General features: G+C 62.9%; 42 protein-coding genes. 24 read left to right on the top strand and 18 right to left on the bottom strand.

Annotated elements, in window-relative coordinates; genetic code table 11:
* Positions 1 to 287: 287 nt before the first annotated feature.
* Positions 288 to 1,484, bottom strand: a complete 1,197-nt coding sequence (locus tag PQR53_RS36220; RefSeq protein WP_408465010.1) for a M20 aminoacylase family protein — start codon at positions 1,482 to 1,484, stop codon at positions 288 to 290.
* A 175-nt stretch (positions 1,485 to 1,659) separates the two neighbouring features.
* Between PQR53_RS36220 and PQR53_RS36215 the strand changes: the two genes are divergently transcribed.
* Entirely contained in the window at positions 1,660 to 3,738 is a 2,079-nt protein-coding gene (locus tag PQR53_RS36215; RefSeq protein WP_408465008.1) for a molybdopterin-containing oxidoreductase family protein, read from the top strand.
* Positions 3,739 to 3,885: 147 nt separating this feature from the next.
* Positions 3,886 to 5,559 (top strand): long-chain fatty acid--CoA ligase, encoded by a 1,674-nt coding sequence (locus PQR53_RS36210; protein ID WP_408465006.1) that lies wholly within the window; start codon positions 3,886 to 3,888, stop codon positions 5,557 to 5,559.
* Positions 5,560 to 5,791: 232 nt separating this feature from the next.
* Here the strand turns inward: PQR53_RS36210 and PQR53_RS36205 are convergent, their stop codons facing one another.
* Positions 5,792 to 6,961, bottom strand: coding sequence for a porin (locus tag PQR53_RS36205; protein WP_408465004.1), 1,170 nt, complete (start codon positions 6,959 to 6,961; stop codon positions 5,792 to 5,794).
* A gap of 302 nt (positions 6,962 to 7,263) precedes the next feature.
* Between PQR53_RS36205 and coq7 the strand changes: the two genes are divergently transcribed.
* From coq7 to lpxC, 18 genes are all read left to right on the top strand, one after another.
* A complete protein-coding gene (coq7, locus tag PQR53_RS36200; RefSeq protein WP_408465002.1) occupies positions 7,264 to 7,896 on the top strand; it encodes a 2-polyprenyl-3-methyl-6-methoxy-1,4-benzoquinone monooxygenase in 633 nt (210 codons plus the stop codon).
* Positions 7,897 to 8,462: 566 nt separating this feature from the next.
* Positions 8,463 to 8,891: a division/cell wall cluster transcriptional repressor MraZ gene (mraZ, locus tag PQR53_RS36195; RefSeq protein WP_006053203.1), complete on the top strand. Its 429-nt coding sequence runs from the start codon at positions 8,463 to 8,465 to the stop codon at positions 8,889 to 8,891.
* Between the two features lie 15 nt (positions 8,892 to 8,906).
* Positions 8,907 to 9,860, top strand: a complete 954-nt coding sequence (rsmH, locus tag PQR53_RS36190) for a 16S rRNA (cytosine(1402)-N(4))-methyltransferase RsmH (RefSeq protein WP_408465000.1) — start codon at positions 8,907 to 8,909, stop codon at positions 9,858 to 9,860.
* The gene (gene ftsL / locus PQR53_RS36185; protein WP_408464998.1) at positions 9,857 to 10,207 is read left to right on the top strand and encodes a cell division protein FtsL; all 351 of its coding nucleotides are present in this window, start codon (positions 9,857 to 9,859) and stop codon (positions 10,205 to 10,207) included. The genes rsmH and ftsL overlap by 4 nt, the downstream gene beginning before the upstream one ends.
* Positions 10,204 to 12,069, top strand: coding sequence for a peptidoglycan D,D-transpeptidase FtsI family protein (locus PQR53_RS36180; RefSeq protein WP_408464996.1), 1,866 nt, complete (start codon positions 10,204 to 10,206; stop codon positions 12,067 to 12,069). The genes ftsL and PQR53_RS36180 overlap by 4 nt, the downstream gene beginning before the upstream one ends.
* Positions 12,066 to 13,628, top strand: coding sequence for a UDP-N-acetylmuramoyl-L-alanyl-D-glutamate--2,6-diaminopimelate ligase (locus PQR53_RS36175; protein WP_408464994.1), 1,563 nt, complete (start codon positions 12,066 to 12,068; stop codon positions 13,626 to 13,628). The genes PQR53_RS36180 and PQR53_RS36175 overlap by 4 nt, the downstream gene beginning before the upstream one ends.
* Positions 13,625 to 15,052: a UDP-N-acetylmuramoyl-tripeptide--D-alanyl-D-alanine ligase gene (locus PQR53_RS36170; protein ID WP_408464992.1), complete on the top strand. Its 1,428-nt coding sequence runs from the start codon at positions 13,625 to 13,627 to the stop codon at positions 15,050 to 15,052. The genes PQR53_RS36175 and PQR53_RS36170 overlap by 4 nt, the downstream gene beginning before the upstream one ends.
* A 17-nt stretch (positions 15,053 to 15,069) precedes the next feature.
* Positions 15,070 to 16,239 carry a phospho-N-acetylmuramoyl-pentapeptide-transferase gene (mraY, locus tag PQR53_RS36165; protein WP_093645262.1) on the top strand — a complete coding sequence of 390 codons (1,170 nt, stop codon included), beginning with the start codon at positions 15,070 to 15,072 and terminating at the stop codon, positions 16,237 to 16,239.
* Between the two features lie 23 nt (positions 16,240 to 16,262).
* On the top strand, positions 16,263 to 17,777 hold the full coding sequence (murD, locus tag PQR53_RS36160) for a UDP-N-acetylmuramoyl-L-alanine--D-glutamate ligase (RefSeq protein WP_408464990.1): 1,515 nt from the start codon (positions 16,263 to 16,265) through the stop codon (positions 17,775 to 17,777).
* Entirely contained in the window at positions 17,774 to 19,054 is a 1,281-nt protein-coding gene (gene ftsW / locus PQR53_RS36155) for a putative lipid II flippase FtsW (protein WP_408464988.1), read from the top strand. The genes murD and ftsW overlap by 4 nt, the downstream gene beginning before the upstream one ends.
* The gene (murG, locus tag PQR53_RS36150; RefSeq protein WP_408464986.1) at positions 19,051 to 20,169 is read left to right on the top strand and encodes an undecaprenyldiphospho-muramoylpentapeptide beta-N-acetylglucosaminyltransferase; all 1,119 of its coding nucleotides are present in this window, start codon (positions 19,051 to 19,053) and stop codon (positions 20,167 to 20,169) included. Before ftsW ends, murG begins: the two co-directional genes overlap by 4 nt.
* The gene (murC, locus tag PQR53_RS36145; protein ID WP_408464984.1) at positions 20,166 to 21,569 is read left to right on the top strand and encodes a UDP-N-acetylmuramate--L-alanine ligase; all 1,404 of its coding nucleotides are present in this window, start codon (positions 20,166 to 20,168) and stop codon (positions 21,567 to 21,569) included. The genes murG and murC overlap by 4 nt, the downstream gene beginning before the upstream one ends.
* Before the next feature lie 5 nt (positions 21,570 to 21,574).
* Positions 21,575 to 22,516, top strand: coding sequence for a D-alanine--D-alanine ligase (locus PQR53_RS36140; RefSeq protein ID WP_408465012.1), 942 nt, complete (start codon positions 21,575 to 21,577; stop codon positions 22,514 to 22,516).
* Between the two features lie 24 nt (positions 22,517 to 22,540).
* Positions 22,541 to 23,293 (top strand): cell division protein FtsQ/DivIB, encoded by a 753-nt coding sequence (locus tag PQR53_RS36135; RefSeq protein WP_408464982.1) that lies wholly within the window; start codon positions 22,541 to 22,543, stop codon positions 23,291 to 23,293.
* A gap of 27 nt (positions 23,294 to 23,320) precedes the next feature.
* Positions 23,321 to 24,553 carry a cell division protein FtsA gene (ftsA, locus tag PQR53_RS36130; protein WP_007180311.1) on the top strand — a complete coding sequence of 411 codons (1,233 nt, stop codon included), beginning with the start codon at positions 23,321 to 23,323 and terminating at the stop codon, positions 24,551 to 24,553.
* A gap of 132 nt (positions 24,554 to 24,685) precedes the next feature.
* Positions 24,686 to 25,885, top strand: coding sequence for a cell division protein FtsZ (gene ftsZ, locus PQR53_RS36125; RefSeq protein WP_179734558.1), 1,200 nt, complete (start codon positions 24,686 to 24,688; stop codon positions 25,883 to 25,885).
* A gap of 247 nt (positions 25,886 to 26,132) precedes the next feature.
* A complete protein-coding gene (locus tag PQR53_RS36120) occupies positions 26,133 to 26,636 on the top strand; it encodes a peroxiredoxin (protein WP_408464980.1) in 504 nt (167 codons plus the stop codon).
* Positions 26,637 to 26,923: 287 nt separating this feature from the next.
* Positions 26,924 to 27,841 carry a UDP-3-O-acyl-N-acetylglucosamine deacetylase gene (gene lpxC / locus PQR53_RS36115; RefSeq protein WP_179734554.1) on the top strand — a complete coding sequence of 306 codons (918 nt, stop codon included), beginning with the start codon at positions 26,924 to 26,926 and terminating at the stop codon, positions 27,839 to 27,841.
* An 80-nt stretch (positions 27,842 to 27,921) separates the two neighbouring features.
* Here the strand turns inward: lpxC and PQR53_RS36110 are convergent, their stop codons facing one another.
* A complete protein-coding gene (locus tag PQR53_RS36110) occupies positions 27,922 to 28,407 on the bottom strand; it encodes a DciA family protein (protein WP_408464978.1) in 486 nt (161 codons plus the stop codon).
* Positions 28,408 to 28,697: 290 nt separating this feature from the next.
* Here PQR53_RS36110 and secA point away from each other — a divergent pair, with 290 nt between their 5' ends.
* From secA to mutT, 4 genes are all read left to right on the top strand, one after another.
* Entirely contained in the window at positions 28,698 to 31,517 is a 2,820-nt protein-coding gene (gene secA / locus PQR53_RS36105) for a preprotein translocase subunit SecA (RefSeq protein ID WP_408464976.1), read from the top strand.
* A gap of 150 nt (positions 31,518 to 31,667) precedes the next feature.
* Positions 31,668 to 32,909: a bifunctional glutamate N-acetyltransferase/amino-acid acetyltransferase ArgJ gene (gene argJ / locus PQR53_RS36100; RefSeq protein WP_408464975.1), complete on the top strand. Its 1,242-nt coding sequence runs from the start codon at positions 31,668 to 31,670 to the stop codon at positions 32,907 to 32,909.
* 54 nt (positions 32,910 to 32,963) lie between these two features.
* Positions 32,964 to 33,833, top strand: a complete 870-nt coding sequence (locus PQR53_RS36095; protein ID WP_179734548.1) for an ATP-binding protein — start codon at positions 32,964 to 32,966, stop codon at positions 33,831 to 33,833.
* Positions 33,830 to 34,252 (top strand): 8-oxo-dGTP diphosphatase MutT, encoded by a 423-nt coding sequence (gene mutT, locus PQR53_RS36090; RefSeq protein WP_408464972.1) that lies wholly within the window; start codon positions 33,830 to 33,832, stop codon positions 34,250 to 34,252. Before PQR53_RS36095 ends, mutT begins: the two co-directional genes overlap by 4 nt.
* Before the next feature lie 117 nt (positions 34,253 to 34,369).
* On the opposite strand, the gene yacG is transcribed toward mutT, so the two are convergent.
* From yacG to PQR53_RS36015, 15 genes are all read right to left on the bottom strand, one after another.
* Positions 34,370 to 34,567 carry a DNA gyrase inhibitor YacG gene (gene yacG, locus PQR53_RS36085; RefSeq protein ID WP_323046636.1) on the bottom strand — a complete coding sequence of 66 codons (198 nt, stop codon included), beginning with the start codon at positions 34,565 to 34,567 and terminating at the stop codon, positions 34,370 to 34,372.
* Positions 34,568 to 34,713: 146 nt separating this feature from the next.
* Entirely contained in the window at positions 34,714 to 35,469 is a 756-nt protein-coding gene (zapD, locus tag PQR53_RS36080; RefSeq protein WP_091798841.1) for a cell division protein ZapD, read from the bottom strand.
* A 225-nt stretch (positions 35,470 to 35,694) separates the two neighbouring features.
* Positions 35,695 to 36,297: a dephospho-CoA kinase gene (coaE, locus tag PQR53_RS36075; protein WP_408464970.1), complete on the bottom strand. Its 603-nt coding sequence runs from the start codon at positions 36,295 to 36,297 to the stop codon at positions 35,695 to 35,697.
* Between the two features lie 3 nt (positions 36,298 to 36,300).
* Complete coding sequence (locus PQR53_RS36070) at positions 36,301 to 37,242, bottom strand: prepilin peptidase (protein WP_408464968.1); 942 nt, start codon at positions 37,240 to 37,242, stop codon at positions 36,301 to 36,303.
* Between the two features lie 28 nt (positions 37,243 to 37,270).
* Positions 37,271 to 38,500, bottom strand: coding sequence for a type II secretion system F family protein (locus PQR53_RS36065; RefSeq protein ID WP_408464966.1), 1,230 nt, complete (start codon positions 38,498 to 38,500; stop codon positions 37,271 to 37,273).
* The gene (locus PQR53_RS36060; protein WP_408464964.1) at positions 38,497 to 39,804 is read right to left on the bottom strand and encodes a GspE/PulE family protein; all 1,308 of its coding nucleotides are present in this window, start codon (positions 39,802 to 39,804) and stop codon (positions 38,497 to 38,499) included. Before PQR53_RS36060 ends, PQR53_RS36065 begins: the two co-directional genes overlap by 4 nt.
* A gap of 175 nt (positions 39,805 to 39,979) precedes the next feature.
* Positions 39,980 to 41,278 carry an HlyC/CorC family transporter gene (locus PQR53_RS36055; protein WP_408464962.1) on the bottom strand — a complete coding sequence of 433 codons (1,299 nt, stop codon included), beginning with the start codon at positions 41,276 to 41,278 and terminating at the stop codon, positions 39,980 to 39,982.
* Between the two features lie 95 nt (positions 41,279 to 41,373).
* The gene (locus PQR53_RS36050) at positions 41,374 to 42,504 is read right to left on the bottom strand and encodes an FHA domain-containing protein (RefSeq protein ID WP_408464960.1); all 1,131 of its coding nucleotides are present in this window, start codon (positions 42,502 to 42,504) and stop codon (positions 41,374 to 41,376) included.
* Between the two features lie 27 nt (positions 42,505 to 42,531).
* Positions 42,532 to 46,128, bottom strand: coding sequence for a type VI secretion system membrane subunit TssM (gene tssM, locus PQR53_RS36045; RefSeq protein ID WP_408464958.1), 3,597 nt, complete (start codon positions 46,126 to 46,128; stop codon positions 42,532 to 42,534).
* Complete coding sequence (gene tssL, locus PQR53_RS36040) at positions 46,125 to 47,489, bottom strand: type VI secretion system protein TssL, long form (RefSeq protein ID WP_408464956.1); 1,365 nt, start codon at positions 47,487 to 47,489, stop codon at positions 46,125 to 46,127. The genes tssM and tssL overlap by 4 nt, the downstream gene beginning before the upstream one ends.
* Positions 47,490 to 47,520: 31 nt before the next feature.
* The gene (gene tssK / locus PQR53_RS36035) at positions 47,521 to 48,888 is read right to left on the bottom strand and encodes a type VI secretion system baseplate subunit TssK (protein ID WP_408464954.1); all 1,368 of its coding nucleotides are present in this window, start codon (positions 48,886 to 48,888) and stop codon (positions 47,521 to 47,523) included.
* Complete coding sequence (tssJ, locus tag PQR53_RS36030) at positions 48,885 to 49,421, bottom strand: type VI secretion system lipoprotein TssJ (RefSeq protein ID WP_408464952.1); 537 nt, start codon at positions 49,419 to 49,421, stop codon at positions 48,885 to 48,887. The genes tssK and tssJ overlap by 4 nt, the downstream gene beginning before the upstream one ends.
* 21 nt (positions 49,422 to 49,442) lie before the next feature.
* Positions 49,443 to 49,832 carry a DUF4150 domain-containing protein gene (locus tag PQR53_RS36025; protein WP_179734520.1) on the bottom strand — a complete coding sequence of 130 codons (390 nt, stop codon included), beginning with the start codon at positions 49,830 to 49,832 and terminating at the stop codon, positions 49,443 to 49,445.
* A 9-nt stretch (positions 49,833 to 49,841) separates the two neighbouring features.
* On the bottom strand, positions 49,842 to 50,510 hold the full coding sequence (locus tag PQR53_RS36020; RefSeq protein WP_408464949.1) for a DUF3540 domain-containing protein: 669 nt from the start codon (positions 50,508 to 50,510) through the stop codon (positions 49,842 to 49,844).
* Between the two features lie 2 nt (positions 50,511 to 50,512).
* A partial coding sequence (locus PQR53_RS36015) for a pentapeptide repeat-containing protein (RefSeq protein ID WP_408464947.1) occupies positions 50,513 to 51,390 on the bottom strand: 878 nt, incomplete at its 5' end.

Here is a 51,390-nt window from a genome sequence, read left to right as displayed (position 1 = left end):
CCCGCAAACGGGTGCAGACCGCGGCTTCGCCCCGCGCCGTCATCACCGCGACGATGGCACGCTCACGCTCACGCCCCGACCGGGACCGCATCCCACGCAACTGTCCGCCAGTCCCCCTGTCTGTCCGTCACAATGGCCAGATCCGGAAACATCGTTGTCGCGCGATCCGCTCCAGTACGCTCCTTCCTCAGGCGTCACTTCTTCACGATCTGGAGGGGTGCGCTCGTCTAATCGTCAGTCTGGATAAGCGCATCAAGCACATCCGATTTCAGTCCACCCAAACCATCTTAATTTTCTTGTGCCAGAAACCGTTGTGCCAGCCGAACCCAATACGTCGAGCCGATCGACAATAGTTCGTCGTTGAAGTCATAGCTCGCGTTATGCAGCATGCAAGGCCCGGCACCATGTCCTGATTCCCGGTGCCCGCCGTCGCCATTACCGAGAAATGCGTAACAGCCTGGCTTCGCGAGCAGCATGAACGAAAAATCCTCGGCGCCCATCGTCGGTTCGACTGCGTCGTCGACATTTTCCGCGCCGACAATTTCCTTCATAACCGCCGCCGCGAAGCGGGCCTCTTCATTACTATTGACGGTTGGTGGATAGTTGCGATGGAAGCGGATATCGACCGAACAATCGTAAGCCTCTGCCGTGCTCTGGGCGATCTTGCGCATGCGGGCTTCGATCAGATCGAGCGCTTCGGTGGTAAAAGTGCGCACGGTGCCAGCGATCCACGCATCGTTCGGGACGACATTGACGGCGTCGCCAGCGTGAATCTGCGTGATCGACAGTACTGCGGTATCGAGCGGCTTCTTGTTTCGCGTGATGATGCTCTGCAGCCCGTTCGCAATCTGAACCGCTGTGAACACCGGGTCGCGACCGTTGTGCGGCAGCGCCGCGTGCGAACCCACGCCTCTAATTTCAATGCGAAATTCGTTGCTAGACGCCATGATCGGGCCTTCGGTCACGCCGAAATGGCCTGCCGGCATGCCGGGCCAATTGTGAACGCCGAAAACCGCATCGACCGGAAACTTTGTGAACAGACCGTCGTCGATCATGGCCTGGGCGCCGGCGCCCCCTTCTTCCGCCGGTTGAAAGATGAACACGATCGTGCCGTCAAATTCGCCGTGCTTGACCAGATGCCGCGCTGCGCCGAGCAGCATCGCGGTATGCCCATCATGGCCACACGCGTGCATTTTGCCGTCGTTCTGCGAGCGATGATCGAAGCTGTTTAGCTCCTGAATCGGCAGCGCGTCCATGTCGGCGCGTAGCCCGATCGAACGCGATCCGTTGCCGCGTTTCAGTACGCCCACTACGCCTGTTTTGCCCAATCCACGATGCGTTTCGATGCCCCAGGACTCAAGTGTCCTGGCAACCAGATCCGCTGTCGCGGTCTCTTCGTAACGCAACTCAGGGTGGGCATGAATCGTTCGTCGGAGGGTCTGAATTTCGCCATGGGCGGCCTGGATTTCTGGGATCAGTTTCATGATGGGCGCTGTGCTTTGCGTTGCGTGGAATCGCTCGAGGCCATGTCGCCCGGGCACGTTGATAACTGATTCTACGCCGAAGGCATTTTTGGCGGCACCATGCAGGTCAGAGGGGCCGCGGACGTAATAAAATTCAGGATCGCCACCGCTTACCGTTCTTCCGGACGAATCGCCGATGAATGCTCCCACTGAATTCGCCCGCGCGGTGTGCCCGCACGATTGCCCTGATACCTGTGCGATGCGCGTGACTATCGAAAGCGGACGGGCGATCAAGGTCGTGGGCGATCCCGATCATCCGCCGACTCAAGGCGCGCTGTGTACCAAAGTCAGCCGCTACGCTGATCGGGTTCATCATCCGCATCGATTGACGACACCGATGAAGCGCGTCGGCCGCAAAGGCGAAGGCCGCTTTGAGCCGATCAGCTGGGAGGAGGCGTTCGAAATCGCCTCAGTGCGTCTGTCAGACATCGCGAGCCGGGCGCCAGAAGCCATCATGCCGTACAGCTACGCCGGCACAATGGGCCTGGTTCAGGGCGACAGCATTGCGCAGCGGTTCTTTCACAAACTCGGAGCATCGCAGTTGGACCGCACGATTTGTGCAGCCGCGGGTGCGGCGGGGTTGAAGTACACCTACGGCGCCAGCATTGGCATGCGCACCGAGTTTTTTGCCGAGAGCGAAGTCATCCTGATCTGGGGTTCGAATCCCATCGCGTCGAACCTGCATTTCTGGACACGCGCTCAGGAAGCCAAGCGTCGCGGCGCACGGCTGATCGCGATCGATCCATACCGATCTCTGACGGCGGAAAAGTGCCACCAGCACATTGCACTTAAACCCGGAACCGACAGTGCTTTAGCGCTCGGCATGATCAACGTGCTGATTACGGAAAATCGGCTCGATCACGCGTACATCGCGACCCATACGTTAGGCTTCGAGCAACTCAAGGCGCGCGCGCTCAGTTATCCGCCGTCACGCGCCGCTCAAATTTGCGGTATCGACGAGCAGGGGATTGTCGACGTTGCGCGCCTTTACGGCAGTACGAAGAAAGCCGCGATTCGGATGAATTACGGACTGCAGCGGGTGCGTGGCGGTGGTAACGCCGTACGCGCAATCGCCTGCTTACCTTCGCTGACAGGCGCATGGCGCGAGCGGGCGGGCGGGGTCTTGCTATCCTCGGGCGGATGGGCGCCAGTGGATTCGCACGCGTTGCAGCGGCCGGATCTGATGCCCGGTTGGCCCGCCAAGGCTTCGCGCGTCATTAATATGAATGCGATTGGCGACGCGCTGCTGCACCCGGGCGACGCCACGTTCGGTCCAAAAGTCGAAGCGATCATCGTCTATAACTCCAATCCGGTGGCGGTCGCGCCAGACTCGGAACGGGTCGCGGCAGGTTTTGCACGCGATGACCTGTTCACGATCGTGCTTGAACATTTTCAGACCGATACCGCCGACTACGCCGATTTGCTTCTACCGGCCACGACACAACTCGAGCACCTCGACGTGCACAAGTCATACGGGCACACGCACGTGATGGTCAACTTGCCGGCGATCGCGCCGGTCGGCGACGCGCGCCCGAACACGGAGATCTTTCGTGGCCTCGCGCGCCACATGGGCCTGCAGGAGCCAGCGCTCTACGAGAGCGACGACGCTATCGCTCAGGGAGCCTTCCACTGGAATGACAAAACGCTCGAAGGCGTAAGCTGGGACTCGCTAAAGAAAACCGGCTGGGCGGAGCTAAAGCTGCCTGACGCGCCGTTCGCCGAGGGTGGCTTTCGCACGCCGTCCGGTAAGTGCGAGTTTTTCAGCGAGCGTCTCGCCCAACAAGGTCTCGATCCGCTGCCAGACTATCTGCCGCCTTACGAATCCGCGGACGGAGCACCCGAGCTTGCCGTCCGTTATCCGCTTGCGATGATTTCGCCGCCGGCCCGCAACTTCCTGAACAGCACCTTCGTGAACATCGAAAGTCTCCGCTCGACGGAAGGGGAGCCGCATCTCGACATCCACCCGATCGACGCGCAGCAGCGAAACATCGCCGACGGTGATCAGGTGCGCATATTCAATGATCGCGGCTCGATGCAAGCGCGCGCCCGTGTCACCGACAAGGCACGTAAAGGGCTCGTCGTCGGCCTGTCGATCTGGTGGAAGAAGCTCGCGCCAGACGGCCGCAACGCCAATCAGGTCACCAGCCAGGCGCTCACGGATCTGGGCGGATCGGCCACGTTCTACGACTGCCTTGTCGAAGTCGAACGTGCCTGAAAACACGGTCAAAAATCTTGCAGCGACGGCCCGCAACGGGTTCGAGGCTGCAGTCTAACCCGGCCGCTTTTCGCGAATAGCATAGGGATGCTCATGCTACGATGCGTTTTTAGCACGACCATTCGAAAATAAAGAAGGAGACGCTGCATGGACAAAATCTGGCTGAAATCTTATCCGCCCGGCGTTCCCGCAGAAATCGACCCGACCCGCTACTCGTCCGTCGCTGAACTACTCGAAGAAGCCTTCCGCGACCACCGCGCCAAACCGGCGTTCGTCTGCATGGGCCAAGAGATCAGCTACGGCGAACTGGACACGCTCTCGCACAAGCTCGCCGCATGGTTTCAGTCCAAGGGCCTTGCTCGCGGCGCGCGCATCGCGATCATGATGCCGAACGTGCTGCAATATCCCGTGGCGATCGCGGCGATCTTGCGCGCGGGTTATGTGGTCGTGAACGTGAACCCGCTCTACACCCCGCGGGAGCTCGAGCATCAGCTCAAGGACAGCGGCGCGGAAGCGATCATTCTGCTCGAGAACTTCGCTGTCACGCTGCAGGCGATCGTGCGCAACACGTCGGTCAAGCACGTTGTCGTCGCCGCAATGGGCGATTTGATGGGCGCGAAGGGCATGTTGGTGAATTTCGTCGTGCGGCGTGTGAAGAAGATGGTGCCCGCGTGGAGCTTGCCGGGGCACGTCAAATTCAATACCGCGATTGCCGAGGGTGCCCGCCAGAGTTTCAAACCGGTCCAGCAAGGTCCGGACGACGTCGCGTTTCTGCAGTACACGGGCGGTACGACCGGCGTGGCCAAGGGCGCGACGCTGTTGCATCGGAATCTGATCGCCAATGTGCTGCAGTCGGAAATCTGGCTCGATCCGGTTCGCGCCAACCGCAAGGACATCGATCAGTTCGTCACGGTTGTGGCGTTGCCGCTTTATCACGTCTTCGCGCTGACGGTGTGCGGGCTGCTAACGATCCGTACCGGTGGACTCGGTGTGCTGATTCCGAATCCGCGCGACATACCCGGCATGATCAAGGCGCTGGAAGGCTATCCGATCACGACGATTCCCGCCGTCAACACGCTGTACAACGCGATGCTGAACAGCCCGGACTTCCACAAACTCGATTTTTCGAAGCTGATCGCGGCAAATGGCGGCGGTATGGCCGTGCAGGAAGCCGTCGCCAAGCGCTGGTTCGAGCATACGCATACGCCGATCATCGAGGGCTACGGTCTTTCGGAGACTTCGCCGTGCGTCACCTGCAATCCGGTTACTGTCACCGAATATAGTGGCACGATCGGTCTGCCGCTGCCGTCGACGGAAATTTCGATTCGCGACGACGAAGGCAACGAAGTGCCGCTCGGTCAGCCGGGGGAAATCTGCATCCGCGGTCCGCAGGTAATGGCCGGCTACTGGAACCGCCCGGACGAAACGGCCAAGGTCATGACGCCGGATGGCTTCTTCAAATCGGGCGATGTCGGCTTGATGAATGAAGGTGGTTTCGTCAAGATCGTCGACCGGAAGAAGGACATGATTCTGGTCTCTGGCTTCAACGTCTATCCGAACGAAATCGAGGACGTCGTCGCCAGGCTGCCGGGCGTGTTTGAAGTCGCCGCGGTCGGCGTGCCGGATCAGCATTCGGGTGAAGCGGTCAAGCTGTTCGTTGTGAAGAAAGATCAGGCGCTTACCGATGCGGACATCTTCGCGTATTGCAAACAGCAACTGACCGGCTACAAGCGGCCGAAGATCGTCGAATTCCGCACTGAATTGCCCAAGAGCAATGTCGGCAAGATTCTGCGGCGCGAGTTGCGCGACGGCCGGGCGTAAGCGTACCAGGCGCTTCGCGCGCATCAGGCCCATCAGGCCCATTGACCTGAACAGCGCTGACACGAAGTCACGCATTGCGCGAAAAAGCGAGAAAGGCCCGGCAGATTTTCATCCGCCGGGCCTTTCTCATTGAGCCGTCGCTTCCACCTAAACCAGGTAACCTGCGCGGCACGCGGCCATAAAAAAAGGCGCCCGAAGGCGCCTTTGAGGCATGCTGCTTTATTACGACTTATTAGAACTTGTGGCGAATGCCGACGCGAGCCGTGAACTGGTTCTGGTTCGACGAGCCCGTCAGGCCGTTGATGCCGGCCGTTGCGTCAACCGTAGCGCCTGCTGCGTTGATCGTGTCGCCCAAAGCGTGTTGATACACGCCCGTCACGTACACGTCGGTACGCTTGGACAGGAAGTAGTCCACGCCAACTGCGCCTTGGTGGTACTGAGCACGCGAACCGCCGTTGATTTCCGCGCCGCGCGTGTAGTCATACGCTGCGCCGACCAGCAATGCCGGGGTCAACTGATACTTGAAGTTGAGTTCGGCGTTGTTGAACGTAGCCGATTGGCCCTTGAACGGCGAAGCGAACGAAGCGCCCAGGTTGCCGAAGCGGATGTTCGAGTACGTCAGGCCAACCGTTGCCGCGCCGAACGTGTACGCACCGCCAGCACCGATCACCTGGTACGTATTAGCCGACGTGAAGCCAGCGTAGACCGGCGACGTCACAGCAGCAGCCGGTGCTGTAGCCGTGCCGCCGTTGTTGAACAGGCCACCCGATGCTGCCGGGGTGCGTGCGTTCAAGTAGCCCACGCCCAAGACGAGGGGACCGTTGTTGTAGCCAGCGCCCAACGACCAGATCTGGTTCGACGTGACGTTGCCAGCAATGCCGCCGAAGCTGTACGTGCCGCCGAACGTCAGGCCGCCGTAGTTTGCGCTCGTGTACTTGACGGTGTTGTTGGTGCGGTACGCGTTGTTGAAGTTGTCGATGTCGCCCGGGTGAGCGGCGATGTAGCCACCCCACTGGTCACCGGCTTCCAGCGGACCGACGTAGTCGACGACGGAGTCGTATTGACGACCCAGCGTGACCGTGCCGAACTGGCTCGACAGACCGACGTAAGCTTGACGGCCGAACATCAGACCGCCTTGACCCAGCTTGCCGTTGTTCACGTCAAAGCCGTTTTCCAACACGAAGATTGCCTTCAGACCGCCGCCCAGATCTTCCGTGCCGCGCAGGCCCCAACGCGAACCTTGCAGAACGCCGCTGGACAGGTTGTACAGGTGCTTGCCACCTGAGTTGGTGTTGATGTTGAAGCCTTCGTCAATAATACCGTACAGGGTCACGCTGCTCTGAGCATGTGCGACGCCTGCGAATGCGCCCAGTGCTGCGAGAGCGAGAAGCGACTTTTTCATCGAATGATCTCCAAGAATTACGAATCTTTTGTACAAGGCGAATATTTATGTTGCGTTGAGGCCTTGCTTGTCCAACTTCGCGAGAAGTTGCACGTAATGTAACAAAAGGCATACATGCCACAAAGAAAAAGGAGATGGCCAGGAAGGCTCCTGTTTCGTTTACGCAACATGGTCTAAAATCAGAAATTGGCCGTCGGAAGCGTTTGAACCAAGGGTCTTCGCGAACCCGGTTTTGCCCTGCAAAGCCTTGTCGCGTGGACCCGGCAGCGCGGCCGGATGGTTGTCGAATCAGGGAGTGCTGAATGTTTCTGGACGAGTTGATTAGCGAGTTTGATCGGGGTTTACGCTCAATGACCGGCGTCTCACGGATGAGTCGTCCGTTGCCGGTTCCGCAAGAATTGGCCGCGGAGTCTGCGGAGCTTTCGCCTGCGGAACGCGCGCATTCGGCCGGCTTGATGCGGGTGAATCACGTGGGTGAGGTGTGCGCCCAAGCGCTTTACCAGGCTCAGAAACTTGCTACCCGGTCGTCGTCTTTGCGAGCCGTGTTCACTCACGCAGCCATCGAGGAAGAGGATCATCTGGCGTGGACCGCCAAACGCCTCGAAGCGCTCGATTCGCGTCCAAGCCTCCTGAACCCGCTCTGGTATACAGGTTCGCTGGCAATCGGCCTCGCGGCAGGCCGGCTGGGCGACCGGGTGAGTCTCGGCTTCATGGCGGAAACCGAACGCCAGGTCGAACAGCATCTGGACAGCCATCTGGATCAGTTGCCCGCAGCCGACCGCGAGTCGCGTGCAATCGTCGAACAGATGCGCGTGGACGAGGCCCAGCACGGTAAATCCGCCATGGACGCGGGCGGCGTCGAGTTGCCTTTCCCCGCGCGAGCCCTGATGCGCGCGGTGTCGAAAGTCATGACACGGACCGCCTATTACATATAAGTCCGAGACCTCTGCTCACACACCGCCTGAAAGTGGGATGGCGCCTCGCGCGCCATCCGCCCGAAGTACCGGAACCCCAGCCAACACCTCCCGATCCCGCTTCACGATCTCTTACATTCCGCGCCTTTCCCCCGCACTTTTCACGTATCACCTTCACAAGTTTCACTAGCTCATTCATTTATAACGGTTTTCCGTTTTATGTCTGACGTGAAGGAGTCACGCTAAGTCCTTGTTCTTACAAACAAAATCCGCTCGAAAAGCGCGTATCTCCCTTGACCCCCGTTTAGCGTTCCTCTAAAGTGGGAGACAGTGTGAGAAAGTGTATTTTTGTGTGATCTCACGGGCAGTTTGGGGTAGATTTTCACGAATCGGGCAGCTGGCGCAAAAAACGCCGCGAGCAACTAAGTTGCATGGGACCTGAGTAAGTGCTCTGCATGGGGCCCGAGTAAGCGCTAAAGCGCTAACTCGGGCCGACAGCTAAAGCGCTAACTCGGATCGACCGCAGCGGACTGCATGGACCGGAGTAAAGCGCTGAAGCGCTAACTCCGGTCGACAGGGAGAGCGAAGTGTTCCAAGGGGCGTCGGCGCTGACGCTCGATGCGAAAGGGCGGATGTCGATTCCCTCTCGCTATCGGGATGCGCTGCAAACACAGGCAGAGGGCCGGGTGACGATCACCAAGCACCCGGACGGCTGCCTGTTGCTCTTTCCGCGTCCGGAGTGGGAGATCTTCCGCGACAAGGTCGACAAGCTGCCTATGAACGCGGCCTGGTGGAAGCGCATTTTTCTCGGCAACGCCATGGACGTCGATATGGACGGCGCGGGCCGGGTGCTCGTGTCGCCGGAATTGCGTGCGGCCGGCTCGCTGGAAAAGGAAGTGACCTTGCTTGGCATGGGTCGTCACTTCGAGTTGTGGGACGCACAAATTTACGCAGCAAAGGAACAGGCAGCGATCGCCGAGGGCATGCCCGAAGCGTTAAAGAATTTCACGTTCTGATCGCGGACTACAAATATGGCACCTGCGATGGGAAACGAATTGCAGCATCGCACGGTGCTGCTGGATGAGGCGGTCAATGCGCTGGTGACGCGCGCGGACGGCGTGTATGTGGACGGTACGTTCGGGCGCGGCGGTCATAGCCGGTTGGTGCTGGAGAAGCTCGGTGAAGCGGGGCGTCTGATTGCGTTCGACAAAGACCCGCTCGCCATCGCCACGGCGCAGCAGATTGTCGATCCGCGCTTTGGCATCGTGCACGAGAGTTTTGCTTCACTGCGTGACGCAATTGCGGAGCGCGGGGTAGGGCGGGTGTCGGGCGTTTTACTGGATCTGGGTGTGTCGTCGCCGCAAGTCGACGATCCGGAGCGGGGTTTCAGCTTCCGCGCCGACGGCCCGCTCGACATGCGGATGGACCCGACGCGCGGCGAGTCTGCTGCTGACTGGCTGGCGCGGGCCACGGTGCAGGAACTGACGGAGGTGATACGAGATTATGGGGAAGAACGGTTTGCTTTTCAGATTGCAAAGGCGCTTGTTGCTCGCCGGGCAGAGTCCGACCGTCTTGGGCCTCTCGTCAGCACGGGCGAGCTTGCCCAAATCGTGGCTAACGTCGTCAAAACCCGTGAGAAGGGCAAGGATCCGGCAACCCGCACCTTTCAAGCTATACGGATTCACATCAATCAAGAGCTTGCGGAGCTGCAAGTCGTTTTAGAAGCAGCGATGTCGCTGTTGGAGCAAGGGGGGCGGCTGGTGGTCATCAGCTTTCATTCGCTCGAGGACCGGATCGTCAAGCGATTCATGCAGGCGCACGCCAGTACGCCTGCGGTGGATCGCCGTCTGCCGATTCGCGCAGTCGATCTGCCGAGCCCTCCGCTCAAAATCATTGGCCGCGTGTTCGCAAGCGACGCTGAAGTCGCCGCGAATCCGCGTGCCCGTTCTGCCGTGATGCGCGTGGCGGAGCGGATCGCACCATGAATCGCCTCAATATCTTCCTGCTGATGATCCTGATGGGCTGCGCTTTGTCTGTCGTCAATGCAACTAATCAGCAGCGTCAGATCTTTATCCAGTTGCAGCGCGCGCAATCGCAGGAGCACCAGCTGCAGCAGGATTATTCCCAGCTTCAGTATCAACAGAGCGCGCTGTCGAAGACGTCGCGCATCGAGCAGCTCGCCACCGATTCGCTGAAGATGCAAGCGGTCAGCACCGGTCGCACCCAGTATCTGACGCTTGATCCGGGCGCGGCCAAGGCTGAGGACGCGCCGATCCCGACTTCCGGCCCAGCCTCGGCGCCGGTCGTGACTCGTCGCGGAGGCGTGCGATGAAAAAATCGTCGACTCGCAAGAGCGTCGCCTTTTCAGCGAACCCGATTCTGTCGGTGCGCCTGCCGATGTGGCGCTCGAAACTCGTCGTATTCATGCTCTTCATGGCGTTCGTCGCGCTGACCGCGCGCGCCTTCTGGATTCAAGGTCCGGGCAACGCGTTCTATCAGAAGCAGGGTGAAATCCGCTATCAGCGCCGGCTTGAACTGCCGGCCACGCGCGGCAAGATTCTCGACCGCAATGGTCTCGTGCTCGCCACGAGCTTGCCGGTGCGCGCGATCTGGGCAATTCCGGAATCCGTGCCCGACGACCTCGGCGCCGACAAGCTGAGCCAGCTCGGCAAGCTGCTCGGCATGACGAACAAGGAGTTGCGCGCCAAGCTGTCGGAGGACAAGAACTTCGTCTATGTGAAGCGCCAGGTGCCGGTCGACGTCGCCGCACAAGTCGCGGCACTGGACATCCCCGGCATTTATGCACGCGACGAGTACAAGCGCTTCTATCCGGAAGGCGAGATCACGGCTCACCTGATCGGCTTCACCAATGTCGAAGACGAAGGCCAGGAAGGCGTCGAACTCGGCGACCAGAAGTTGCTGGTCGGCGTATCGGGCAGTCGCCGCGTCATCAAAGACCGCATGGGTCACATCATCGAAGATGTGGACGAGCAGGTCGTGCCGCACAACGGCCAGGATGTCGATCTTTCGATCGACAGCAAGATCCAGTACATCGCCTATACGAACCTGAAAGCGGCCGTCGAGAAATTCAAGGCGAAGGCCGGCGCGGCGATGGTGATCGACGTGCGGACCGGCGAAGTGCTGGCACTGGTCAACTACCCGACGTACAACCCGAACGACCGTTCGCACCTCACGGGCGATCAGTTGCGCAACCGCATTCTCACGGACACTTTCGAGCCGGGCTCGATCATGAAGCCATTCACGGTGTCGCTCGCGCTTGACCTGCACCGCGTCACGCCGACTACACTGGTAGACACGGGGCCGGGCCGCTTTGTGCTCGACGGTGCGCCGATTACCGACGACAGCGCGTTCGGCGTGCTGACGGTGGGTGGCGTGATCCAGAAGTCGAGCAACATCGGTGCGACGAAGATCGCCATGCAGCTCAAGCCCGAAGAGATGTGGAACATGTACACCAGCATCGGTCTCGGCCAGGCGCCGAAGGTCGGATTCCCGGGCGCGGTGGCGGGCCGTCTGCGTCCGTGGAAGAGCTGGCGCCGCATCGAGCAGGCGACCATGTCGTACGGCTACGGTTTGTCAGTGTCGCTGTTCCAGCTTGGCCGCGCATACACGGCGATCGCGCATGACGGCGAGATCATGCCCGTGTCGATTTTCCGCACGCCTGGCGATCAGCCGGCTACGGGGCCGCAAATCTTCGCGCCCACCACCGCTCGCGAAGTGCGCGCAATGCTCGAAACGGTCACGGCCCCGGGCGGCACGTCGCCGGATGCCGCCGTGCCGGGCTACCGCGTCGGCGGCAAGAGCGGTACCGCATACAAGCATGGCGCCCACGGCTACGACCATTCCAAGTACCGCGCATCGTTCGTCGGCATGGCGCCGATGCCGAATCCGCGCATCGTCGTGGCCGTGTCGGTGGACGAACCGACGGCGGGCAGTCACTTTGGTGGTCAGGTGTCGGGCCCGGTGTTCTCTTCGATCGTCGGCGATACGCTGCGGTCGTTGAATGTGCCGCCGGATATGCCGGTCAAGCAGATGGTGGTGTCCGACGATTCAGCGCCTGCCGCACCGGGCGCACCGCCTTCGTCCGCAACGGTCAAGAAACTGTCCACCAGCGCCGGCGCGAAGAAGATGACGATCTCCGCCAACGCGAAAAGCCATCCCGGAGTCGTGCGATGAGCGCGCTGCGCAAGAAGCATCCAGCGCACCGGCAAATCGCCGACGCGCTCAACTGGCTGCACGCTCGCGTGCAGCCAGGCGCGCATCTGCATGCCGACACACGTTCGCTTGCGGCCGGCGACGCGTTTTTCGCCTACGCGGTCGACGGCGCGGACAACCGCCCGTTCATCGACGGCGCGATCGAGCGTGGCGCGGCAGCCGTGCTGGTTCAGCCCGAAGGTTTTAGCGGCGCGATCGATCCGTCCACGACGCTGGCGGTGCCGGCGTTGAACGAACTCGCCGGTTCGATTGCGAGCGCCTGGTATAACGATCCGAGCGACGCAATGCTGGCGATCGGCATCACCGGGACGAACGGCAAGACTTCGTGCAGCCAATGGATTTCCGCGGCGCTGACCGCGCTCGGCAAACGTTGCGCGATCATCGGCACGCTGGGCACGGGTCTGCCGGGTCAACTCGTCCACACCGGCTTCACGACGCCTGACGCGCCGCAACTGCAGCGCAGTCTCGCGCAGTTGCGCGACGCCGGTGCTCAGGCGGTGGCGATGGAAGTATCGTCGCATGCGCTGCATCAAGGCCGCGTGAATGGCACCGCGTTCGATATCGCCGTGTTCACGAATCTCACGCAAGACCACCTCGACTATCACGGCACGTTCGAAGCCTACGAAGCCGCCAAGGCTCGTCTGTTCGCGTGGCCGGGACTGCGCGCCGCGGTGATCAATCGCGACGATGCCGCCGGCCGCCGTCTGCTCGCGAGCGCGAAGGGGCATGCACGCACGTTCGCCTACGGGCTCGACGAAGCGCCGAAAGATTCGCCGGGCGCCGTTGCGTCGCAAGCCGATGCATTACTGCTTGCCTCGAACGTGCGCGCCACGGCCACCGGCACCGCCTTTCACCTGACCACCTCAGACTGGGGCAACGCCGAAGTCGAAGTGCAAACGCTCGGCGCATTCAACGTCAGCAATCTGCTCGGCGTGCTTGGCGCATTGCTCGCCGCCGAGATGCCGTTCGACGCCGCGCTGGCCGAACTCGCGAAACTCGAGCCGGTCAATGGCCGCATGCAACGTCTGGGTGGCCGCTTGCAGAATGACGAGCCGCTCGTCGTCATCGACTACGCACACACGCCGGACGCGTTGGAAAAGACACTCGAAGCGCTACGCCCGATGGCAGCCGCGCGTGGCGGCGAACTGATCTGCATATTCGGCTGCGGCGGCGATCGCGATGCGACCAAACGTCCGCTGATGGGCGCAATCGCCGAGAAGTTCGCGGACGGTGTGGTCGTCACCAGCGACAACCCGCGCAGCGAAGATCCGCAATCGATCATCGAGCAGATCGCCGCGGGCATGACAGACGCATCGAAGGCGCGTCGCGTCGAGGACCGCGCGAGCGCGATCCTGCAAGCGATCCGCAGCGCTGCACGTGAAGACGTCATCGTGCTGGCCGGCAAGGGGCATGAAGCAACACAGGAAATCATGGGTAAGAAGCGCGCTTTCTCCGATCAGGACCATGCCCGCCTTGCGCTTGCCGCACGGGCAACACACGCACGCGGAGGTGGCGAATGACCCAGCCAGGTGTCGCGATGTTCTCGCTGCGTGAAGCCGCCGCGCTGATCCCCGGCGCAACCGTGCTGGGTGACGACAGCGTGGTGTTCGAACGCGTGTCGACCGATAGCCGCAGCGCCGGTCCCGGTGATCTGTTCGTCGCGATCAAAGGCGATCGTTTCGACGCGCACGATTTCCTGCCGGAAGTCGCCTCGCGCAACGTCGCGGCTGTGCTGGTCTCGCGCACGCCCGACGCTTTGCGCGTGCCCGCTTTGCGCGTCACTGATACGCGCGTGGGTCTCGGCGCGCTCGCACGCGGCTGGCGGCGCAAATTCAGCATGCCGCTCGTCGCCGTGACGGGCAGCAATGGCAAGACGACGGTCAAGGAAATGATCGCGTCGATCTTCGCCGCCGCGGTTGGCGCTGACGCACGCCTCGCGACTGCCGGCAACTTCAACAACGACATCGGCTTGCCGCTCACGCTGTTCCGTCTGCATGCCTCGCATCAACTGGCCGTAGCCGAACTCGGTATGAACCATCCGGGCGAGACCTCGCTGCTCGCGAAAATCGCCGAGCCGACCGTCGCGGTGGTGAACAACGCCCAGCGCGAGCATCAGGAATTCATGTCGACGGTCGAAGCCGTCGCGCTCGAGCATGCGAGTGTGATTCACGCGCTCAGGCCGGAAGGCGTCGCGGTGTTCCCGGCAGACGACGCGTACGCGAGCATCTGGCGCGTCGCTGCGACCGCCAACCGCATCGTCGATTTCGCGTTGAACGCCGACGAACGCAACACTGAAGCCGCAGTCAAGGGCAGGTTCGCCGGCAACCGTCTGAGCATCGACACGCCGGAAGGCCGCGTCGACGTGACATTGCAGGTGCTCGGCAACCACAACGCGCACAACGCGTTGGCCGCAACTGCCGCAGCGCTCGCCGCAGGCGTATCGCTCGACGCGATCAAACGCGGCCTCGAATCGTTCGGTGCGGTGAAAGGCCGCTTGCAGGTGAAGCAGGCATCGCTCGGCACGCTCGCCGGCGCGACCGTGATCGACGACACCTACAACGCGAATCCCGATTCGATGCGTGCGGCGATCGACGTGCTCGCATCACGCGAATCGCCACGCGTGCTGGTGATGGGCGACATGGGCGAAGTCGGCGACAACGGCCCGGCGTTTCACCGCGAGATCGGTGCGTACGCCAGGGAACGCAGTATCGACGCGCTGTACGCGATGGGCGACGCCGCGCGCGACGCCTGCACCGCGTACGGCGCGGGCGCGCATCACGTAGCCGACGTCGGCACGCTGGTCGCGCAATTGCAGCAAGCCGGTTTCGGCGCTGCTGCAACGCTTCTCGTGAAAGGCTCGCGCTTCATGCAAATGGAGCGCGTGGTGGACGCCGTAACGAGTCCACAACCTAACGCAGCGGGCAACACGCCCGCTGCACATTGAAATAGAAGGACCGAAGCATGCTACTGGCGCTGGCGCAATGGCTGCAGAATGACGCAAGCTTCTTGCGCGTGTTCAGTTATCTGACTTTCCGTGCGGTGATGGCCACCATCACCGCGCTGCTGATCGGGCTCGTCTGTGGCCCGGCGGTGATCCGCAAGCTGACCGCGATGAAGGTCGGCCAGGCCGTTCGTAAAGACGGTCCGCAAACGCACCTGGTCAAATCCGGTACGCCGACCATGGGCGGGGTGCTGATTCTGCTCGGTATCGCCGTGGCGACGCTGTTGTGGGCCGATCTGACCAACCGTTTCATCTGGATCGTAATTCTGGTCACGTTCGGTTTCGGCGTGATCGGTTGGGTCGACGATTACCGCAAGGTGGTCTACAAGGACCCGCGTGGAATGTCGTCGCGCGAAAAGTATTTCTGGCAGTCGGTGATCGGCCTGTTCGCAGCGGTGTATCTCGCGTTCAGCGTGTCCGAAGCGAGCAACGTGCGGGTGTTCGATCTGTTTATGGCCTGGGTGCGCAGCGGCTTGTCGATGGGCCTGCCGGCGCGCGCCGACCTGATGCTGCCGTTCGTCAAATCGATCAGCTATCCGCTCGGCGTGTGGGGCTTCATCGTGCTGACGTATCTGGTGATCGTCGGCGCGAGCAATGCGGTCAATCTCACCGACGGTCTCGACGGCCTCGTGATCATGCCGGTCGTCCTGGTCGGCGCATCGCTCGGCGTGTTCGCTTATGTGATGGGTAGCTCGGTGTACTCGAAGTACCTGCTGTTTCCGCATATCGCCGGTGCGGGCGAGTTGCTGATCTTCTGTTCGGCGATGGGCGGGGCAGGGCTCGCGTTTCTCTGGTTCAACACCCACCCGGCCCAGATGTTCATGGGCGACGTCGGCGCGTTGGCGCTGGGCGGCGCGCTCGGCACGGTGGCGGTGATCGTGCGCCAGGAAATCGTGCTCTTCATCATGGGCGGCATTTTCGTCGCGGAGACGCTCTCCGTGATGTTGCAGGTGACGTGGTTCAAGTTCACCAAGCGCCGTTACGGCGAAGGCAGGCGTCTGTTCAAGATGGCGCCGCTGCATCACCACTTTGAACTGTCGGGCTGGAAGGAAACGCAGGTGGTCGTGCGTTTCTGGATCATCACGTTGATGTTGTGCCTGTTCGGGTTGTCCACGCTCAAGTTGCGTTAAGTCGTATTTAGGGGAAGCAGGCGATGTTTGGCGAGAAGTTTCGGGATCGGCAAAAGCCGATGGTGCTCGTGCTGGGATTGGGTGAATCCGGTCTCGCAATGGCGCGCTGGTGCGCGCGGCACGGCTGTCGGCTGCGTGTGGCCGATACGCGCGAGGTGCCGCCGAACCTGTCCGCGCTGGAAGCGCACAGCGTCGATGCCGAATTCGTCGGCGGCCCGTTTTCGCCGGTGCTGCTCGAAGGCGTGGAACTCGTGGCGATCAGCCCGGGCTTGTCGCCGCTCGCCGCCGACCTGCTGCCGTTGATCACGGCAGCGCGCGAGCAAGACATCCCTGTGTGGGGCGAACTCGAATTCTTCGCTCAGGCGTTGAAGACGCTTGGCGAAAGCGGTTATGTGCCGAAGGTGATCGCGATCACAGGTACCAATGGCAAGACCACGACCACGAGCCTGACCGGTCTTTTGTGCGAACGCGCCGGCAAGAAAGTCGCGGTGGCGGGCAACATCAGCCCGGCCGCGCTGGACAAACTCAGCGAAGCGATCGACAACACCGCGTTGCCCGATGTGTGGGTGCTGGAACTGTCGAGCTTCCAGCTGGAAACCGCGCACACGTTTACGCCGGATGCGGCGGTCGTTTTGAATATCACGCAGGACCATCTGGACTGGCATGGCGGCCTCGACGCCTACGCCGCCGCGAAGGGCCGCATCTTCGGTACACAAACCGTGCGCGTGCTGAATCGCGACGACTCCCGGGTGATGGCGCTCACGCCTTCCGCAGAAAGTGACGCTGCGATGATCACGTTCGGCGTGACCGAACCGAAGAACGACGGCGACTATGGTCTGCTGCGTGACAACGGCATGGTCTGGCTGGTCGAAGCGCACGATCGCGACGCCAGCGACGAGCCGGCGCCGACGCGCCGGCGCAAGAACGAAGTGGCGGCGCCGAAGAACATCGCGCTCAAACGTTTGATGCCGGCCGACGCGCTGCGCATTCGCGGTCTGCACAACGCCGCGAACGCGTTGGCCGCGTATGCGCTGGCGCGCGCCATCGGTCTGCCTGGCGCGCCGCTCCTGCACGGTCTGCGCGAATACCGGGGTGAGCCGCATCGCGTGGAATTGATCGCGTCGATTGAAGGCGTCGATTACGTCGACGATAGCAAGGGCACCAACGTCGGCGCGACGGTTGCCGCGCTCGACGGTCTCGCGCAACGCACGGTGTTGATTGCCGGCGGCGACGGCAAGGGTCAGGATTTCGAACCGCTTGCCGCACCGGTGATGCGCTGGTGCCGCGCCGTGATGCTGATCGGCCGTGATGCGCCGCAGATTCGCGCCGCGCTGGAAGACACCGGGATCGCGATGACCGATCACGCAACGCTCGAGGAAGCAACGCGGTCCGCCACCGCATTGGCGCAACCGGGGGACGCCGTGCTGCTGTCGCCGGCTTGCGCGAGCTTCGACATGTTCAAGGGTTACGCACATCGCGCGGCGGTGTTCCGCAGCACGGTGGAAGACATCGCGGCCGAACGGGGGACAATGATATGAGCTGGTCGGAACGTTTCGGTTCGAGCCTTGCCGGCGCCCGCGCCGGCAATGGCGATGCGGGCGGCGCAAGCCGCGCTTCCAGCCGCACCGGCGGCAGCGGTCTTGCGAGCGCTGTCAACGGCGTGCGTCCGCTGCGCTCGCGGATGCTCGACTACGATCACTCGCTGCTGTGGGTGGTCGTCGCGCTGCTCGGCCTCGGCGTCGTGATGGTGTATTCGGCGTCGATCGCGATGCCCGATTCACCGAAGTACGCGTCGTACCGCGACTACGCATTCCTCGTGCGCCAGCTCATTTTCGTGGTGATGGGCTCGGTGATCGGCGTCGTGTCGTTCCGCATTCCGATCTCGACGTGGGATAAATACGCGCCGAAGCTCTTCCTGATTTCGCTGCTCGCCTTGGTGATCGTGCTGATTCCACACGTCGGCAAGGGCGTGAACGGCGCGCGCCGCTGGATTCCGCTTGGCATCACGAACATGCAGCCGTCGGAAATCATGAAGCTCGCCGTGACGATCTACGCGGCGAACTACACGGTGCGCAAGCAGGAATACATGCAGAGCTTCGCCAAGGGCTTTCTGCCGATGGCGGTTGCAGTGGGTCTCGTCGGCGCGTTGCTGCTGCTCGAGCCGGACATGGGCGCGTTCATGGTGATCGCCGCGATCGCAATGGGCGTGCTGTTTCTGGGCGGCGTGAACGGCAAGCTGTTCGGCGGCCTCGTGGCCACCGCGGTCGGCACGTTCAGCTTGCTGGTGTGGGCGTCGCCGTGGCGCCGTGAGCGGATTTTCGCCTACCTCGATCCATGGGACGACCGTTACGCGCAGGGCAAGGCTTACCAATTGACGCACTCGCTGATCGCTTTCGGACGCGGCGAGTGGTTCGGCGTCGGTCTCGGCGGCAGTGTCGAGAAGCTCAACTATTTGCCGGAAGCGCATACCGACTTCATCCTCGCGGTGATCGGCGAGGAACTGGGTTTTGTCGGCGTGCTCGTCGTGATTCTGATGTTCTACTGGATCGTGCGCCGCTCGTTCGAGATCGGCCGTCAGGCGCTCGCACTCGACCGCACATTCGCGGGACTGGTGGCGAAGGGCATCGGCATCTGGTTCGGCGCGCAGACCTTTATCAACATGGGCGTGAACCTTGGGCTCCTGCCGACTAAAGGTCTCACGTTGCCGCTCGTCAGTTACGGCGGTTCGGGCATTTTGCTGAACTGCGTGGCGGTGGCGGTGTTGATGCGGGTGGACTACGAGAACCGGGTGTTGATGCGGGGAGGGAAGGTATGACCGCTGCGGCACAACGCACGCTGATGGTGATGGCCGGCGGCACCGGGGGACACGTGTTCCCGGGGCTCGCGGTCGCGCACCTGATGCAGGCGTGGGGCTGGAAGGTCGTATGGCTCGGCAATCCCGCGGGCATGGAAGCCACGCTGGTGCCTAAGCACGGCATCGCGATGGAATACGTGCGCTTCGGCGGACTGCGCGGCAAGGGTCTGAAGACCAAGCTGATGCTGCCGCTGAACCTGCTGCGCGCCTGCTCGCAGAGTTTGAGCGTGCTGCGTCGCGTGAAGCCGGACGTCGTGCTCGGCATGGGCGGCTACATCACGTTCCCGGCGGGTTTGATGACCGCGTTGAGCGGCCGTCCGCTGGTACTGCATGAACAGAACTCGATTGCGGGCCTCGCGAACAAGGTGCTCGCGAAAGTCGCCAAACGCGTGCTGGTTGCGTTCCCGAATGCGCTGCCGCACGGCGAATGGACCGGAAACCCGATTCGTGCGGAACTTGCGCGCGCAATTGCACCCAAAGCACGCTACGCGCAACGCAGCGGTCCGTTGAATGTGCTGGTGGTGGGCGGCAGTCTGGGTGCGGCGGCGTTGAATGAAGTGGTGCCGCGCGCGGTTGCGCTGCTGGCGCCGAACGAACGTCCGCGCATCGTGCATCAGGCGGGCGCGAAGCATATTGAAGCGCTGCGTGAGAACTACGCGGCAGCAGGCCTGAAAGCCGGTGCTGACGTAGAGCTCGTGCCCTTCATCGACGACATGACGAGTGCGTACGCGAACGCGGATCTGGTGATCTGCCGCTCGGGCGCAATGACCGTGTCGGAGATTTCAGCCGTAGGGGTGGCGGCGTTTTTCGTGCCGTTCCCCTTTGCAGTAGACGATCACCAAACCACTAATGCAGCGTTCCTCGCCGATAACGGCGCGGCGCTGGTCGTGCAGCAACGCGATCTGTCGGCGGAAACACTCGCCGACTGGTTGCGCAGCCAGACGCGAGAGACCCTCGCGCAGATGGCGGAGCGTTCGCGCTCGCTCGCGAAACCCGACGCCACGGAACAGGTCGCGCAGATTTGCGCGACTGTGGCGGGTTCGATTTCGGGCGCGAGCCCAGAAGGAAAGCAATGAAACACATCGTCAAACACATTCACTTTGTCGGCATCGGCGGTGTCGGCATGAGCGGCATCGCGGAGGTGCTGGTCAATCTCGGCTATCAGGTGAGCGGCTCGGACCTGTCGAGCAACGCGATCACCGATCGTCTCGCCGCGCTCGGCGCGCGGATCGCGATCGGCCACGCGGCGGAGAACATTGAAGGCGCGAATGCGGTGGTCGTCTCCACGGCGGTGCGTAGCGATAACCCCGAAGTGCTGGCCGCGCGTCATCGCCGTATTCCGATCGTGCCGCGCGCGGTGATGCTAGCGGAACTGATGCGGCTGAAGCAGGGTATCGCGATTGCGGGTACGCACGGCAAGACCACGACCACGTCGTTGGTGGCGAGCGTGCTGGCCGCGGGCGGGCTCGATCCGACCTTTGTGATCGGCGGGCGCCTGATCAGCGCGGGCGCTAATGCGCGGCTGGGTACCGGTGACTTCATCGTCGCCGAAGCGGACGAGTCGGATGCGTCGTTCCTGAATCTGTTCCCGGTGATCGAAGTCATCACGAACATCGACGCCGATCACATGGATACCTACGGCCACGATTTCGCGCGGCTCAAGCAGGCGTTCATCGAATTCACGCATCGCCTACCGTTCTATGGGATCGCGGTGCTGTGCGTCGACGATCCGAACGTGAAAGAGATTCTGCCGTTCGTGTCGAAGCCGATCATCCGCTACGGCTTTGCACCGGACGCGCAAGTGCGCGCGGTGAATGTCGAAGCACGTGGCGGCAAGATGCATTTCACGGCGATGCGTGAAGACGCGGCGCCGATCGACATCGTCTTGAACCTGCCTGGCGAGCACAACGTGCAGAACGCTTTGGCCGCAATTGCAATTGCGACTGAACTTGAAGTGAAAGATGCCGATATCCAGCGAGCGCTGGCGGATTTCACCGGTGTGGGCCGGCGCTTCCAGCGCTATGGCGAAGTGCCGGTGATCAACGAAGACAAGACAAGCGGCGCGTACACGCTGGTCGACGATTACGGCCATCACCCGGTTGAAATGGCGGCCACGGTGGCGGCGGCGCGCGGTGCATTTCCCGGGCGGCGTCTGGTGCTGGCATTCCAGCCGCACCGCTTCACACGCACGCGCGATTGCTTCGAAGATTTTGTGAAGGTGCTGTCGACCGTCGACGCGCTCGTGCTGACCGAAGTCTATTCGGCCGGCGAAGCGCCGATCGTCGCCGCGGACGGCCGTGCACTCGCGCGCGCGCTGCGTGTGGCGGGCAAGGTCGAACCGGTGTTTGTCGATACGGTGGATGAAGTGCCGGACGCGCTCTCAGCAGTGGTGCGCGACGGCGATGTGGTGATCACGATGGGCGCGGGTTCGATCGGCGGTGTGCCGGGTCGCCTCGCGCAAGAGACGAAGGTGTGAGTGAGATGAGCGGTATCGATCCGAAACAATTCGGTAAAGTCGCAGTGCTGCTCGGTGGAGACTCCGCCGAGCGTGAGGTGTCGCTCAATTCCGGCCGCCTTGTGCTGCAAGGTTTGCGCGACGCCGGTATCGACGCGCATCCGTTCGACCCGGCCGAGCGTCCGCTCGCCGCGTTGAAGGACGAAGGCTTCGTGCGCGCGTTCAACGCGCTGCACGGCGGTTATGGCGAGAACGGCCAGATCCAGGGCGCGCTCGACTTCTACGGGATTCGCTACACCGGCAGCGGCGTGCTTGGCTCGGCGCTTGGTCTGGACAAGTTCCGCACCAAGCTCGTGTGGCAGCAACTCGGCATTCCGACGCCGCCGTTCGAAGCCGTGCTGCGCGGCGACGACTACGAAGCACGCGCGCAGGACATCGTGGCGAAGCTCGGTTTGCCGCTGTTCGTGAAGCCGGCCAGCGAAGGCTCGAGCGTCGCGGTGATCAAGGTAAAAAGCGCCGACGCATTGCCGGCGGCGCTCGTCGAAGCGGTCAAGTACGACAGGATCGTCGTGGTGGAAAAGAGCATTGAAGGCGGCGGCGAGTACACCGCGTGCATCGCCGGGGATCTCGACCTGCCGGTGATCCGTATCGTGCCGGCCGGCGAGTTCTACGATTACCACGCGAAGTACATCGCCGACGACACGCAGTACCTGATTCCGTGCGGTCTGGCGCTGGCCGAGGAGGCGTGTCTAAAAGTGCTGGCGCGCCGCGCGTTCGACGTGCTCGGCTGCACTGATTGGGGCCGCGCCGATTTCATGCTCGACGCCGCCGGCAATCCGTATTTCCTTGAAGTGAACACGGCGCCTGGCATGACTGATCACTCGCTGCCGCCGAAGGCCGCGCGTGCGGTGGGCATCAGCTATCAGCAACTGGTTGTCAGCGTGTTGGCGCTGACGCTGAAGGACTAACCGGGGCAACCCGAAAGCAACACCATGTGGAACAACGTTCGCCAGCTCAATCTCGCCGCCAGCGCATTGCATGCGTTGCTGGTGCTCGTGCTGCTGGCGGCAGGGGGTTACTGGTTGATCCAGCGGCCGAATTTCGCACTGCGCGAAATCCAGATCGATGGCGACACCGAGCACATCAATTCGCCGACGGTGCGCGCCGGCGTAGTCGGGCGCTTGAAGGGCAACTTTTTCACGGTGGATCTCGATGTCGCGCGTCAGGCATTCGAGCAGATGCCGTGGGTGCGTCACGCGAGCGTGCGGCGGGTCTGGCCGAATGCACTGGCTGTCACGCTTGAAGAGTACAAACCGCTGGGAACGTGGGGCAGCGATCAGCTGGTGAGCGTCGACGGCGAGCTGTTCACCGCGAACCAGGGCGAGCTCGAAGATGATCTGCCCGCGTTCGACGGCCCGGACGGCACGGCAAAAGAAGTCGTCGCGCGGTATAGCGACTTCAAGAAGTGGTTTGCGCCGCTGGGCGCGACGCCGGATGAAGTCACGCTGTCGCCGCGCTACGCATGGACGGTGAAGCTCTCGAACGGCATGCAGGTGGAACTTGGGCGCGAACGCAATCAGGACACGCTGCTGGATCGCAGCAAGCGCCTGACCGCGGCGTGGAACGCGGTGACGCAACGTTGGGGAAAGGATATCGAGTATGCGGACTTGCGCTATCCGAACGGTTTCGCGATTCGCGCGGCAGGGATGCGCTTTATCACCGAACCCGACAAGGGCAAGAAGTAAACGGACATCACACGCAATGAGCACGCTATGAGTAAAGACTATAAAGATCTGCTGGTCGCCCTCGACATCGGGACGTCGAAGGTTGTGGCCATCGTCGCCGAGTTGAAGGGCGAGGGTCACTACGAGGTGATCGGCCTCGGCCAGAGCGAATCGAAGGGGCTCAAGAAAGGCGTGGTGGTGAACATCGAAGCCACCGTGCAATCCATTCAGCGCGCGCTCGAGGAAGCCGAGCTGATGGCCGATTGCAAGATCACGAATGTATTTACCGGGATCGCCGGCAGCCATATCCGCAGCTTCAATTCCAGCGGCATGGTGGCGATCAAGGAAAAGGAAGTCACGCAGACGGACGTCGCGCGCGTGATCGAGACGGCGAAGGCGATCAACATCCCGACCGATCAGCAGGTGCTGCACATCCTGACGCAGGAATTCATCATCGACGGTCAGGAAGATGTGCGCGAGCCGATCGGCATGAGCGGCATCCGGCTGGAAGTGAAGGTGCATATCGTCACCGGCGCGGTCAGCGCGGCGCAAAACATCGTCAAGTGCGTGCGCCGTTGCGGGCTCGAAGTGAACGATCTGATCTTGCAGCCGCTGGCGTCGTCGCTGGCGGTGCTGACGGAAGACGAGAAAGAACTCGGCGTGGTGCTGGTCGATATCGGCGGCGGCACGACGGATATTGCAATTTTCAGCGAAGGCGCGATTCGCCATACCGCGGTGATTCCGATCGCCGGCGATCAGATCACGAGCGACATCGCGATGGCCTTGCGCACGCCGACGCCGGACGCGGAAGACATCAAGGTCGACTACGGCATTGCGAAGCAAGCCCTCGCCGATCCGGACGAAATGATCGAAGTGCCGGGTCTGGGTGAGCGCGGTCCGCGCACGCTGTCGCGTCAGGCGCTGGCCGCGGTGGTCGAGCCGCGTGTCGAAGAGCTGTTTTCGCTGGTGCAGCAAGTGGTGCGCGAGTCGGGTTACGAGGAACTGCTGAGCTCCGGCGTGGTGCTGACCGGCGGCGCGTCGATGATGCTCGGCATGGTCGAACTCGGCGAAGACATTTTCCTGAAGCCGGTGCGCATCGGCGTGCCGGAATACGCGGGCGGTCTGGCTGACGTGGTGCGTAACCCGCGTTATTCGACGGCGATGGGCCTGCTCGTCGAAGGACGCTCGCAACGGATGCGCGGCCGCAAGGTCGCGGTGCAGTCGGGGTCGATGGGCCAGGTCTTCACGCGAATGAAAGACTGGTTCCTCGGCAACTTCTAACGAATTTCTGGTTTGAACGGTTTTATCTGAATACGCGCTAGTGCCGGCGACTGGCGCGCGACAGGAGGTTGCCCGATCTCCTGCCGAAAAACGGCCGAAGTGGCTGTAATTTTTTATCTTGACGGAGGCAACATGGAATTCCAGATGCTGGAAACCGAAACGAACGGCACCATCATCAAGGTGATCGGAGTAGGTGGCGCTGGCGGCAATGCCGTTCAGCACATGATCAACAAAGGCGTGCAAGGCGTCGACTTCATCGTGATGAACACGGACGCGCAGGCGCTATCGCGTTCGCGCGCCTCGGCGGTGATCCAGCTCGGCAACACGGGTCTGGGCGCCGGCGCCAAGCCGGAAATGGGCCGCGCGGCAGCCGAAGAAGCACGTGAGCGCATCGCCGACGCACTGCGCGGCGCGCACATGGTGTTCATCACCGCCGGCATGGGCGGCGGCACGGGCACGGGCGCAGCACCGGTGGTCGCGCAGATCGCCAAGGAAATGGGTATCTTGACTGTTGGCGTGGTCAGCAAGCCGTTTGAATTCGAAGGCGGCAAGCGGATGCGCGTCGCAGAAGCGGGTTCGCAGCAACTGGAGGATCACGTCGACTCGCTGATCGTCGTCCTGAACGACAAGCTGTTCGAGGTGATGGGCGATGACGCCGAGATGGACAAGTGCTTCCAGTGCGCAGACGACGTTCTGAACAACGCAGTTGCCGGCATCGCGGAAATCATCAACGTCGACGGTCTGGTGAACGTCGACTTCGAAGACGTGAAGACGGTGATGGGCGAGCAGGGCAAGGCGATGATGGGCACGGCGACGGTTGCCGGTGTCGATCGCGCGCGTCTGGCCGCTGAGCAGGCTGTTGCCAGCCCGCTGCTGGAAGGGGTGGACCTGTCGGGCGCGCGTGGCGTGCTGGTCAATATCACGTCGAGCCGTTCGCTGCGTTTGTCGGAAACGCGCGAAGTGATGAACACGATCAAGAGCTATGCTGCAGAAGACGCAACCGTGATTTTCGGCGCGGTGTACGACGATGCCATGGGCGACGCGCTGCGCGTGACGGTCGTGGCAACGGGTCTGGGCCGTGCGGCGAAGAAGCAGCAATCGGCACCGATGACGCTGCTGCGCACCGGTACGGACAACCAGCCGGTCAGCGCGCATGCTGCTTACGCGCCGTCGTCGTCGCATCATGCAAGCACGGCCGATTACGGCGCGCTGGATGCGCCCGCTGTGTGGCGCCAGTCGCGCGATACGGCGGCTTCGCACGTGCAGGCGTTGCAGGAAAAGGGCGTCGACACATACGACATTCCGGCATTCCTGCGCAAGCAGGCGGACTGAGCGCGTGAGCGGGCTTTCGTCGTCGCGCTGTTTTTAGCGGTGTTGGCGGACGAATGCACGAGCGTGGCGGGTGAACGGCGAACAGGCCGCGTATCGTCAGATTCGCGGCAAGGACGAGTGCCCTCTTCGGATTCGCGAAGCGGATGGGGCGGTTGTCGCCGGGCCGAGCCTGTTGTTGGGCAGACGCTGAATTCACTGCGACACGACGACGTGCGAGCGTGCTTCGCATCGATGCAAAGGACTGAGCATGATTCAAGCAGGTGAAAAGCTACCCGACGCGACGCTCTTCGAGTTCGTCGAAGACGCGCGGGCGGGCTGCACGCTGGGGCCTAACAGCTTCGACGTGCGCGAGCAGACGGCAGGCAAACGCGTGGTGATCTTTGGATTGCCCGGCGCGTTCACGCCGACCTGTTCGGCCAAACATGTACCGGGTTACATCGAGCATGCCGAGCAGTTGCGCGCGGCCGGCATCGACGAGATCTGGTGCGTGTCCGTCAACGACGCGTTCGTAATGGGCGCGTGGGGACGCGATCAGCACGCCTCGGGCAAGGTGCGCATGATGGCGGACGGTAGTGCGGCTTTCACGCGGGCGCTCGGTCTTGAGCAGGATTTGTCGGCGCGTGGCATGGGAATCCGTTCCCAGCGCTACGCGATGGTTGTCGACGACGGCGTGGTCAAGACGTTGAACGTCGAGGCTGCCGGCAAATTCGAAGTCAGCGATGCGGCGAGTATCCTCGCGACGTTGAGCTAGTTGCGCTTGCGTTGAATGCCCCCTCGAGCCTGCGCGGTTAAACGCGTTGTATCAGGGCAACGGTGCATAAGACGCTTTTGTGACAGGCCGTTACGCGGGCCGATGACCGGAAACGCCTCCGTTCCGGACATCGGCCCGTCACGCTTCCCTGACGGGCGCCCAATGGGTAATGCAGCGAAACAGATTGATACGTTCCGCGCTAAGACGCTTCTTAGGGTATTGGAGTATACTTCGCGCTATGGAATAAAAAGTCCCGATTGGGATTTTCAATCGAATAGAAGATCACCATGTTGAAGCAGCGCACAATCAAATCAATCGTCAAGACAGTCGGCATTGGCCTGCACTCTGGCCGCAAAGTCGACCTGACGCTCCGCCCGGCGGCGCCGGACACGGGCATTGTGTTTTCGCGCGTGGATTTGGCCACGCCGGTGGACATTCCTGCGTCGGCGTTAGCGATTGGCGATACACGTCTGGCTTCTGTATTGCAAAAAGACGGCGCGCGCGTGTCGACCATCGAGCATTTGATGTCCGCATGCGCAGGCCTCGGTATCGATAATCTTTATATCGACGTGACCGCTGAAGAAATTCCGATCATGGACGGCAGTGCGGGTTCGTTCGTGTTTCTGATTCAGTCGGCCGGTATTGAAGAACAGAACGCGCTGAAGAAATTCATCAAGGTCACCAAGCCGGTTGAAATTCGCGACGGCGATAAATTCGCGCGTCTCGATCCGTATTTCGGTTTCAAGCTCAAATTCACCATCGATTTCCGTCATCCGGCCGTGGATAAAACTGGCCAGGCGCTGGAAGTGGATTTTGCCAATACGTCGTATGTGCGGGAAATTGCCCGGGCGCGGACGTTCGGCTTTGCGCATGAAGTGGAAATGATGCGCGAACTCGGTTTGGCGCGCGGTGGCAGCATGGATAACGCCATCGTGCTCGACGAATACCGCATTCTGAATAACGACGGTCTGCGGTATGACGACGAATTCGTGAAGCACAAGATGCTCGACGCGATCGGCGATCTGTACGTGGTTGGCCATCCGTTGCTGGCGTCGTACACGGCGTACAAGTCGGGTCACGGTCTGAACAACGCCCTGCTGCGCGAATTGCTGGCGCATGAGGATTCGTACGAAGTTGTCACGTTCGAGGACACGCAGAAGGCGCCGCGTGGCTTCGCGTACGAAACGCAAACGGCGTTTGCGTGATTTGCGTAGCAGCTTCGGATGATTCGTCCGAAGCAAATGGATGAAAAATAAGCGGCCCCACTGGGCCGCTTATTTTTTGTTCAGCGATTTCTCCGATGCCGCGCTGCCATTTTCGCCAAAGCCTCCTGCAGCGGCGAGGGCGCGAGCGATTCGGAGAGCGCAAGCAAGGCGTCCGCGCCGACCGGCGTCATGCGCGCCTGCTTGACCGGTGGCGGCTCCTTCAAAGGCTGGGGCCGCACGCGAATCCGCAACGCATTGACCGGCCAGCCGCGCTGCTGCAGATCCGCCAGCAATCGCGGCTCAATCTGGCGCAGGCGTGCGGCCAGCGCGTTGTGCCCGGCAAACAGGGCCAGTACGCCTTCCTTGATGAAGCTCGGCTCCACGCTGGTCGCCAGATAGTCGGGCAACAAAGCGCGCAGATCTTTTTCGAGCGCCGCAATCTGCTCGACGCCCGCGCGCAGGGCCACGAACGCGTCGGTGCGATTGAGCACTTCGGCAACGGGCTGCGGGCGGCGCGCGTTGAACTGCTTGGACGGCGGCCTTGAAAAGGACGGAATGCGGCTCATGTTCGATAGTGACGGCGTGTTCGCACCCGATGTGCGTTCACGCCGCGATTGTACCGCGCGGGATGCACGCGGACCCGCCTCAATGCGTACCGCCAGAGGTCGCTGCGGCGGGCCTCCGGTGCCGTGCCGCCGTCTCGTTGCTGACACAGGCGTGGGCGGGGGCGCGTGCTAAAATGCCCGATTCGAATTCACTCTTGGACTAAGCCGCCGAGGCCCTTCCGACCCCGGAGCGCACGTGCATCAACCGCACGCCGCGAACCAGCCGAAGCCGCGACGCAGACACCGATCCGATGACCACCGGTTTTCTACAGAAAATTTTTGGCAGCCGCAACCAGCGGCTAGTCAAGCAATATCAAAAGACCGTCACGGCGATCAATGCGCTCGAACCGCAGATCGAGCAATTGACGGACGATCAACTGCGCGCCAAAACGGGTGAATTCCGCCAGCGTGTCGCGAGTGGCGAGGCGCTCGACAAGCTCCTGCCGGAGGCCTTTGCGGTGTGCCGCGAGGCCAGCAAGCGCGTGCTGAAAATGCGCCACTTCGACGTACAGCTGATCGGCGGCATGGTCCTGCATTACGGCAAGATCGGCGAAATGCGCACCGGCGAAGGCAAAACGCTCGTCGCTACGCTGCCGGTGTACCTGAATGCGTTGTCGGGCCGCGGTGTGCACGTCGTCACGGTCAACGACTACCTGGCCCAGCGCGACGCCGAATGGATGGCGCGTCTGTACAATTTCCTGGGTCTGTCGGTCGGCATCAACCTGTCGCAGATGGATCATGGCGCGAAGCAGGAAGCGTACGCCGCTGACATCACGTACGGCACCAACAACGAATTCGGCTTCGACTACCTGCGCGACAACATGGTCTACGAGACCGACGCGCGCGTGCAGCGAGCGCTGAATTTCGCGGTGGTCGACGAGGTCGACTCGATTCTGATCGACGAAGCCCGTACGCCGCTGATCATTTCCGGCCAGGCCGAAGATCACACCGAACTCTACGTGCGCATGAATGCGCTGCCGCCGCTGCTCGAACGCCAGATCGGCGAAGAGAAAGCGGATGGCACCGGGGTCGAAAAGCCGGGCGACTATACGCTGGACGAGAAAGGCCGCCAGGTCTTCCTGACGGAATCGGGCCACGAAAAGGCCGAACGCCTGCTCGCCGAATGGGGCCTGATCGGCGAGGGCGAAAGCCTGTACGCGCCGCAGAACATCACGCTGATGCACCACGTGTACGCCGCACTGCGCGCGCACACGCTGTTCTTCAAGGATCAGCATTACGTGGTGCAGAACGGCGAAGTCGTGATCGTCGACGAATTCACCGGCCGTCTGATGTCGGGCCGCCGCTGGTCGGATGGCTTGCACCAGGCTGTCGAGGCGAAGGAACACGTCAAGATCCAGAGCGAGAACCAGACGCTTGCATCGATCACGTTCCAGAACTATTTCCGCATGTACGCCAAGCTGTCCGGCATGACCGGCACGGCCGATACCGAAGCGTACGAATTCAACGAGATCTACGGTCTCGAAACGGTCGTGATCCCGACCAACCGTCCGCCGAAGCGGATCGACAAGCAGGATCAGATCTACAAGACCGCCAAGGAACGCTATGACGCGGTGATCCGCGACATCCGCGATTGCTACGAGCGCGGTCAGCCGGTGCTGGTCGGCACCACGTCGATCGAAAACTCGGAACTGCTGTCGCATCTGCTGAAGCAAGCCGGTTTGCCGCACGAAGTGCTGAACGCGAAGCAGCACGCGCGTGAAGCCGAGATCGTCGCCGAAGCCGGCCGTCCGAAGCGTGTCACGATCGCGACCAACATGGCGGGTCGCGGTACCGACATCGTGCTCGGCGGCAATGCGGAAAAGCAGGCGTCGTTCCTCGAACAGGATGAAACGCTTTCCGACGCAGAGAAGCAAAGCCGTATCCAGAAGCTGCACGACGAATGGCAAGCGTTGCACGATCAGGTGAAGGCCGCGGGCGGTCTGCACATTATCGGCACTGAGCGTCACGAATCGCGCCGGATCGACAACCAGTTGCGCGGCCGTGCCGGCCGTCAGGGCGACCCGGGTTCGTCGCGCTTCTATCTGTCGCTGGAAGATCCGCTGCTGCGCATTTTCGCGGGCGATCGCGTGCGCGCGATCATGGACCGCCTGAAGATGCCGGAAGGCGAGGCGATCGAGGCGGGCATCGTGTCGCGTTCGATCGAATCGGCACAGCGCAAGGTTGAAGCGCGCAACTTCGACGTTCGCAAGCAATTGCTCGAATACGACGACGTGTCGAACGATCAGCGCAAGGTGATCTACCAGCAGCGCAACGAATTGCTCGAAGCGAACGACATCACCGAAACCATCGGCGCGATGCGCCATGGCGTGATCGCCGATATCGTTCACCCGTTCGTGCCGGCCGGCAGCATCGAAGAGCAGTGGGACGTGCCCGAACTCGAGGAAGTGCTGCGCAACGAATGGCAGCTCGACCTCGCGATTCAGGAAATGATCAACGAGTCGAATTCGATCAGCTCGGACGAAATTCTCGAAGCCGTTGAAGCCGCTGCGGACGAAGCCTATGAGTCGAAGGTCGAACAGGTCGGCCGCGAATCGTTCAGCGCGTTCGAACGTTCGATCATGCTGCAAACACTGGACCGCAGCTGGCGCGAACATCTGGCCGCGCTCGATCATCTGCGCCAGGGGATCCATCTGCGAGGTTACGCGCAGAAGAATCCGAAGCAGGAATACAAGCGCGAGGCATTCGAACTGTTCGCCGCAATGCTCGACGCTGTGAAGCTCGAAGTCACCCGTGTGGTGATGAACGTGCAGATCCAGTCGCCGGAACAGCTGGAACAGGCTACCGAGCAGTACGAAGAGCAGGGCAACCACCTCGAAAACGTCGAGTTCCGTCACGCCGAGTTCGCCGAAGCGGCGGCAGCAGCAGCGGCAGCGCCTGCCGCCGCGGAAGTGGCCACCGCCGCGATGATCGGCGATGCGATGAGCCACGGTTCGTCGCATGCCGTCGCGTCGGACGTGAGCGCGGATAGCGTGCCGAAAGTCGGCCGTAACGATCCGTGCCCGTGCGGTAGCGGCAAGAAGTACAAGCAGTGCCACGGGAAGATTGCGTAATGCCGAAAGCGGCGCGCTTTTAAGCGCGCCGCTTCGTTTTGCGTGATGCTTTGCTGGTGATTTCGCGGTGGTTCGGCATACTCCCGAGCCACCAGTTTCCGTTTCCTCAATGCCGGCGTCCGCCGGCATTTTCTTCGACAGGTCGCGACCATGGCTGTCAATTTTCCCTCGATCGATCCCGCTCAACTCCACCCTGTCGCCGGCGTCACGCTGGGCTGGGCGGAGGCGAATATCCGCAAGCCGAACCGCAAGGACGTGCTGGTCATTTCCGTAGGCGTTGGCGCCACGGTAGGCGGCGTGTTCACGCAGAACCGTTTTTGCGCCGCACCCGTCACGGTGTGTCGTGAAAACCTGGCGCGCGTGCGCGCGGGCGGCACGCCGATTCGTGCGCTGGTGATCAACACCGGCAACGCGAACGCGGGCACGGGCGAACCGGGCCTCGTCGCCGCGCGCGAAACCTGCGCTGAACTCGCGCGTCTCGCGGACATCACGCCGGAACAGGTTCTGCCGTTCTCGACGGGCGTGATTCTGGAACCGCTGCCGGTCGATCGTCTGAAGGCGGGTCTGCCGGCCGCGCTGGCGAACCGCAAGGAAGCCAACTGGTACGACGCCGCTCAGGCGATCATGACCACGGACACGTTGCCGAAAGCCGTCTCGCGCCAGGTCACGATCGAAGGGCACACGGTCACGCTCACCGGCATCAGTAAGGGCGCGGGGATGATCAAGCCGAATATGGCGACCATGCTCGGCTTCCTCGCGTTCGACGCCGCTGTCGCGCAGCCGGTGCTCGACGCGCTGGTCAAGCACGTGGCGGATCGCTCGTTCAACTGCATCACGATCGACGGCGATACGTCGACCAACGATTCCTTCATCCTGATCGCCTCGGGCAAATCGAGTCTGCCGGCGATCACGTCCACCGATTCGCCCGCTTATGCAGCGCTGCGCGACGCGGTGACCGACGTCGCCCAGACCCTCGCACAACTGATCGTGCGCGACGGCGAAGGCGCGACCAAATTCATGACCGTGCATGTCGAAGGCGGCTCGAGCGTCGGCGAATGCCGCCAGATCGCGTATGCGATCGGCCACTCGCCGCTCGTGAAGACGGCCTTCTATGCATCGGACCCGAATCTCGGCCGCATTCTCGCGGCCATCGGCTATGCCGGCGTGGACGATCTCGACGTCGGCAAGATCGATCTGTATCTGGACGACGTACTGGTCGCGACCGCCGGTGGCCGCAATCCGGCCTACCGCGAGGAAGACGGCCAGCGCGTCATGAAAAAGAGCGAGATCGGCATTCGCGTCGCACTCGGCCGCGGCAATGCGCAAGCCACGATCTGGACTTGCGATCTGTCGCACGACTACGTGAGCATCAACGCCGACTATCGTTCGTAAACAGGTTCCTCATTAGGGTTTTGACGCGGCTTTCTGGCCGCTTACCTCACTGCTATGGATAAACTCGAACAGTTTCTGACCCGGGCCGAAGCCGTGCTCGTCCGCCTCGAAGCCATGCTTCCGCCTGCTGCACCGGAGATCGACTGGTCGGCGGCGGTTGCCTTTCGCTGGCGCAAGCGCCAGGGGCGCGGCTATCTGCAACCGGTTCCCGCTATCTCGTCGATCACACTCGACGATCTGCAAAACATCGATCGCCAGAAAGGGTTGATCGAGCAGAATACGCGTCAGTTCGTGCACAAACAGCCGGCCAACAACGTGCTGCTGACGGGTGCGCGCGGCACGGGCAAGTCGTCGCTGATCAAGGCGTGCCTGAATGCCTATGCGAAAGACGGCTTGCGCCTGATCGAAGTGGATAAAGACGATTTGCACGACCTGGGCGACATCGTCGATCTGATCGCGCAGCGGCCGGAGCGCTTCGTGGTGTTCTGCGACGACCTCTCGTTCGAAGACGGCGAGTCGGGCTACAAGGCGCTGAAGGTTGCGCTGGACGGCTCGATTGCTGCCCAATCGGACAATGTGCTGATCTACGCAACGTCGAATCGCCGCCATCTGCTACCCGAGTACATGAGCGACAACGAGACCTACAAGCACACGTCCGACGGCGAAATCCATCCGGGCGAACTGGTCGAAGAAAAGATCTCGTTGTCTGAGCGCTTCGGGCTGTGGGTCAGCTTCTATCCGTTCAAGCAGGACGACTACCTGTCGATCATCGGCCACTGGCTGCGGCATTTCGGCTGCGACGATGCGGAAGTCGAAGCAGCGCGTGGCGACGCGCTCGTGTGGGCGCTGGAACGCGGTTCGCGCTCAGGGCGCGTCGCGTGGCAATTTGCACGCGACTGGTCCGGCCGGAAGACCCCCGCATGAGCGATACGCAGACGAATGCCGACGGCCGCAAGGTCACGGAGGTAGCCGTCGGCGTGCTGATTCGGCCGGACGGGCGATACCTGTTGGCGCAGCGCCCGGCAGGCAAGCCGTACGAAGGGTATTGGGAGTTTCCGGGCGGCAAGCTGGAGGCGGGCGAGTCGGTCGAGGCCGCGCTGGCCCGCGAGCTGCACGAGGAACTGGGTATCGAGGTCAAGTCGAGCCATCTTTGGCACACGCTCGAACACGATTACCCGCACGCCTATGTGCGGCTGTTCTTTTGCAAGGTGACGGAGTGGACCGGCGAGCCGCACGGCCGCGAAGGTCAAGCATTTGTCTGGCAGACGTTGCCGGCGGTTGTCTCGCCGTTGTTGCCGGCGACGATTCCCGTGCTGGAATGGCTCGCGGCGGAAAAGAACTAGAAATATCGTGCGGGGGTGTGTGCGGCGCTGCGGGAGCAGCGCCGCACCACGGCAATGAAGCGCGGATCAAGCACACGACCCAATCGCACCACTGCGTGTGTCTACAGCCTGCAGCGCTCAATGCGGGTTGTAATCCCCACTAGGCGATTCATCCGACGGCGCTTCTTCATCTGTGCCGCCTATCTTGTACTTCTCAGTGGCCCAGGCACCGAGGTCGATCTGCTTACAGCGCTCGGAGCAGAACGGGCGGAAGCGGCTTTCAGGTGTCCAGCGGACGTCCTTTCCGCAAGTGGGGCATTTGACGACAGTAGGCATACGGTCAGGCAGTCAATCGGAAACGGAACAAGTAACGAATATAGGGGCATTCTTCGCCGCTTTAAAGGCGCGTGACCCGGCGATCCAGTTTTGCAAATGCAGGCGGTTACAGCCTGGTTTCTACGATGCGGGCGCTACAGCCCAAGTTACAGGCTGCAGAGCGTGAGCTGGAACGGAACGTCGACATCCACTGCGCGCGGACGTAAGTCGCCGTCCTGCACCGTGAAGCGAACCCACAGCATGTACTTGTTAGCGCTCGCCTCGGGAATCACCCGCAATTCAGGTGCCACCCGTACCTGCATCAACTGGTATGAACGGCCTGATAGCATCTGCTGATAGCTGCCTTGCATTGCCATGACCTTGGAGGCCTGACCCGATTCGCGCGCGAGGCGCAACACGATTGTTGCCGCGTCGCGCAACGGCAGCAGCGGCGTGACCCATTTGGCGATGTCCTGGCGGCGCTGATCAGGATGGATCTGCTGCCATGCGTAATATGAAGGCAAGTCGAACTTGCAGGTGCCCCCCGGGATAATCGCGCGGCTGCGGATACTGGCGAGCCACTCGTTATCAGCCAGATGCTGGCCGGTCTTGCCCTGCATCTGCGAAAGCCCCGCGAGGGTCTGCTCGATTTCCCCGAGTACCGCCTCCAGGGCGTTCTGCTCGATGCCCGGATTGCCGCGGAACGGCGCCAGTGTTTGCCGTTGGCGCTCCAGTTCCTTCATCAGATCGGACTTCAGATCCGCGCGACCCGCTACCTCTGAGATTTCGAACAGAGTGGTCAGTGCGACGTGATGTTCCCTCGCGTCTTCCTGAGTCAGAAAGAACGTGAAGCGCTCGAACAGATCTTCGAGGCGCAATAGCGTCCGGATTCGCTCGTTGAAGGGATACTCGTAAAGGATCAAGCGGGCTCGCCTCGGGCGTGGTCGGTGACGGGAATGCAGAACATTCTAATGCCGTGAGACTACCCTAGCAATCACGCACTTTTTCAGCGCGCTTTCGCAACTTTTTTCACGTGTTTCGGGCGGATTCTGCGTGCTTCGGCACGGGTGCCGCGGCAAAGTTCAATGGATAGGGCACAAGGCACGGTGTGCATGGCGACAGATAGACGTGACATGGTCCACACATTCTCAAACACCCGCTAACGACAGATAGACGCGATGCTGCGCGTCAACCTGCGCCTTAAGCGCCCCGAGCGGCGCGTTGTCGTTGTCGATGACGTCGTTGGCGGCGGCGAGGCGCGCTTCGCGCGTCGCCTGGCGGGCGATGATTGCCAGCACCTGTTCACGGCTGAAGCCATTGCGACTCATCACCCGCGAGATTTGCGTCTCGACGCTGCAATCGACGGTCAACACGCGATTCACGCGGGTCTTCCAGCTACCCGATTCCACCAGCAACGGTACCACCACGATCACATATGGCCCTTGCGCCTCATTCCACTCGCGCTCAGTCTCCGCGCGAATCAACGGATGCGTGATGCTTTCGAGCCGTTTGCGCGCGCCGTCGTCGCTGAACACCAGCGTGCGCATGCGGGCGCGGTTGAGCGAACCGTCCGCGGCTACGAACGCGTCGCCGAACTCCGCGGCGATCTGCGGCATCGCGACACCGCGCGGCGCCGTGATGCGATGCGCGATCAAGTCCGTATCGACAAGGGGCACGCCGTGCGCGGCGAACAGATCGGCGACGGTCGATTTGCCGCTGCCGATGCCGCCGGTCAATCCCACAGCAAACATGGTTCAGCCTCCCAACGCCAGATAAAGCGGTGTGCCGAGAAATAGCGTGAGTGCACCGCCCGCAGCGAGAAACGGCCCGAACGGCAGCGGCTCTTCGAAGCGCATGCGGCCGCGCCACGTTGCCACGAGACCGATTACCGCGCCTGCGACCGCCGCAATCACCACGATCTGCGGCAGGGCCTCCCAGCCGAGCCATGCGCCGAGCGCGGCCAGCAGTTTGAAATCGCCGTAACCCATACCCTCGACACCGCGCACCAGCCGGAACAGCCAGTGCACGGCCCACAGCACCAGATAGCCGAAGATCGCACCCAGCACGGCATCGTGGAGACTCGCGAACATGCCGTTGAAGTTCACAATCAAGCCCGCCCACAGCAGCGGCAGCGTCATGGAGTCGGGGAGCAGATGGGTGTCGATGTCGATCGCGCTCATCGCAAGCAGTGCCGCGCAGAGTCCGAAGGCGGCACATGCCATGCCGGTCGGCCCATACAGCGCGAGCGCCCCGGCCGCGAAGGCGGCGCTGGCGATTTCAACCAGCGGGTAGCGCAGGCTTATGCGTGCCTTGCATGCGGAGCAGCGCCCGCGCAATAGCAGATAGCTCAGCACCGGCAGGTTTTCCCACGCGCTGAGCACGTGGCCGCAGTGAGGGCACGCGCTGCGCGGCACCCACAGGTTGTAGCGGGCGGGCAAGCCGTCGCCTTCGAGCGGTGCTTCGGTGGTCTCGCTGACCTCCTCGCGCCACGCGCGCTCCAGCATGATCGGCACCCGATGCACCACCACGTTCAGGAAGCTGCCGATCACGAGACCGAATACGATCGCAAACGCAATCTGCAGGCCGCTGGGCAAGCTGCCGAATGCGAGGCCGAGGCCGCCTGCGAAGTGGCCGGGCAGCAAGCCCGAAAACAGGCTGGAAGAAGTATCTGACACGAGCGGAATAGTGGCCTGCATATATAAAGGGTGGGATTCGGCTGCGATGCTACACCACGTTGCCGAGTTGAATAATGGGAAGATACATCGCGATCACCAGGCCGCCGACCAGCGTACCCAGCACGATGATGACCAGCGGCTCGCACAAGCTCGAAAGCGTGCCGATCTTGTCATCTACCTGACGATCCGCGAGGGAGGCCACGTCGATCAGCATCGTGTCGAGCGCTCCGGACTCCTCGGCAACCGCAACCGGCTGGACGACCTCTGGTGGAAAGCAATGTGCCGCACGCATTGCCGCGGCGAGCCGCTCGCCGCGCCGCAGTCGGGCGGCGATTTCCACGGTGGCGCGATCGAAGAAAGCGTTGCCGGTGGCGTGAGTCAGTGACTGGAACGCATCCGCGAGGGGTGTGCCGGCCGACAGTAAGGTGCCGAGCGCTCGGCTCCAGCGCGCCGCGCACAAGGTGCGCAGCAACGGACCGGCGACCGGCATTGTCAGCGACAGGCGCGCGAAGCGGATACGCGCTGCTTCGGAACGTCGTAGGAGAAACGTCATAGCGGAGCATGCCGCGAAGATCGTCACGACTAGAGGAATGCTCCAGCGCGCGGCGCCTGCCGACAAAGCCAGCACGAACTGCGTGGGCGCAGGCAGTTTCGCGCCGAAGCCGTCAAAGATCTGCTTGAAGGTCGGCACGACCCAAATCAGCAGCGCCGTGGTAATTGCTATCGCCAGCAACAGGATCGCGACCGGGTAGGTCAGTGCCGCGCGCACCTTGGCACGCTGCGCGGCCGCGCGTTCGCGGTCGTCGGCGATGCGGGCGAGGACGGCCGGCAGCGCGCCGGCTGCTTCGCCGACCTCGACCAACTGACAGTACAGCGCATTGAATTGCGCGGGACGGCGCTGCAACGCTGCGGAGAAGCGCAAACCCCCGGTGATGTCCCGTGCCAGCGCGCCGACGATTCGCGGCATGCCTTGCCGGCGCGAACTCTGCGCTTGCGCGAGCAGATCCAGCGAAGGCGCGAGCGGCAAGCCGGCGCGCAGCAGACTGGCGAGCTGGCGGGTGAACACAGTGACGTCGGCGCTGCAGGTTCGGGGGCGCGGCGCCGACCCGCGTGCCGTGAGTTCGACAATGAACAGCTTTTCGCGTTTGAGCATGGCTCGCGCGGCGCTGACGTCCGGGGCGATGAGCGCGCCGGCTTTTCGCATGCCGTCGGCATCGACGCCGCGCCATTTGAAACGCATCTCGGCCACTGGCGGTGGGGAAGTCGTCACGGCGCTCATGCGACCTCGGTGGCGGCCAGCGCCTCTGCAAGGCTCGTGGTGCCATCGCGCACACGCGCCAGGGCCGCGTCACGCAAGGTGGCAACCTGTTCGGTTTGCGCGAGCCGGGCCAGCTCATGGCTGCCTGCGCGAGCCACGATCAACTCACGCATCGCGTCGGAGACAGGCATCACCTGGTGAACCCCGACGCGGCCGCGATAGCCGATGCCGTGGCAAGCCACGCAACCGACGGCACCGTAGGGTTGCCAGCCGTCGAGCTGATCGTCAGCGAACCCCGCTGCCCGCAGCGCCGCAGCGGATTGGGGCGCGGCTGCGCGGCACGCTACGCAAAGCCGCCGCACGAGCCGTTGTGCCGTCACCATCCTGAGCGCGGCGGCCAGGTTGTATGGCTCCACGCCGATGTCGATCAGGCGCGCGACGGCAGCAGGCGCGTCATTCGTGTGCAAGGTCGACAGGACGAGGTGGCCGGTCTGCGCGGCCTTCACGGCAACATCGGCGGTTTCGTCGTCGCGGATTTCGCCAACCATGATCACGTCGGGGTCCTGACGGAGAAACGCCCGCAGCGCCACCGCGAACGTCAGGCCGGCCTTTTCGCGGACACTCACCTGATTGACCCCCGCCAATTGAATTTCCGCCGGATCTTCCACCGAGCACAGATTGCGCGCCTCGTCGTTGAGCATGTGCAGGAAGCAGTACAGCGACAGCGTCTTGCCGCTGCCGGTGGGCCCGGTGACGAGTACCAGACCGTGTGGCGCGCGAATCGCGGCATCGACTGCCTGACGTTGCTGTGGATCGAGACCGAGTGAGTCGAGCGAAAGATCGCTGGGCAGCGCGTCGAGCCTGCGCAACACCAGCTTTTCGCCGAACAGGGTAGGCAACGAGTTGACACGATAGTCTTCGACACGGCCGGGCGACGTGGCAAGACGCAGCCGGCCGTCCTGCGGCACGCGCCGCTCGGCGATATCCATGCGCGCCAGCACTTTTACGCGCGTGATGAACGCGTCGCGCAGATGCGCGGGAGGCCGCGGGATTTCATGCAGTACGCCGTCGATGCGCAAACGCACGCGCCAACCATGCTCCTCTGGTTCGACGTGCAGGTCCGACGCATTGCGGCGGGTTGCCTCCTGCAAGGTGTCAGTCAGGAGGCGTACGGCAGGTGCGTTGTCCGAATCGGCGAGACTCGAATTGAGGTGGGTACGGGCGCTGGCCTCGGCAGCAAAAGCGTTGTGCTTTGGTTTGGCTGGGCTTTCGCTATCGAAGGCGACGGGCCGCAGCGACGCCGGGGGTTGAAATGAACCTTGCATGAGAGACCGGTGATGAGCCGCCTGGAGAACACGACGACATCATCATCCGGCAAGGCCGCCGGCACCGCCATTCAGCCAATCGGCTAATGGCGTGCACCGCGCCGGTATGCGAAGCTGTGGCTCTTGAGGGCTTCGATCGCTTGAAGGGTTTCAACAGCTTCAGCCACTGCGCACCTTATCTGCGCAACGCCTTAGCTGCCTTCGCTCGCACTGGCGGTCTGAACAGCTTGACCGTGCGAATCGCCTGGTCGTCGCTGCGCATCACTTCCAGCTTCAGCTCGCCGATCTGCACGCACACGTCGCCGTCAGGAATGTCTTCGAGTATTTCGAGAATCAAGCCGTTGAGCGTTTTCGGCCCGTCCGTTGGCAGTGTGAGAAGCAGCCAGCGGTTCAGTTCGCGCAGCGGCATGCTGCCCGCGACGATGCATTCGCCGTTCTCGTTCCAGCCGCCACGAGAATTCGCGCTGCGCGGAATCGTCGTGGTGAATTCGCCGATCAGTTCCTCGATGATGTCTTCCGGCGTGACGAGTCCTTGCAACTCGCCGTATTCGTTGACCACCAGCGCCGTGCGGTGACGGCTCTCCTGGAAATACTGCAGTTGCTGGAATACGGGTGTGCCGGTCGGCACGAAATACGGTTCGGCCAGCAACTCGCGCAGCGTTTCGCGCTCCAGTTCCTGGTTGTGCAGGGCTGCCAGTGTCTTGCGTACGTGCAGCACGCCGAGCACCCGGTCGATGTCGCCCTGATAGACGATCAGCTTGTTGTGGTAACAGGTTTCCAGCTGATGCAGGATCTGTTCGAACGGCGCGTCGAAGTCGAGCGCTTCGATGCGGCGGCGCGGGATCATCACGTCGTCGACGGAGATGTTCTCGAGGTCGAACAGGTTCAACAGAATGCTGCGGTGCTTGGTCGGCATGAAGCTGCCCGATTCGAGCACGATGGTGCGCAGCTCTTCGGTGGAGAGCCGCTGATCGTGCGCGCCTTTGGTATTGATATGCAGCACACGCAAGATCGTGTTCGCGAACAGATTGACGAACCAGACGAGCGGCCTGCCGACACGCATCATGGGTGCGATCAGCAGGCTGGCCGGCAGCGCGATCTTCTCCGGGAACGTGGCACCGACGATCTTCGGCGTGATTTCCGCGAATACGATGATTAGAAACGCGACGATGCCGGTCGCGATGGACAGTACGAGGTTATTGCGGCCAAACGTATGGAGTGCGATCGAGGTGGTCAGCACCGGAATGATCGTGTTGAACAGATTGTTGCCGATCAGGACCACGCTCAACAGCTGGTCGGTGTGCGCCAGAAGACCCTGGGTGGTCTTCGCGCCGAGCGCATTCTGGTTGGCAAGATGTTTCAGGCGATGGCGATTGATCGCCATCATCGCCGTTTCGGAAATCGAAAAGAAACTGGAGCAGATGAGTAGCAGAAAGACGGCGCAGATCTGCGCCCATAAGGGAAGTTGTTCCACGCGTAGTGAAGGATAGGGACGGGATGGAGAGAATATAGCAGAGCGGGCTGGGCGAGCCGCCTGGCCGGGCGGCCCGGGGCGTGGCAGCGGCGCCGCTATCGTTCCCTCAACGCGCGCGCGATCGCGCCGAGGGCGCGCATCAACTCAGGCGTGAGGCCCGCTTCGAGGTGTGTGTCGGGGTGGACGCCCGCGCCGTCGAGAAACGCCTCGCTGAGCGCGAGCAATGCCGACGTGGTGGCGTCGCGGCTGCCCGGTTGAGGCTCCTGGGGTTCTTGCGGTGCGCCGTCGTTCAGGCCCACTGGCGTGTTGGCGCAGGAGAGCCTGATGAGCCCACCGTGGCGAAGCGCCGCTTTCACTTGCGAATGTTCACCGTATTGAGGAACAGCGACTTTGGTGGCGCGTTCAGTCGCCGACGTGAATTCGCCAGACGCAGGGTGCGCGGAAGTCATGGCGGTTGCAATCGTGGCAGGCGCACTGTCCGGTGCCCCAGGCGTTTGCGCGTTGGCAATCCTGAGCCGCAGTGGCGCGCTGTGTTCCGGCGCGTCGTCCCGCAGCGCGAAACCGTGCAGTCCGTCTGTTGGTGCGGCGTCAAAGCTGCTAGCGGCCCGGCCGCCCATCAGGTTCGCGAACAAGTCTGATGAATTCGCTTCGGTGGAGTTGTTCCAACCCTGGCGTGGCGCGCCAAACAGCGCAAGCGGGTCGGCAGGCGTGTCGAGCAGCCCGTCCAGCTCGGCGGACGGCGGCTCGCTAGGAGACTGGCCGTCAAGGCGCCCGAATACCAGGGGTTCCATGGGCGGCGTTGCAAAGCTGGCCGATTCGGCTGCATCGACTGGCCGCGGCAAGTTCGAATCCTGTGGGATGGCGCCGGGTCGCCGGCCCATCTGAAAGTCCCATGTCGGCGGCAACGTCTCGGTTGCCTGCAAGACATAACTGCCAATCGTGACGATATCGCCGGGCTGCAAACGGATCTCCTCACCCGCGGCGATCGGCTTGCCATTCACCGTCAGCGCTGCATGCCCGCCGATATTAAACAGGCACCATGCGCCGTATTGCGCGCGTATGACGGCGTGGTGCCCGGCGACGGTGTCGTCGTCAGGCAGCCTGAGCGTGCTGTCGGCAGCGCGGCCGATGTTGCCGCCCTGGGCATCGAAGCTTGCGCAGGCGCCGCTGGCAAGCGCTTTACCGTGGCTAGCGAGAATGGTGAGTTTAAGAGAGGGCTGGAGCATCGTCATGTTTCCTGCAGCTAGCGATTCTCATGGACACGAGAACGCTTTCATTTGAGGTAGCTGGAACGGGTTGGAACTACTGCTCGCGCTCACGCGAAGCGCCAGTTTTCGGCCGCTGAAATCAAAGGTGGCGATAAAGCTTTCGGGCGCGGCGCCTGGCGTGATGCGCGCCTTGTCGAAGAGCCGATAGAGGGCCCACGCACCTTGGGTCTGCACGCCGTCAGAACCGTTTTGCGTGCTGATTTGCAGGCTGACGAGACCGGCGCCCCGCTCGCCCGGCCATTTCACTGCCATTGGGAGTGGCGGCCCGTGCGCATAGCGCATCGTCTGCCCGTCGATACTCAGCGCGTATTGCGTGATGCCTGGGTCGAGTTCAAGCGGTGTCAGTTCGATCTGTAGCGACGGTGTCGCCGCGCCGGCGGCAAAGAAGACATTGCGAATCGTTTCCGCGTTCTGGAAAGTGCCGAGCAGATGGCTGTCCGCGATCACCTTGCCGCTGGCGTCGCGCCGAAACGCCCAGCGGCCATCGCGGACGTCGACCTGCGACGCCAGATTCTTCTGGAAAAAATTGTCCATCAGTCCGCCTGAGGCAAACAACCGCGTGAAATCGTCCAGCGCGACATCACGGTTCGAGCCGCGTGCAAACGGGTAGCGCCCGGCGATGGCCTGCCGGCACAGTGGGCCGAGGCTGCCTTGCGCATCCTGTGCGACGTTGCGCCGTGCACCTCCGCTAACCTGCACCGCGCTCACCTGCGAGAGGTCGCCGACAATCTTTCTCAGCGGCGCCGGCAGACGTCCCGCGTCGGCTTGTAACTTATTGAAGACGTCGGTTTGCGGCGGCGGACTGCCGCTTGCCAAGGCGGCATCCGCGGCGGTGAGATAGCTATACAGTTCGTCGAGCACACGCAGATTGCCTTCCAGCGGGGTGGCGCCGGCCGCGCCGGCACCACCGGTTGCCACTAGACGCCGCAAGGACTCGAAATGACTATCGACGATGCCCTCCGGGTGGTCGTTCGCGATCGGCGGTGACAGGTCAGGCGAAGCGTGGCCGAACATCGCGCTCAGCGATTCTTTCGCTTCGCCAATGCGTTTTTGCAGTGCGCCCGGCGCGGGCTGTTCGTTGCCGCTGCGGGCACGCAACAAGGTTGTTTCGTCGGCGGCGGCTTGCAGGAATTGTTTGAGCGGCGAATCGGGCGCGGACAAGGTGCGCGCTATCTGCATGCTTTGTGCAAGCGATTGGCTATCCACGATGCCTAGATCGTTCAGGTAGGCGTCCCACGCCTGGATGTAGTCGTTCAGGAACGTGCGACGGATTTCCAGCGCGAGGCGCGCGTTGTCGGTCGCGGGCGCCGGCTGGACGCCGAGCACCCACGGGTCTTCGCTTTGCAAGCGGGCAGTCGCTGCGGCGACGCGTGGTTCGAAACCATCCCAATAGCCGTGATACGTATAGAGGCTCGCTATGCCGTCGGTCAACGGCTTGCCGCTTCGGCGTGTCAATACGAGTGCCGCTTGCGGGCCACCGGCGCCGGCCACCGTGATGGGCTCGTTGCGCATCGTGCGCAGCAGTTCGCGACTGAGCTGGTGGTTGGCACGTTGTGCGGGCGATTCGTGCGCGAGCCTCGCGCGCACTGCGTCCACGAGTGGCGTGTTGAACGCGAACGGCGATCTGACGACGCGCGACGCGAACAGGTTCGCAAGATGCGCTTCCAGGCGCGCGCGCTCGTCCTGCGTCAGGTCGGATGGCAACGCGCCACGGCTGTCGAGGGTCAGCCACGCGGTGAGAAAACCGGCGTCGTAGCGGGACGCGTCGTAAAGCATCAGATACGCCTTGAGCGCTTCGTACGAATAGTCGGCGTCGTCGGCCGGTGCCTCGGCCAGCATGCGCTCGATACGTGCGGCGGCCTGCGGCAACAGTTTTTCGTCGAGTGCGCGGCGGTAGAGCGCGTCGCTTGCTTCGTGGATCCTGGCGCCCTGGTAAAGCCCCATACCGTAACGCCATCCAGGCGGCGCGTCGGTGTCGAGATTTTCGCTACGCGGCAACGCCCGCAGGGTATCGAGCAACGGCGATAACGGCTGCAAGTCGCCGGCTGTCAGCGCGACCGGTTGCGTCGACAACCGATTGAACGCGCCGACGTGCAAGGACACTTCATCGAGGTAGGCGCGATTGTGCGCGTAGCTGATCGCCCAGCCGGCCAGCAGCCCGATGAGCCCGATGCCGAGCACTGCGGCGACCATCGTGTGCACGATGAAACGCCGCCGTTGCGAGCCGCGGCTTGAACCCGCGAATCCCGCATCGGCGAATACGGCCTCGCGCAGCCATTGCTTCAGAAAGTAGCTGTGCTGACCCGGCGGCTCGGCGGCCGCGGGCAGTGACTCGGCGATGCCCATCTGCTGGCGGGTCGCCGGCAGCACGCGATCGATACCCGGGGCGCCTTGCAGCGCACTCGTGAAATAGACGCCGCGCGGCAGCAGATTGGTTTCAAGCGGCGAAGGGCGAAACAGCGCAGCGCAGAAGTCGATCAACGGCTCCTCGATGCTCGCGAATTGCTGCGGAAACAGAAAGGCGCGCGCCCGGCTAACCGGATCGGGTTCGACGATCAGCACGTCGCGCAAGCCATCGGTCAGGCGTTGCTGCAATGTTTGAAAAGCGCGCCGGCAGGTCTCGGTCAACGCGCTGTCGCCGGCTTCCAATGCCGCGCCCCACACCTGCGCCCGGCCGTCGCGATTCAGTCCGGAAAAATAGGCGCGGAAACCATCGAGGCGATCCATCCGGGTGATGCACAGATAGACGGGTACACGCATGCCGAACGTGCTCTGCATCAGTTGCAAAGGCTTTCGCAGCCGCGTTGCATAGGCCGCGCGCCCGGCTTCGTCGAGTGTCAGCAAGGTGTCCACGCCGACGGTGAGGACGACGCCATTGAGTGGCTGGCGTGAGCGATGGCGCTTGAGCAACGCCAGCAGTTCGCGCCATTCCGCGTGGCGCGCGCTGGCGGCGCCGGCTGCATCGAGGTAGGCGCCAGGCGTATCGACGAGAACGGCATCATTGCTGAACCACCAATCGCACGCGTGAGTCGGCTCCGTGCGCCGGCTGGCGGCGCGCGCGGCCTGCTCGGCGATCGACAGTTCGAGCCCGCCATTGAGCAGCGCGGCCGTTTTGCCGGCTCCGCCGCTGCCCACGATCAGATACCACGGCAACCGGTACACGTGGCGCCCGGTGAGTCTGTCGAACCAGGCGGCAAGCCGGCCGGCAGGGACGGCGGCGTGTCGCAACACGTAGCGCGCATGATCGAAGCGCGCGCGCAGGTCGTCGAGGCGTTGACGCTGGGCATCGTCGGCGGGGTCGGCCGGGTTGGTCCGCGATACGGAAGGCGCGCGGTGCAACGGCTCCGGCAGTCGTGACCCGTGCATGCGCCGAGCCTGCCGCCACGTCCATGCGAGCAGCACCAGAGCGATCAGTGCATAGCGGGATCGTTCTGGTTCCAGTGGCCGCGTGTCGCCGATCGTCAGCATCGGGCCCGCGATCCAGATCAGCGAGATGAGAAGCGCAACCCATACCAAACTTGCCCAGCCGAGTTGGCGCAACAGGGCCGCCAGCCATCCGGCAATGCGTTTCAGGCTATTCATCGGTCCGCCTTCGGCACAAGCTCCTGGCGCGCGGACGAGGCGGGATACACCACGATCTCGACGCGCCGGTTGCGCGCGCGGCCGGCCGCCGTCGCGTTGCTGTCGATCGGCTGCTGGTCGCCGCGTCCGGCGACTTTTACGGTCCGGCTGGCATCGAGACCGGCCGAGATCAGCCATTGCCTGACGGCTTCAGCGCGGGCCAGCGAGAGCGCGAGATTCGAGGCGAAGCGCTGGTCGTGGATCGGCTGATTGTCGGTGTGTCCGGTGATCAGGATGTCTCCCGGCACGCGATCGAGGGTGGCCGCAAGATGGCCGAGCACCGGTAACGCCGCCTCACTGGCGACAGCGGATCCGGAGCCGAACAGTCCGTCGCCGCGCAACGCGATGACGCTGCGATCGCCTTCGTCGCGCACGCTGAGCGCGCCGCTTTGCACGTCGGCGTCGAGCAGCGCGGCGAGGTGCGGCGCAGGGTCGAGCGCGCGCTGCGAAGTCACTTCCGGCAGGCGGATCGCATTGATCGCCGCATACGTGCGATCACCGTACGCATTGGTGGCGAGCAGAAACGCGATAAAGCTCGCGCCACCGAGCAGGACGGCGCCTGCCAGCCACATCCACAGCGGCATCCCGCGGCGGAGCGCGCGCGCCGGCGTGCGGTCGGCGGCGCACCAGTGCGGCGATAGCGGCAATGCGTAGCCGGCTGCCGTCTCATGCAGCAACTTGTGCAGGCGCCGCGTCAGCGTTTCGAGTTGCGCGGCGCCGTTCTGAATCACGCGATAGCGTCCTTGAAATCCCAGCGCGAGACAGAAAAACTGCAGTTCGATGAGGTCTCGATGTTCGCGCGGCTGGGCCGACAAACGGGCGAGCAAGTGGAAGAACTTTTCGCCGCCCCACGTTTCGTTATGAAACGCGACGAGCAGACTGTGCGCGGACCATGCGCCGCTGCCGCCCCCCGGCGCGAGTGCGGCGGCTTCGTCGAGCGCGGTGCACAGGCAATAGCGCGCGCCGACGATCGTTTCGATCGACACGGCCGCCTGCTGTGCGCGCGTCTGAAAACGCCGGATTTCCGCGACGAGGAATGCGCGCAGACGCTCTGGTGTCACCGTCGCATTGAGACGGATCTGCGCAAGCGCGTCGAACAGCGGCAGCGCGGCGGCGACGAGTGGATTGGACGCATAGGCCGAGGGTGGCGCGACGGAGGGCGCGAACGGCGTCTCGAATCGTGACTCAAGCGGTGACTCAAGCGGTGACTCAAGCCGCGACTCAAGCCGCGACTCAGGCCGCGACGCCGGTCCCGCCCCGGCCGCCGGCGATGACTGCGTAGATCCTGTGCGCTGCGCAGGCGCTGCTGCGATGGATGACATGTTTATTCGCCTTTCTTTTGCATCCATGAGATCAGCCGCGAATGGCCCAGCATTCCATCGTCAGGCCCGGCAGGTCGCCGGCCACGTGCAGCGCGAGGCCGCCGGACTGTTCGAGTTGCTTCCAGAGTTCACCGCCGGCATCGAGTTCGAAATAGTGATAGCCCGCGTGATACGGGATCTGTCGCGGCGCGACCGGCAGGCTGCGCATGGCGATGCCCGGCAACTGCAGGTGCACCAGTTCCGCGAGCCGTTCGACCGGACCGATCTTCACTTGCGCCGGATACCTCGTGCGCACGGTTTCCGCCGGCAGATCCGCATGCACTGCGAGCACGAAGCCGGCATGGTGCAGAAGCTCGGCGCTCGGGATCTGCGCCACCCAGACGCGGTGGGCGCGCTCCTGCAGTTCGAGTGCGATGGCGTTCTGTTCGAGAACGGTCGACAGTGCGCGGCGCAATTCGGACATCAAGGGCCCGAAACTGCCTTGTAAATCGTCGTGCTGGTAGCTGGGGTAAAGCGCCGGCCGGCGCTCCTCGGCCGTGTAAGTGGACAACTCGAACGCCAGGCGCAGCCACTGCTGGAACAACCGCTCCGGATGCAGATGGGGCATGTGCAGCGCGTGCCACGTGTCGGCCTGCGCCCGGTTGATCAGCGCGAGCAGCAGGAACTCCGAAACCTCGGCCACGCCGCCGCGCCCCGGCTTCGACTGGCGCTGCGCGAGCGCCTCGCTGCGCTGTTCGAGCAGCCCGTGCAATTCGCGCAGGTATTGGGCGAGCACCGGATGTTGATCCACACTCAGCATCGGCGGAATGTAGTGCTTGTCGAGCATCAGCTGGCGATCGCTGCGGCGCTCCAGCACGCGCAGCAAACCGATGCCATGCCATTGGCTGCCAAGTTCGGCGGCGGGCATGAGCCGCATCCGCGGCCGGGCCAGTTGCAGCGCCGCGGGCCCCAACGCAACCGCATTGCTATCGGCGATGTCGCGCGAATAGACGGCGTGGCGCGCGAGCGAGCCGGCTTGCTCTTCGAAGATCGTGTCGTCGGCGCCGGCTCGCCTGCGCGGCAGAGCGAGCAGCACCGTGAGATCTTTGGCGTCGGCCGGGATGTCGAGCGGCGCCGGCAATTCGTCGGGCTCGGTCAGCAGAAACGGCGTGCCGTCGGGCAACACGCCTTGCGCGCTCGCGAGCGCCACTTTGCCGAGCGCCAGCGCGTCGTGATCGATCTCGACGCTCTGGAAACCCCAGAACGCGGCATGCGAGGCCAGGCAACGCTGCTGCACATAGGCTTCGACATAACGTTCGAGTTGCTGGAAATGTTGCGGCCGCAGAAACATGCCTTCTGACCAGACAACTTTGCTGCGGGCGGTGCTGCCGCTTTTGAGTGGCGAATGGTGGTCGTTCATCGGTGTGCCCAATCCATGGTTCTAACGATCAGGCCGCCGCTGAGCTTCACTTGCACGGCAAGCCGCTCGTGAGTGGACGGCCAGAATGAAAACACGTTGCCCGCGCCGTCGGCGGGGAGTCCGTAGGTGGCTTTCCAGGTGTGACGGTCGAGCTCCCGATAGCCCGCGACGACGCCGAGCGCCCGCATGCCGGGCTCGGCGCTTCGCTGGATCAGCTTGTGCTCGCCCGGCAGCAGGATGATTTGTTCGAACGAGACGAGGTCGTCGGAGAGGGCCGCTTTAGCGCGGTCCTGCAAGGACGGGAAATCGCTTGCTTCGAATACCGCCGTCGATTTCAGCGCGTAGAGGCCGATCAGAATCGGCGCAGGCCGGCCGTGGCCGTCGGGATTCACGTTGGCGGCGGCTTCGAGATAGAGGTCATAAGCGCGCGCGTCTGGCCTCTGCGGCGATGCGCATGCGCCGGCCAGACAGGCCGCGCTCAGGGCGAGCAAAAGGCGTAAGCGAAGGCGTAGGCGTAGCTGTAGGCGCTTCATCGAGATGCGATCATGTGAGGCTTAGCCCGCCAGATTCAGAATGTGCGTCTGGCTCGGCGATGTGCCGGTGCCGATTGCGTTGGTCGCGTTCTGCTGCGTGGGGTCGGTCATACGGGTGGTCGGCATGCCGTGCAGCAATACCGTGTTGGCGCCGTTGATGTTGCGCGAACTCGCGCATACGGTGCCCGAGATGACGCCGCCCATCGAGCCCGGGGCATCGCCACTCGTGACGGGAATGATCGTTGCCAGGTTGTGCGCGGGTGCGGCGGCGATCAGGATGTTGCTGACATTCGGAATGGCCTGGGGCCGCTGTGCATTGTTGTCGTAAGCAACCGGGATACCGACGGGCGGCGTCAGATTGACGCATACGGCGTCGTTGGCGCCCCCGGCGCTCGAGTTGACCATCACCATCGTCTAGTCCTATCCCAGGTGAATCTGTTCGGCGTCGAGCTTCGACAGATGCTCGGCACTCAGCAGGGTGTTCTTGCCGTGCAGCCGCACGCTTTCCGATGCGGCGTAGTCGATATGCGCGGCGCGCAGATGGTCGATGGTGTCGATCGAGCGGAAGCTGGTCTTACTGATTTGCACGATGCGCTCGACCACCGCTTCGATCGTTTTGCCGAGCAGACGCACGAGGCCGATGCGTCCTTCCAGTTCATCGCAGACGAGCGTGCTCTTCGTGGCTGTGAACTCCGCGTCGTGCGTGACGACGGCAAGGCGCTCGCCCGCTAGCGCGATTTCGCGCGCCGCGCTGACGCGCACGTCGCCGGACGCGTCGATGCGCAGGTCGCCTTCCACGCGGATGCATGTCTCGCTGCCGGCGGCCCGTTCGAGTATCGCCGCCACGTAGCCGTGCCGCGGGCCGCTGCCGCAGACTGCCACCCGGTCGCGGATCGCCGGGGGGATCAGGCAACTGAACGCGCGCTTGCAGGTGAGCAGTGCGCCGTCGTCGCCGGTGACCAGAAAGACGTCGTCGTGCAGGACGGCGATCACCGTGCCGATGCTGTTGTGCGGGTGTTCGGTGCGCTCGACACGTTCGACGCCTGTGTCAGGCTCCAGCACGCGCCGTTGCGCTGTGGTCGTTGTCATGGCTAGGGCTGCTCCTTGATGAATGTGTGCCGGCGGCGTACGTCCCGGTGTCTCGACCATTCCTGCGCGGCGAGCAGGGCCGGCTCAGCACCGATCACGCCCGGGCGGCCCGGAGAAGTTGCCGGTTCGGCACCTTGCGCGCCGTGGAAAGAAGTGCGTGCGAACGCGGCTTCGTGAAAGTCCGCGCCGGCGAGTTGTGCCTGTGAAAAATCAGCCGCGTTCAGGCGAGTTCGCACGAACCGCGCGTGCGCCGCATCCGCGCGTTGAAATACGGCCCCGCGCAAATCCGCGTCCGAGAAATCGGTGTGCTGGGCGCGCGCCTCGACCCAGATGCTGTTCTCCAGCTGCGCATGAGCGCAACGTGCATGACCGACGGTCGCACCGAAGAAAATGGCCGACGGCGCGTGCACATGCTCCAGCACCGCGTGATCGAGTCGCGCGCCCTGAAAATTGCAGTGGGACAGATTGGCCGACGTGAAGTCGGTTCGACTCAGATCGGTGGCGATGAACTGGCAGCGGACGAACGTCTGGCCGTTCAGACGTTGCCCGCTAAGGTCCGATTCCGTGAACACGACGCGGTCGAATTCCGTGCGTGCGAAGCCGACGTTACGCAGATCGAGCCGATAGAAGAAGCACCGTTGCAGATGCGCTGCGGAGAAGTCGGCGCCACGCAAAGGCGTTTCGTCAAAGAAGCCCTGATCGATTTGCGCACCGTCGAACCGGCATGCATCGAGCTCGGTATGCAGGAACGCGAAGCGCGCGGCACGCATCGCGCTGAAACGGCTACCGCTCGCGCGCGTTCCGCTCAGACGGCAGTCGTCGAGCAGACTGCCGGACAGATCCGTGCCGGTCAGCGCTCCGTTGATGAAGACACTTTTCA

The sequence above is a fragment of the Paraburkholderia fungorum genome, from assembly GCF_046027605.1.
In the GTDB taxonomy this organism is placed as follows: domain Bacteria; phylum Pseudomonadota; class Gammaproteobacteria; order Burkholderiales; family Burkholderiaceae; genus Paraburkholderia; species Paraburkholderia fungorum_F.
This window is presented reverse-complemented; position numbering and strand designations above follow the sequence as displayed.

Coding starts and splice junctions, on each gene's coding strand:
- PQR53_RS36025 (WP_179734520.1), bottom strand. CDS start 49,832: ATGGTGATGGTCAACTCGAGCGCCGGGGGCGCCAACGACGCCGTATGC.
- tssM (WP_408464958.1), bottom strand. CDS start 46,128: ATGAATAGCCTGAAACGCATTGCCGGATGGCTGGCGGCCCTGTTGCGC.
- PQR53_RS36110 (WP_408464978.1), bottom strand. CDS start 28,407: ATGAGCCGCATTCCGTCCTTTTCAAGGCCGCCGTCCAAGCAGTTCAAC.
- PQR53_RS36215 (WP_408465008.1), top strand. CDS start 1,660: ATGAATGCTCCCACTGAATTCGCCCGCGCGGTGTGCCCGCACGATTGC.
- ftsA (WP_007180311.1), top strand. CDS start 23,321: ATGAGTAAAGACTATAAAGATCTGCTGGTCGCCCTCGACATCGGGACG.
- lpxC (WP_179734554.1), top strand. CDS start 26,924: ATGTTGAAGCAGCGCACAATCAAATCAATCGTCAAGACAGTCGGCATT.
- tssJ (WP_408464952.1), bottom strand. CDS start 49,421: ATGAAGCGCCTACAGCTACGCCTACGCCTTCGCTTACGCCTTTTGCTC.
- rsmH (WP_408465000.1), top strand. CDS start 8,907: ATGGCACCTGCGATGGGAAACGAATTGCAGCATCGCACGGTGCTGCTG.
- PQR53_RS36050 (WP_408464960.1), bottom strand. CDS start 42,504: ATGCTCCAGCCCTCTCTTAAACTCACCATTCTCGCTAGCCACGGTAAA.
- PQR53_RS36140 (WP_408465012.1), top strand. CDS start 21,575: ATGAGCGGTATCGATCCGAAACAATTCGGTAAAGTCGCAGTGCTGCTC.
- PQR53_RS36120 (WP_408464980.1), top strand. CDS start 26,133: ATGATTCAAGCAGGTGAAAAGCTACCCGACGCGACGCTCTTCGAGTTC.
- PQR53_RS36205 (WP_408465004.1), bottom strand. CDS start 6,961: ATGAAAAAGTCGCTTCTCGCTCTCGCAGCACTGGGCGCATTCGCAGGC.
- ftsZ (WP_179734558.1), top strand. CDS start 24,686: ATGGAATTCCAGATGCTGGAAACCGAAACGAACGGCACCATCATCAAG.
- argJ (WP_408464975.1), top strand. CDS start 31,668: ATGGCTGTCAATTTTCCCTCGATCGATCCCGCTCAACTCCACCCTGTC.
- ftsL (WP_408464998.1), top strand. CDS start 9,857: ATGAATCGCCTCAATATCTTCCTGCTGATGATCCTGATGGGCTGCGCT.
- PQR53_RS36135 (WP_408464982.1), top strand. CDS start 22,541: ATGTGGAACAACGTTCGCCAGCTCAATCTCGCCGCCAGCGCATTGCAT.
- PQR53_RS36180 (WP_408464996.1), top strand. CDS start 10,204: ATGAAAAAATCGTCGACTCGCAAGAGCGTCGCCTTTTCAGCGAACCCG.
- tssL (WP_408464956.1), bottom strand. CDS start 47,489: ATGTCATCCATCGCAGCAGCGCCTGCGCAGCGCACAGGATCTACGCAG.
- murC (WP_408464984.1), top strand. CDS start 20,166: ATGAAACACATCGTCAAACACATTCACTTTGTCGGCATCGGCGGTGTC.
- PQR53_RS36210 (WP_408465006.1), top strand. CDS start 3,886: ATGGACAAAATCTGGCTGAAATCTTATCCGCCCGGCGTTCCCGCAGAA.
- murD (WP_408464990.1), top strand. CDS start 16,263: ATGTTTGGCGAGAAGTTTCGGGATCGGCAAAAGCCGATGGTGCTCGTG.
- tssK (WP_408464954.1), bottom strand. CDS start 48,888: ATGAACGACCACCATTCGCCACTCAAAAGCGGCAGCACCGCCCGCAGC.
- PQR53_RS36175 (WP_408464994.1), top strand. CDS start 12,066: ATGAGCGCGCTGCGCAAGAAGCATCCAGCGCACCGGCAAATCGCCGAC.
- mraY (WP_093645262.1), top strand. CDS start 15,070: ATGCTACTGGCGCTGGCGCAATGGCTGCAGAATGACGCAAGCTTCTTG.
- secA (WP_408464976.1), top strand. CDS start 28,698: ATGACCACCGGTTTTCTACAGAAAATTTTTGGCAGCCGCAACCAGCGG.
- PQR53_RS36070 (WP_408464968.1), bottom strand. CDS start 37,242: ATGCAGGCCACTATTCCGCTCGTGTCAGATACTTCTTCCAGCCTGTTT.
- PQR53_RS36170 (WP_408464992.1), top strand. CDS start 13,625: ATGACCCAGCCAGGTGTCGCGATGTTCTCGCTGCGTGAAGCCGCCGCG.
- coaE (WP_408464970.1), bottom strand. CDS start 36,297: ATGTTTGCTGTGGGATTGACCGGCGGCATCGGCAGCGGCAAATCGACC.
- PQR53_RS36065 (WP_408464966.1), bottom strand. CDS start 38,500: ATGAGCGCCGTGACGACTTCCCCACCGCCAGTGGCCGAGATGCGTTTC.
- ftsW (WP_408464988.1), top strand. CDS start 17,774: ATGAGCTGGTCGGAACGTTTCGGTTCGAGCCTTGCCGGCGCCCGCGCC.
- yacG (WP_323046636.1), bottom strand. CDS start 34,567: ATGCCTACTGTCGTCAAATGCCCCACTTGCGGAAAGGACGTCCGCTGG.
- PQR53_RS36095 (WP_179734548.1), top strand. CDS start 32,964: ATGGATAAACTCGAACAGTTTCTGACCCGGGCCGAAGCCGTGCTCGTC.
- PQR53_RS36220 (WP_408465010.1), bottom strand. CDS start 1,484: ATGAAACTGATCCCAGAAATCCAGGCCGCCCATGGCGAAATTCAGACC.
- PQR53_RS36060 (WP_408464964.1), bottom strand. CDS start 39,804: ATGCAAGGTTCATTTCAACCCCCGGCGTCGCTGCGGCCCGTCGCCTTC.
- mutT (WP_408464972.1), top strand. CDS start 33,830: ATGAGCGATACGCAGACGAATGCCGACGGCCGCAAGGTCACGGAGGTA.
- murG (WP_408464986.1), top strand. CDS start 19,051: ATGACCGCTGCGGCACAACGCACGCTGATGGTGATGGCCGGCGGCACC.
- coq7 (WP_408465002.1), top strand. CDS start 7,264: ATGTTTCTGGACGAGTTGATTAGCGAGTTTGATCGGGGTTTACGCTCA.
- PQR53_RS36020 (WP_408464949.1), bottom strand. CDS start 50,510: ATGACAACGACCACAGCGCAACGGCGCGTGCTGGAGCCTGACACAGGC.